The sequence below is a fragment of the Rhodococcus sp. p52 genome (genome assembly GCF_000763325.2).
Classification (GTDB): domain Bacteria; phylum Actinomycetota; class Actinomycetes; order Mycobacteriales; family Mycobacteriaceae; genus Rhodococcus; species Rhodococcus pyridinivorans.
The window spans coordinates 1,888,892-1,946,187 of sequence record NZ_CP016819.1 but is presented as its reverse complement, the minus strand read 5'-3'; the positions used below and the strand labels follow the sequence as shown (position 1 = coordinate 1,946,187).

Genomic DNA, 57,296 nt, shown 5'->3' with positions numbered 1-57,296 from the left:
CCCCAGTCGGTCTCGGCGACCCAGCCACCCGCGATGATCGCGACGAGCAGCAGAACGACGCCGATCAGCGACACCTCCGCGACCCTGCCGGGTCGCAGGTAGCGCAGATAGACGCCCATGAACAGTGCGATGGGAATGGTCATCGCGATGGAGAACAGGCCCCACGGGCTGTCGGCGAGCGCGTTCACGACCACCAATGCCAGCACCGCGATCAGGATGATCATGATGACGAAGACCGCGATGAGCGCCGCGACGCCGCCGATCGGCCCGAGTTCCTCGCGGGCCATCTGGCCGAGGCTGCGTCCGCGGCGGCGCGAGGAGATCCACAGGACGAGGAAGTCCTGGACCGCACCGGCGAAGACGACGCCGACGATGATCCAGATCGTGCCGGGCAGATAACCCATCTGGGCGGCGAGCACCGGGCCGACGAGCGGGCCCGCGCCGGCAATGGCGGCGAAGTGGTGGCCGAACAACACCCGACGGTCCGTCGGCATGTAGTCCTTGCCGTTCTCGAGTTCCTCGGCAGGTGTCGCACGGTCGTCGCGTGGCTGCACGATCTTGCGTTCGATGAACTTCGCGTAGAAGCGATAGGCGACGAGATAGGTGCACACGGCGGCAATGACGAACCAGACCGCGTTGATCTCCTCGCCGCGGACCAGCGCGATGATCGACCAGGCGACCGCCCCCAGAATCGCGAGCACGAGAAAGACGATCCTCGCGGTGGGTGATATCGGTGTCCGGTCGACGACACCGACCGGTGGAAGATCGGGGTCGGTCCGGAGATATTCCACCTCGCTGCTGGTCGGCGGCGCCGGGTCCACAGCCATATCGGCTCCTCACCAGGCTCGTCCGCAGACCCGCGGAGGTCGCGACGGGCCTCGAACGTGCTCGAATCTCGACCAGCGTCACGCTACCCGCGCGCGTCGACGAACGAACCGGAATCGATCAGCCGCGTGCGGCGATCCTGGCTTGCACCTCGGGCCGACGTAGCGGCGGCACCGACGGCGGGGGTTGCCGCCGCTCGGGAAGGGCCGCGAGCAATCTCGTCGTCGTCGCGGTCACTTCGGCGACGGCCTGTTCGAACGGCTCCCGGGTGGCGTCGGAGAGTTTGTGGATCCCGCTGACCTTACGGACGTACTGCCGTGCGGCCGCTTCGATCTCCTCGGCGGTCGCAGCCGGCTCGAGCCCCCGCAGCTCCGTGATGTTCCGGCACATGCTTCGAGGGTAGACGTCACCTCCGGACCGGACCATACGTTCGCTTCCGCGCGCCCGCTGTCCGTCCGCTGCGGCGATCGCAGCAGCGGGTGACGAACGGGCGCGCGGATGTGAAGGGGGTGGGTCAGACGCGTTCGATGATGGTCGCGTTGGCGGTCCCGCCACCCTCGCAGATGGTGAGCAGGCCGTAGCGACCACCGGTGCGCTCGAGCTCGTTGAGCAGCGTCGCCATCAGCTTGGTGCCGGTCGCGCCGAGCGGGTGGCCGAGGGCGATCGCGCCGCCGTTGACGTTGACCTTCGACGGGTCGGCGCCGATCTCCTTGATCCACGCCAGGACGACGGGCGCGAAGGCCTCGTTGATCTCGATGAGGTCGATGTCGTCGATCGTCAGGCCGGCCTTCTCGAGGGCGTACTGCGTGGCGGGGATCGGGGCGGTGAGCATGAAGATCGGATCGTCGCCGCGGGCGCTGAGGTGGTGGATGCGCGCGCGGGGCTTCAGGCCGTACTTCTTCACGGCCTCGTCGGAGGCGAGCAGCACCGCGGATGCGCCGTCGGAGATCTGGCTGGCGACGGCGGCGGTCAGGCGTCCGCCCTCGACGAGGGTCTGCAGCGACGCCATCTTCTCGAGGCTGGTCTCGCGCGGGCCTTCGTCGACGGTGGCGTCACCGAAGGGGACGATCTCGTTCTCGAAGCGTCCCTCGGCGATGGCGGCCTTGGCGCGCTCGTGGCTCTGCAGCGCCCACTTCTCGAGTTCCTCGCGGCTGAGGTCCCACTTCTCGGCGATCATCTCGGCACCCTTGAACTGCGACACCTCGTCGCTGCCGTAGCGCTCCGTCCAGCCCTTCGACCCACCGAAGGGGGTGTCGAAGCCGTACTGCTGCCCGACGATCATGGCCGCGGAGATCGGGATCTGCGTCATGTTCTGCACGCCACCGGCGACGATGAGATCCGCGGTGTCGCTGAGGATCGCCTGGGCACCGAAGTGCAGGGCCTGCTGGCTCGACCCGCACTGACGGTCGACGGTCACGCCGGGCACGTGCTGCGGGTAGCCGGCGGCCAGCCACGCGGTGCGGGCGATGTTGCCGGCCTGGCCGCCGATGGCGTCGACGCAACCGAACACCACGTCGTCGACGTCGGCGGGGTCGATGCCCGTGCGCTCGACGAGCGCCTTGATCACGTGCGCGCCCAGGTCGGCCGGGTGCACGTCCGCGAGCCCACCCTTCTTCTTGCCGATGGGGGTGCGCACCGCGTCGACGATGTAGGCCTCGGTCATGATGTCTCCTTACGAAGAATTCTGGTTCGACAGTCCGTCGAGAACGATGGAAAGGTATTGCTGGGCAACCTGATCGATACTGAGGGAGCCTCCGGGCCGGTACCAGCGCACGGCCACCCACACGGTGTCGCGCAGGAACCGGAAGACCAGTTCGACGTCGACGTCGGGCCGGAACGAACCGTCCGCGACGCCGCGTTCGATCACGCCCACCCACAGGTCGCGGAACTCGGTGTTGAGTTCGCCGATGTAGGCGAAGCGGTCGCCCTCGAGATGCTTGGCCTCACCCTGGTAGATCGCCACCGCGGCGTGCGACCGGTCGATCGCCTCGTAGGAGGTGGTGACGAGTGCCGCGAGGGTTTTGCGGGACGGCAGACCCGACGCGACGATCTTGCGGTACCGGTCGAACAGGTCGTCGAGGAAGGCCCGCAGGATCTCGTCCACCATCGACTCCTTGGAATCGAAGTGGTGGTAGAGGCTGCCGGAGAGGATTCCCGCCGCGTCGGCGATGTCGCGCACGGTCGTGGCCCGCACACCGCGCGACGCGAACAGGTCGGCTGCGATGTCGAGCAGTTCCGCGCGGCGTCCGGACTTGCTGGAGGTGTCGTCGCGTGAGGGAGTCATGACGGACATCCTTTCAAGCCGACCGAGAGCGCGTTCATGCGCGCTGGGAGGAGACCGACACGACCTCGCCGGTCAGATAGGTCGTGTAGTCGCTCGCGAGCATCGCGATGGTCGCCGCGACCTCCCAGACCTCGGCGGCGCGGCCGTAGGCCTCACCGGCGGCGAGGTTGTCGAGCAGTTCCTCGCTGGTGACCTTCGCGAGGAAGGGGTGTCGGGCGATGGACGGGGCGACGGCGTTGATGCGCACGCCGTATTCGGCGGCCTCGATCGCGGAGCAGCGGGTCAGGGCCATGACGCCGGCCTTCGCCGCCGCGTAGTGCGCCTGCGAGTGCTGGGCGCGCCAGCCGAGTACCGACGCGTTGTTGACGAGCACGCCGTTGTGGTCGACCGAGCGGAAGTAGCGCAGTGCCGCGCGGGTCGCGCGGAAGGTGCTGGTGAGGGTGATGTCGAGGACGCGATCCCATTCCTCGTCGGTCATCTCGACGACGGGCGTCTCCCCACCGAGTCCGGCGTTGTTGACGAGCACGTCGATGCGCCCTAGCCGGTCGGCGGCGCCGGTGATGAGGGCGTCGACCTGTTCGGTGGACGACACGTCGCACACGATCGTCGCGACCTGCTGTTCGGGGAACTCGGCCGCGAGCTTCTCCGCGGACTCGCCGAGCCGGCGCTCGTGGAAGTCGGAGACGAGCACGTCGGCGCCCTCGAGCAGCGAGCGACGCGCGGTGGCGAATCCGATGCCGGTACCGGCGGCGGCGGTGACCACGACCTTCTTGTCGCGGAGCAGTCCGTGGCCGGGGGTCTCGACCGGCGGGGTCGCGAGCGGGGATGCGGGACGGGGTGTTGCGGTCACGGACGTGCCTCCCGGGGAAGGCCGAGCACGCGCTCGGCGATGATGTTGCGCTGGATCTCGTTGGATCCGCCGTAGATGGTGTCGGCGCGGGTGAACAGGAACAGCCGCTGCCATTCCGCGAGCTCGAGATGTTCGGGATCGGTGATGTCGGAGGGATTTCCGGCATGGTCGTGATCGGGGCCGACGAGCGATGACGATCCCTGCACGTCCATGGCGAGTTGCCCCAGGTCGCGATGCCAGTTCGCCCACAGCAGTTTCGCGACCGAGGCCTGACCCGGGTCGGCGTCGCCGAGGGTGCGCAGGGCGTGGGCACGCATGACCCGCAGTTCGATCCGCGCGCGGGCGATGCGTTCGCGGAGGTGCGGATCGTCGATCGCACCGTTGCTCTCGGCGACGGAGACGATGCCGTCGAGTTCGCGGGCGAAGCCGATCTGCTGCCCGAGGGTGGAGACGCCGCGTTCGAAGGTCAGCAGACCCATCGCGACCTTCCACCCGTCGCCGGGGGCACCGACGACGAGGTCGGCGTCGGTGACGGCGTCGTCGAAGAAGACCTCGTTGAACTCGGAGGTGCCCGTGAGCTGCTGAATGGGCCGCACCGTGACGCCGGGCTGGTCGAGGGGCACGAGCAGGAAGCTCAGGCCGTGATGGCGGGTCGAACCGGGTTCCGTCCGCGCGACGACGAAGGCCCATTGTGCGACGTGTGCGAGCGACGTCCAGACCTTCTGACCGTTGATCACCCACTTGTCGCCCTCGAGGCGGGCGGTGGTGGAGACGTTGGCGAGGTCGGAGCCGGCTCCCGGTTCCGAGTAGCCCTGCGCCCACAGTTCGGTGACGTTACGGATCCCGGGCAGGAAGCGCTGCTTCTGTTCCTCGGTCCCGAACGCGATGAGGGTGGGGCCGAGCAGTTCCTCACCGAGGTGGTTGACGCGCGCGGGCGCGTTCGCCTTCGCGTACTCCTCGTGGAAGATCACGCGCTGATCCATGCTCGCGCCGCCCCCGCCGTACTCGGTGGGCCAGCCGATGCAGGTCCATCCGGCAGCGGCCAGATGCCGGTCCCACGCGAGTCGCTGTTCGAAGAACTCGTGTTCGCTTCCGGGTCCGCCCTTGCCTCTGAGCTCGGCGAATTCGCCGGTCAGGTTGTCTTCGAGCCACTGTCGGACGGTGGCTGCGAACTCCGCATTTTCCTGGCTCTCGCTCTCGTGCACATCCGTACGATAACCTACCAAGCAATTGCTAGGTAGGGAGCTCTGTGAACACACGACCGAGAACCACTCCGGCCGCACTCGTACGTGCCGCCGACACCTGGCCGGACCTGCTCGCGATCGCCGATGGCGACACCCGGCTGACCTTCGCACAACTGCGCGACCACGTCCGCGATGTCGCCGCGGCGCTCGTCTCCCGCGGCGTCGAACGCGGTGCGCGCGTCGTCATCTGGTCGCCCAACACGTTCCACTGGGTGATCGCTGCCCTGGGTACACATTGGGCCGGCGGGGTCGTCGTACCCCTCAACACCCGCTACACCGGAAACGAGGCCGCCGACGTCGTCGAGCGCGTCCGCCCCGAGGCCCTCGTCGTGGTCGGCGACTTCCTCGGTACCGACCGCTACACCGAACTGTGCAAGGCCGCTCCGGAACTGTCGATCCCGACGACCGTGCGGGTCCCGCTGGGCGGGAACGACGCGCCGATCGACGGGATCGTCGAGTGGGCGGACTTCCTGTCCTCCGCCACCGACGCCGCCCGCACCGAGGCCGACGCGCGCGCCGCGGCCGTGACCCCCGACGACGTCTCCGACATCCTGTTCACCTCGGGCACGACCGGCCGCAGCAAGGGCGTGCTCAGCGCCCACCGTCAGTGCATCGGTGTCGCGCAGGCGTGGGCCGAGTGCGCCGAACTGACGATCGACGACAACTACCTGATCATCAACCCGTTCTTCCACAGCTTCGGGTACAAGGCCGGCTTCGTCGCCGCACTGCTCCATGGCTCCACCGTCATCCCCCTCGCGACCTTCGACGTAGAGAAGGTCATGGCGATGGTCGCGGCCGAGCGCATCAGCGTCCTCCCGGGCGCCCCGACGATCTACCAGTCCATCCTCGACCACCCGCGGCGCGGCGAGTACGACCTGAGCAACCTGCGCATCGCCGTCACCGGCGCCGCACCCGTGCCCGTCTCCCTCGTCGAGCGCATGCAGAACGAACTGAGCTTCGACGCGGTGCTCACCGCCTACGGGCAGACCGAGGCGGTCGTCGCGACGATGTGCCGCACCGACGACGATCCCGTCACCGTCTCCACCTCGTCCGGACGCGCCACCGCGGAGTTCGAGGTGCGCATCGGCGACAAGGGCGAGATCCTGCTGCGCGGCCCGAACGTCATGCTCGGTTATCTCGACGATCCCGAGGCCACGGCCAAGACGATCGACGAGGACGGGTGGCTGCACACCGGCGATGTCGGGACCGTCGACGAACGCGGCTATCTCGACATCACCGATCGTCTCAAGGACATGTACATCAGCGGCGGATTCAACGTCTATCCGGCGGAGGTCGAAGCGGCACTGCTGCGCCTGCCGGGAGTCCACGAGGTCGGGGTGATCGGTGTCCCCGACGAGCGCATGGGTGAGGTCGGCCGGGCGTTCGTGGTCCCGCTGGACGGACATCCGCTCACCGAGGACGACGTGATCGCGTACGCCCGAGAGAAACTCGCCAACTTCAAAGCGCCGCGATCGGTTCGGTTCATCGATGCGCTGCCCCGAAACCCGTCCGGCAAGGTACTGAAGAACGTTCTGCGTGAGGAGAAGTCATGACCGTCCCGTTCGAGCCCGATGTCGTCACCTACGAGGTGCGCGACGGCGTCGCGATCGTCACTCTCAACCGACCCGATTACCGCAACGCCCAGAACTCGGTCATGACCTACGCGCTCGACGCCACCTTCGAGAGGGCCGTCGAGGACGACGAGGTCAAGGTGATCGTGCTGGCCGGCAACGGCAAGCACTTCTCCGCCGGCCACGATCTGGGCACCCCGGGCCGCGACCACCACGTCCACTACGACAACAAGGCCGTGATGTGGTGGGATCACGTCGACAAGCCCGGCGGCGACCAGCGCTACGCCCGTGAGATGGAGGTCTACCTGGGGATGTGCCGCCGCTGGCGCGAGATCCCCAAGCCCACCATCGCGTCGGTGCAGGGCGCCTGCATCGCCGGTGGTCTCATGCTGGCGTGGGTGTGCGACCTGATCGTCGCGTCCGAGGATGCCTTCTTCTCCGATCCCGTGGTCCGCATGGGCATCCCGGGTGTCGAGTACTTCGCGCACCCGTGGATCCTCGGAACGCGCTTCGCGAAGGAGATCCTCTACACCGGTGATCGTTTCAGTGCCCAGCGCGCCTACGAGGTGGGCATGGTCAGCCGCGTCGTGCCGCGTGAGGAACTCGAGAACGAGACCCTCGCCCTCGCCGCCCGCATCGCGGAGATGCCCCGCTTCGGGCTCGCGCTCACCAAGCGCGCCGTCAACCAGTGCGAGGACCAGATGGGCATGCGCAACGGCATGGACTCGGTCTTCGGCCTGCACCACTTCGCGCACGCGCACAACGCCGAGGTCGGCGCCGACTCGCTCGGCGGCATGAACGCCAAGTCGATGGCCGCGAGCGCTCGTCCGGTGGAAGGAGCGAAGTAGTGGATCTGCAGCTCGACGACGCCACCCTCGCGTTCCGCGACGAGGTACGCGCCTTCCTCGCCGAGAACGTCCCCACGACGCCGCTCGAGTCGATGGACACGGCCGAGGGCTTCGAGGAACACCGGCAGTGGGAACGGACCCTCGCCGATGCACGCCTGTCGGTCGTCTCCTGGCCCGAGGAACTCGGCGGCCGCGACGCGACCCTCGAGCAGTGGGTCGTGTTCGAGGAGGAGTACCACCGCGCCGGTGCGCCCGGCCGGGTGAGCCAGAACGGTATCTTCCTGCTCGCACCCACCCTGTTCGAGCATGCCCACCCCGAACAGCTCGCCCGCATCATGCCGCGCATGGCCCGGGCCGACGACATCTGGGCCCAGGCCTGGTCGGAACCCGAGTCCGGCTCCGACCTCGCGTCGCTGCGCTCGACCGCCACGAAAGTCGACGGCGGCTGGCTGCTCAACGGCCAGAAGACCTGGAGCTCGCGGGCGTCCTATGCCGACATGGGTTTCGGTCTGTTTCGCTCCGACCCGGAGGCCCAGCGGCACAAGGGCATCACCTACTTCATGTTCGACCTGCGGGCCGAGGGCGTCACCGTGCGACCGATCCCGCAGCTCGACGGTGAGCCGGGCTTCGCAGAGATCTTCCTCGAGGACGTCTTCGTCCCCGACGACCCGGAGCGTCCCGGTGAGTCCGGTGTGATCGGTGCGGTGAACGAAGGATGGCGGGTCGCGATGAGCACCGCCTCCAACGAGCGCGGTCTGTCGCTGCGTGCGCCGGGCCGATTCCTGGCGGCCACCGACCGGCTGCTGCGCGCCTACGGCGAGTCCGATCTCCACGGCGACACCGCGCTGCGCAACCGCGTCGCCGACGCGTGGATCGGGGCGCGCGCCTACGAGCTGTCGACCTGGGCGACCGTCACGCGCCTGACCGCGGGCGGACAGCTCGGCGCCGAATCGTCGATCAACAAGGTGTTCTGGTCCGAGTGGGACATCGCCGCGCATGAGACGGCGCTCGACCTGCAGGGTGCGGACGCCGAACTCGTCGACGGCTGGACCGACGGTTACCTGTTCTCGCTGTCGGGCCCGATCTACGCCGGTACCAACGAAATCCAGAAGAACGTCATTGCCGAGCGGCTGCTCGGCCTTCCGAGGGGTGATCGATGAGATTCGCACTCGACGAGTCCCATGAGGACTTCGCGTCCAGTATCGACGCCCTGCTCACCAAGTCGGATATGCCGCAGGTGATCCGTGCGTGGAACAGCGGCGACACGGCACCGGGTCTGCAGGTGTGGGAGCGACTGGCCGAGACCGGCGTCAACGGTCTGCTCGTTGCCGAGGAGCACGACGGCCTCGGGGCCGACGCGGTCGATCTCGTCGTCGCCGTCGAACAGCTCGGTCGCCACGCTGTGCCCGGTCCGGTGGTCGAAACCGTCGCGGTGGCACCGGTTCTGCTCGCCGCCGTGGCACCCGAGCGTCTCGGCCCGCTTGCCGCCGGATCGCTCGCCACCGTCGCGATGCTCCCCCACGCGCCGTACGCGGTCGACGCGCACGTCGCCGACCTCGCGCTGCACGTCGCCGACGGCACAGTCTCGATGGGCACCGCCGGGGACACGCGCGAGTCGGTCGACCGGTCGCGCACGCTCGCCTCGCTCACCGTCGGCGAGTCGCTCGGATCGGCAGATACCGCTGCGGCTTTCGACATCGGTGTCCTGGCGTCTGCAGCTCAGCTCCAGGGCCTGGGCCGGACTCTGCTCGACACCACCGTCGAGTACGCGCAGCAGCGCAAGCAGTTCGGTCGTGCGATCGGCTCCTTCCAGGCCGTCAAGCACCACCTCGCCGAGGTGGCGATCGCGCTGGAGATGGCACGTCCGCTGCTGCACGGCGCGGCCATCGCCGTCCGCGACGAGCTGTCCACCGCGTCCCGGGACGTCTCGGCCGCGAAGGTCGCGTGCGGCGATGCCGCCTATCTCGCCGCGCGCACGGCACTGCAGGTGCACGGCGCCATCGGCTACACCCAGGAATACGATCTGTCGCTGTGGATCACGAAGGTCCGCGCGCTCGTCACTGCGTGGGGCACCCCCGACGAGCACCGGGCACGCGTGGTCGCGGCACTCGAGAGCGAGGCGTCGTGACGTTCGAGACGGAAGAGCGTGCCGCACTGCGGGACTCGGTACGCACCCTGCTCGCCAAGCACTCCGATTCGGCTGCCGTGAGGCGGGCGATCACCACCGGCAGCGGATACGACGACGAACTGTGGACGATGCTCGTCGAACAGGTCGGGGTCGCGGCCCTCGCCGTTCCGGAGGAGTACGACGGTGTGGGCGCCTCGTGGGTCGAGACCCACGTGGTCCTCGAGGAACTCGGCCGCACCCTCACGCCGTCGCCGTTCCTGGGGTCGGCGGTGCTCGCGGCGCAGACCGTGCTGCTGTCCGGTGATGCCGACGCGGCGGCGCGTCTGCTCCCCGGCATCGCGGCCGGCGAGGTCGTCGCAGTGTGCTGGGCGTCGGCCGCCGGCTGGCAGCGTCCCGGCGTGAGCGCCGAGGGCGACGTGCTGACCGGAACCGCGCACTACGTGCTCGGCGGCGACATCGCGTCCACCCTGCTCGTGCTCGCCACCGACGGCGACACGGTCGGCCTGTTCGAAATCGACCCGGAGACCGACGGGGTGTCGCGACGCCGCGTGCCCACGATGGATCCCACGCGTTCCCTCGCGGAGGTGTCGTTCTCGGCGGTGACCGGTCGTCGCCTGGCGTCGTCCGACGATCTCGTCGACCGGTTGCGGGCGTCCGCGGCGATCGCCCTGTCGGCCGAGCAGGTGGGCGCCGCGCAGGCCGTGCTCGACCTGACCGTCGACTATGCGAAGAACCGCAAGCAGTTCGGTCGCGCGATCGGGTCGTTCCAGGCGCTCAAGCACCGCATGGCCGACATGTACGCGCTCGTGGAGACGGCGCGGTCGATGTCGTATGCGGCTGCGTTGTCGCAGGATCCGCAGGACGCGTACGCAGCGAAGATCTACTGTTCGGAGGCCTTCCAGCAGGTCGCCTCGGAGGCCGTGCAGTTGCACGGCGGGATCGCGATCACCTGGGAGCACGACGCGCAGTTGTTCTTCAAGCGGGCGCACGGCAGCGCCCAGTTGTTCGGGCAACCGCGCGAATACCTGAGCGCGGTCTCCGCCTGAGCAATATCGTCGGCGGCGATCCCTGCGAAAGATCGGTGATGCGCCTCCTCGATTCCTCGGTTCCGCTCCCCGTTCGTCCCCGCCGCGTCCTCGTGGCGGGGACGTCCGGTTCCGGCAAGACGACCCTCGCCGCGAGGATCGGGGAGATCCTCGACCTTCCGCACGTCGAGATCGACGGGCTCCATCACGGTCCGAACTGGACGCCGCGTCCGTCCTTCCGCGACGACGTCGAGGAGTTCACCGCGCAGTCTCGCTGGGTGACGGAGTGGCAGTACACCGCGGTGCGGCCGCTGCTCGTCGAGCGCGCCGACCTGATGGTGTGGCTCGACCTGCCGCGGAGCACGGTGATGCGCCAGGTGGTGTGGCGGACGCTGCGACGCCGGGTGCGCCGGGAAGAACTGTGGAACGGCAACATCGAACCGCCCCTGCACACCTTCTTCCGCGATCGCGACCACATCGTGCGCTGGGCGTGGCGCACCCACGGCGGATATCGCGACCGCGTCCTCACCGCGCTCACACAGCGTCCCGATCTGCCGGTCGTACGGCTGACGAGCCGCCGGGAGGTCGATGCGTGGGCGGCGCTGCTCGCCTGCCGTCCCCCGAGGTCCGGCGGATGAACTCGACGCCCGCCTCGACGCCCGCGGGCCGGAGAGCACCTGATCGTCCGGGATTCCTCGCGCCCGCCGCGGCGGCTCGCTAACGTCGGAGAGATGACACCTCCCACGATCACGCTGAATTCCGGAACGACGATCCCGCAGCTGGGCCTGGGAGTCTGGCAGGCCACCAACGACGAGACCGAACATGCGGTCCGATACGCGATCGACGAGGCCGGTTACCGGCACATCGACACGGCCGCGGCCTACGGCAACGAGGAAGGCGTCGGGCGCGCGCTCGCCGCGTCGTCGGTGCCGCGCGAGGACATCTTCGTCACCACCAAGCTGTGGAACTCCGATCAGGGTTACGAGCCGGCGCTGAAGGCCTTCGACACGAGCCTGAAGAAGCTGGGCACCGAGTACGTCGACCTCTACCTGATCCACTGGCCGCTGCAGGACCGCGAGCGGATCCTGCGCACCTGGGACGCCCTCGAGAAGATCGCCGAGTCCGGGCGCGCGAAGGCGGTCGGGGTGTGCAACTTCGAACCGCACCACCTGCAGTTGCTGGTCGATCGTGGCGGGTTGTTGCCTGCGGTGGATCAGGTGGAGTTGCATCCGCACCTGTCGCAGCAGGAGATCCGCCGGTTCGCGTCCGAGCACGGCATCGCCGTGGAGTCGTGGAGCCCGCTCGGTGGCACGAGCAACTCGGGGTGGGGTCCGAACTCGAAGCCGAACACCCTGCTCGTCGACCCGATCGTCACCCGCATCGCCGATCGTCACAGCAAGTCGGCCGCGCAGGTGCTGATCCGCTGGCATCTGCAGAACGGGCTGATCGTCATCCCGAAGTCGGTGCACGAGCAGCGCATCTCCCAGAACATCGACGTCTTCGACTTCGAGCTCGACGAGCTCGACCTCAGCGAACTCGACACGCTCGACGACGGCACGCGGGTGGGCGCGCATCCCGACGAGATGAACATCGGCGCTCCTTCCTAGTCCCTCCCCCCCGGAACTGGAACGTGTTCTCATTGTCGGGGTACGCACGTCCGACTTCCGGAAGGCAGCGATGAGCGAGACGACGACGCATGTAGTGCTGGGCAAGCCGGTCACCATGCCCGTGCAGGTCCGAACGGCCACGGCGTTCATGGGGATGTTCTCGGTTCCCGTGCGCCCCGCGCAGGAACTCGTCGCCCGCACCGGGCTCGAGATCCTGCAGTACCGCCCGGACCACGGGATCTGCACGCTCGTCTTCGTGGACTACGTCGACGGGGACCTCGGCCCGTACAACGAGTTCGGGGTGTGCTTCCTCGTCCGCAACCATCACAACCGCGGCGACGGCATCGTCGGCGACTGGCGGAGCCTGGTCGGCGGGCAGGCCGGTGCGCTCATCCACCATCTGCCCGTCGACGGCGACTTCACTCTTGCGGCGGGACGCGGCATTTGGGGGTTCCCGAAGACCCTCGCCGACTTCGACACCGACCACGACAGCAGCACCAAGCGCGGTTCGGTCTCCGCCGACGGTGTGCTGATCGCCGAACTGGCGGTGGCGCCCGGATTTCCGGTGCCGGGCAACGGCCTTGCAGCCTCGCTCGCCGCCTACTCGCACATCGACGACGTCACCCGTTGCACGACCTGGGAGATGAATCCGAGCGGCGTGCGCACCCGGCTCGGCGGCGCGACCCTACGGTTGGGGACGCATCCGATCGCCGACGAACTGCGGTCGCTCGGTCTGCCCCGACGCGCACTGACCTCGTCGTCGATCGCCGATCTGCGGATGATCTTCGGCAACGCGACCGTCGTCTGAGGCTCTCCCGGACTCAGGAGAGCGCGCCCGAGACGGCGAGGACGATCACCGCGACACCCAGCAGGGTGTCGAGCACACCGCAGAACTCCGCGAGCGAGCGGGCGACCACGGTGTTCCGGCGGAAATGAAGGTAGTCCCACGCGGCGTGACCGAGCAGTCCGAGCCCGACGATCACGCCCGCCGGGACGGGGGTGACCGTCACCGCGGCCACCGCGACGGCACCGAAACCCAGCATGGCCACGGTCGACGGCCCGACGAGCATCGCCCGGCCGGCCGGGGTGCGCGCGAGTCCGTAGACGGCGCCCGCGGCACCGAGCGCAACCATCACCACGGTGATCTCGACCGGCACCCCGAACGCGACGACGGCGACCTTGCCGACGCCGATCAGCGCGACGGCGCCGAGGAACAGCGGCCAAGCCGCGCTGCGACGACCCAGCACGGCGGCACCGAGATAGACCAGTGCCGCGCCGGTGAGGATCGCCGGGAAGTCGGTGCCCCCGTCCGCGAGGACGAACGCGGCGAGGGCGACTGCGACGAGGCTCGGCCACCGGCGCAGCACCCCTCGTAGCAGCGCCTTCGGGTCGATGCCGGTCGCAGGTCGATCGACGGGGACGATGGTGATGTCGGAGCTCGTCATGAGGATCCGCCTAAGTTGAACAGTGATGTTCGAGTTGATGGTCAGCGTAACCTGAACATCAGTGTTCGACAAGAGGAGGATCCGTGACCACCCACGAGACATCCCGCCGTCCCGTATCGCTTCACACCAGGAAACGTGCGGACGCCGAGCGGAACATCGAGGCGATCCTCGACGCCGCGCGCATCGCACTGAGTCGTGACCCCGACGCGAGCATCGGGGAGATCGCCAAGGCGGCCGGCGTCGGGCGTGTCACCCTCTACGGCCACTTCCCCACTCGCGCAGAACTCGTCACCGCCGTGGTGCAGCGCGCGCTCGCCGAGGCGGAACAGACCGTGGACCGGATCGACCTCACGGGCGACCCCCGCGACGCCCTTCACCGCCTCATCGCGGGCTCGTGGTCGCTGACCGCCGACGCGGGGGCACTGCTCGCGGCGGCCGAACAAGCACTTCCCGCCGAGGACGTACGCGCCGCACACGACGGCCTGCTCGCCCGCGCGACCGCCCTCATCGAGCGCGGTCGCGCCGAAGGGGCGTTCCGCACCGACCTGTCGTCGTCCTGGCTGGCGTCGGTCCTGCACAGCCTGGTCCATTGTGCCGCAACCGAAGTCGCGGCAGGACGGTTGGCGTCGGAGGACGCCGGCGGCAACATCGCCGCAACGGCCCTGTCGTCGTTCACCCCTCCCGGCTGAGCCGTATCAGCCGGACGCGATCACGCCGTCGACGTTCTGACGCTCGCGGAGCCGGGTGACCGTGTCGTGCAGGTGCTCGTCGAGCAGACGCCGCACCTCCTCCCGGTCGGCGGTGCGGATCGCCTCCCGCAGCACGACGTGCTCGTCCACCTGCACGTGCAGGTCGGGATAGGTGGTCTGCAACGCGCCGAGGCACATCCGCGTCTCGACGAGCAGCGTGCGGGCTGCCCGCACGAGCCGCGGACTGTCGGCACTGGCCACGAGGATCTCGTGGAAACGCCGGTCGCCGTCCGAGACACCGGTGGCGTCCTCGCGTTCGGCGGCGGTGCGCATCTCCTCGATCGCCGGTTCGAGGGCCTTCCACGTCTGTTCGCGACGGCCCTCCAGCACCAGGTCGAGGGCACCGCCCTCGATGACCCAGCGGCTGCGGTAGATGTCGACGACGTCGTCGAAGGTGAGCTCGGTGACGAAGATGCCCCGGTTGCGGATGCTGTAGAGCAGACCTTCGGACAGCAACCGCTGCATGGCTTCTCGCAGCGGGCCCCGGGAGACCTGGAAGTGCGCCGCGAGTTCGGCCTCCCCCAGCTGTTCCCCGGGACCGAGCGCACCCCGGACGATGGCCGACCGGATCTGTTCGGCGATGAGCTCGGCCGTGGACGGCCGGGTGACAGGACGTAGATCTTCCAGATCACCGAGCACCATGATCGGTATCCTCCTCGAACAGTGAGCCCAGCTCCGGGCATTCCACTGTATATCCGGCCAGTTCCAGGCCGTGCCACACGGTGACCTGATTGGCGGTCAGCACCGGCTTGCCGGTCTCCTTCCCGAGTTCCCGCATGATCCGCAGCGTGTGCATCGCGGTGTCGGGCACGAGGACCGCCTGTGCGTCGGGATGATCGTTGGTCCTCACGAATTCGAGGACGGCCTCGTCGGTCAGGGTGCCGACCTCGGCGGCGGTGTCGATGCCGGCGTCGGCGAGCGAGACGACCTCGACATCGGCGTCCGCGAGGAAGGCGACGAACAGTTCGGCGACGTCCCGCGGATAACTCGCCGACACGGCCACCCGGCCGACTCCGAGCGCCCGTAGTGCGGCGACGAACGCGATGCTCGTGCTGGTCGTGGGCACGCCTCCCGCGTCCCGGGAGAGCTGCTCGACCTGGGTGCGTGCCCCCTCGGGTCCGTACACGAAGCTGCCCGACGTGCACGCCCACACGAGAGCGTCGAGGGGCTCGTCCGCGAACTGCGCCGCTCCCCCGGCGAGCTTGGCCGGGCTCCCGAGGTCGAGGAGTTCGGGAACGGCGTGCAGATCGGTTCCGTAGATGTGGGCGACGGGCAGATTCACCCCCAGGAGTTCGGCGGCGAACGGGTAGTCGTCCTCGGCGGCATGATCCGGGTAGACGATCCCGATGGTCGGACGGTCACGATGCATTCAGAACACTCCTCTCAACCACTTTCCCGGCCCGGTCATGGGCAACTTCATCCGTCCCAGGCACGCCCAGATGGTGAGCTGGTTGGCCGTGAGGACCGGCTTGCCGAGTTCCCGTTCGAGCGGCGCGATCAGGTCGTAGGTCGGCAGGTTGGTGCAACTGACGAAGATCGCCTGCGACTCGGGGGTATCGGCCCCGATGATGTGTTCGGCGATGGTGCGGTAGTTGACCTTCCAGATGCCGCCGCCGAGCCCGAGATGCGACGACCGGACGACCTCGGTTCCGGCCTCGTTCAGGAAGTCTCGCAGTAGGTCGGTGAGCTCCCGGTCGTAGGGGGTGATCACCGAGATGCGGGTCAGGTCGAGTGCGCGGAGGGCTTCGAGCAGCGCTCCGGAGGTCGTGACCGCGCACGGTGCGCCCGCCCCGCAGATCGCGTCGCAAAGGGCCTTCTCGTAGGCCACCCCGTTGACGAAACTGCCCGAGGTACACAGATACGCAACGACTTCCGGTTCCACCGACAGCACGTCGCGGGTCGCGACCATCAGGTGCCGCCGGTCGGAGACCATCTCGGCCATGGCACGGCTGACCGGCACCGGCTCGTAGGGGGGTCGAGCGAGGTGCAGACTGACCTCGAGCGGCGCCCATCGCCACAGTTCTCGTTCCAGGGCGAGATCGAAGGGTGCGATCACACCGATGCCCCGCTGAGCCAGAGGACCTTCGAACTCGGGAATGTTCAGTTCCATACGGTCCCTCGGCTTCGTCAAAGAGTTCCCTCAGCCTTGAGGATTGTTGACAATAATACGAGGCGCTCTTACGGTGTCAACGTGGATGCCCAGCCGGTCGTTGCAGTGCTTCATGCCGAAGCCGTGCCGGATCGTGCGTGGATGGCCCCGGTGGCCGAACACGCCACGGTGCGCTACACCGACGCCGCCGGTCTGGCCGACGCACTCGACGGCGCCGACATCCTCTTCGCGTACGACTTCCTCACCGACGCCCTGCCCGCGGCCTGGCACGCCGCGACCTCCTTGAAGTGGATCCATGTCGCCGCGGCCGGGGTCGACGCCCTCATGTTCCCCGACCTGCGCGACAGCGACGTGGTCGTCACCAATTCCCGCGGAGTCTTCGACGGGGCGATCGCCGAATACGTGCTCGCCCAGATACTTTCCTTCGCCAAGGACATCCCCGAATCCCTGCGGCTCCAGCGCGAGCACATCTGGAAGCACCGCGAGTCCGAACGCATCGCCGGTCGCTCCGTGCTCGTCGTCGGCACCGGTCCGATCGGCCGCGCGATCGCACGCCTGCTCTCGGCCGTGGGGATGACGGTCCGAGGCTCGGGCCGGCGCCCTCGCGACGACGACCCCGATTTCGGCACCGTCACCACGACCGCGGATCTACCCGGCGCCCTCGCCGACGCCGATTTCGTCGTCGTGGCCGCGCCTCTCACCGAGCAGACCCGGCACCTGTTCGACGCCCGGATGTTCGCCGCGATGAAGTCGCAGGCCCGCTTCGTCAACGTCGGGCGGGGCGAACTCGTGCGCACCGACGACCTCGTCGAGGCACTGCGGTCGGGCGCCATCGCCGGTGCCGCACTGGATGTGCTCGACGTCGAGCCGCTCCCCGAGGACCATCTGCTCTGGGACATGCCGAACGTCTCGATCACCCCGCACAATTCGGGGGATTTCGTGGGCTGGCGCGATGCGCTGGTGGACGTCTTCATCGACAATTTCCACCGTCACCGCAGTGGCGAACCTCTTCGGAACGTGGTGGACAAGAAGCTGGGTTACGTGCCCGGCGCGTGAGAGTCGGCATCGTCCGACGAGAAGGAGGCACGATGGAGCCCACAGACATGACCGCCGTCGAACTCGTGTCGGCGTTCTCCTCGGGCGAGTTGTCTCCCGTCGAGGTGACACGGGCCGTGCTCGATCGGATCGCGGCGCACGATCGCGAGATCAACTCGTTCTGCCTCGTCGACGAGGAGAAGGCCCTCGACCAGGCACGCCGCTCCGAGGAGCGGTGGCGGACCGGCTATTCGAAGGGTCTGCTCGACGGGGTCCCCATCTCGATCAAGGACGTCTTCCTCACCGACGGATGGCCGACCCTGCGGGGCTCGCAGGCCATCGACGAGAACCAGGACTGGAACGTCGACAGCCCGGTCGCGGCCCGGCTGCGCGAGGACGGAATGGTGCTGGTGGGCAAGACCACCACCCCGGAGATCGCGTGGAAGGCGGTGACCGATTCGGCCCTGTACGGGGTGACCACGAATCCCGTCGATACGACGAAGACTGCCGGTGGCTCGTCCGGTGGCAGCGCGGCGGCGGTCGCGGCCGGCTTCGGTCCGTGCTCCGTCGGCACCGACGGTGGGGGCAGTATCCGCATCCCCGCATCGTTCTGCGGCGTGGTGGGTTTCAAGCCCACTCACGGCCGGATCCCGATCTTCCCCGCCAGCCCGTTCGGGCCGCTCGCGCACGCCGGGCCGATCACCCGGACGGTCGAGGACGCGGCGCTGCTCACCGACATCCTCGCGCTGCCCGATCCCCGGGCCCCGACGGCCCTTGCGCCGCCGCTGACGACCTTCCGCGGTGGCCTCAACCGCGAGGTGGTGGGGATGGACGTCGCCTATTCCAAGACCCTCGGCTACGTCGACGTTGACCCCGAGGTCGGTGAGATCGTCGACCGGGCGGTCCGCGTCCTCGACGAAACCGGGCTGCGCGTGACCGCCGCCGATCCCGGTTTCCCCGATCCGCTCGATGCCTTCGAGAACCTTTGGGCGGCAGGCGCAGCGACGATGCTGAAGACCTTCCCCGAGGGCACGCGCGACAAGGTGGATCCCGGTCTCGGACGCGTGTGGTCCCACGGCGAACAACTCGGTGCCGTGGACTATCTCGAGGCCCGTGCGGTCGCGGCGGCGGGCGGCATCACGATGGGGATCTTCCACCAGAAGTACAACGTGCTGATCACCCCGACGATGCCGATCCCCGCCTTCGAGGCCGGCCACGACGTGCCTCCGGATTCGTCGCTGACCTCGTGGCCGCAGTGGACCCCGTTCACCTATCCCTTCAATCTCACGCAGCAGCCGGCCATCAGCATCCCTGTGGGCACCACCTCGGCGGGTCTGCCCGTGGGCCTGCAGATCGTCGGGCCGCGGCACTCGGACGACCTGCTGCTCGCCGTCGCGCGATTCGCCGAGTACGCGTTGAGCTGAAGAAGCGGTCTGCACGGGAACGGCACCGCACAGACTGTGCGGTGCCGTTCCCGTGCGGTGCCCGTCTATGCGCGTGCGAAGCTCAGCGTCTCCCCCACGACCCCCTGGATCCACAGGTCGTTGCACGCGACGGCGAGTTCGGGCAGGCCATCCTCGATCGTCGCGAAGACGTTGCCCGGCACCCAGCCCACATCGCCGTTGAGCAACAGATTGTTCCGGCCGTAGAACAACGCGAGATCGGTCGCTCCCTGCTGCGCATGGGCCTGCGAGCCGGGTTCGTAACCGTATGCGGGATTACCGATCTCCCACGGTTCGAAGTCGAACAGGCACACATCCCCCGGGATCGGTGTCACCGTCGGGTTCTCCCGGTGCGGTGCCGCGGTGATCCTCGGGACGAGGGTGTAGAGCTCGTTGCGGGCGTACTTGGCGTGGAACGCCGAACCGCTCTGCGGCAGGGCGTCCCACACCGCCGCGCAGGTGAGCGGCGCCTCGTCGTCGAGAAGCCTTGCTCTGCACGTGATGTCGCGCTTGTCGAGAGTGATCGTGATGTATCGGGCCACGCGGACTCCCTCGTTCGACGGATTATCGGACCTCGGCGAGGACCTCGGACCAGATCCCGAGCGCATCCTCGATCTGCCGGGTGGTGACGATCAGCGGCGGGATCATGCGCACCACGTTCATGTGCGCACCGCAGGTCAACAGCAGCAACCCCTTCTGCGCGGCGAGCTGCTGCGCTGCGGACGCCCGCTCCCGGTCGGGTGCTCCGTCGGTAGTGAACTCGAGGCCCACCATGAGGCCGAGGCCGCGCACGTCGCCGATGGCGTCGATCGTGTTCTCCCGTGCACCGGAGAGCAGTTCACGTCCACGTGCGGCGGCGTTGTCGACGAGCCCCTCCTTCTCGATCACGTCGAGAGTGGCCACGGCCGCCGCGCAGGAGACCGCATTAGCTCCGTACGTGCCGCCCTGCGATCCCGGACGGGCGCGCTCCATGAGTTCCTCGGAGGCGGCGATACCCGACAGCGGGAAACCGCTCGCGAGGCCCTTGGCGATCGTGATGATGTCGGGTCGCACGTCGAAGTGCTGATGCCCGAAGAACTTTCCGGTCCGCCCGAATCCGGTCTGGATCTCGTCGAAGACGAGCAGGATGCCGTGTTCGTCGGCCCGCTGCCGCAGTCCCTGGAAGAACCTGGTGTTGCCGGGGACGTAACCGCCCTCGCCCAGGACCGGTTCGACGACGAAGGCCGCGATCTCGTCCGGCGCGACGAGGGTCGCGAACAGGTAGTCCAGTTCCTGCAGGGCGAAATCGGTCGCTTCCTCCTCCGACCAGCCGTAGCGATAGGCCGTGGGGAAGGGAGCGACGTGTACACCGCCCATGAGCGGCGAGAACCCTGCGGAGAAACGGGTTCCGGAGGTGGTCATCGTGGCGGCGGCGACGGTACGGCCGTGGAAACCGCCGTGGAAGACGACGATTCCGGGTCGCCCTGTCGCCTGGCGGGCCAGACGCAGCGCCGCCTCGACTGCCTCGCTGCCCGAATTGGCGAAGAACAGCGAGTCGAGTCCTTCGGGGAGCACCGTGCCCAGGCGTTCGGTGAGTTCGAGCAGGGGCCGGTGCATCACGGTCGTGTACTGCCCGTGGATCAGCGAGCCGATCTGCCGGCGGGCGGCCTCGACGACGTGCGGGTGACAGTGGCCGGTACTCGTGACGCCGATGCCGGCGGTGAAGTCGAGATACCGACGTCCGTCGGTGCCGTGGATGTAGCACCCCTCGGCGTGGTCGACGGTGACGGGCGTTGCCTGCAGCAGGCGGGGTGAAAGACGGGCCATGACGATCCCTCCGAACAGCCGAGGGCGCGAACCCTCGTGCCGGTTGTCGGATTGTTGACAATATGGATAACACGCGGGGAGGGTCGACGCAACGGCGAGCGGTGTAACGGCAGCGTTTCGTCACTCGCACCGCAGGGCATCCGCACAGCAGGAAGCCGCATCGCCCACGGATGAGGACATCATGATCAGCAACGACGACATCGACACCCTCGCTCGCGCCACCGCGTACGGGCCGGACGGTGACAAGCTCGGACGCGTCGGAGAGGTCTACCTGGACAACGACACGGGCCGACCCGCCTGGATCACCGTCGTCACGGGTCTGTTCGGAACGCGCCGGCACTTCGCCCCGATCGACGAAGCCGTGCTCGACAGCACCGGAGTGCGCCTGCCCTTCGACAAGGACACGATCACCGGCGCCCCGAACATCGACGAGAACGGTGAGCTGACCCCGCTCGAGGAGGACGAGCTGTACCGCTACTACCGCCGGTTCGGGGACACCCCTGCAGGGGGTGGATCAACCGGCGATCAGGGCGGATTCACGGACGATCGGGCCGGGTTCACCGACGACCGCAGCGGCCTCGGCGAGCGGAGCGCAGCCGGTGGTGGCCTCGTCGGTGGCGCGGCCGGCGGACCGGGAGGCACCGGGACGCCGCACACCGGCGAGACGTACGGCACCACCACATCGGCGGGAACCGGGCCCTCACCGACACCGCCCGACGTCGCGCGTGAGGAGATCGCCGGCAACTACCGGCCGAGCGAGGGCCAGCGGGACGAATCGCTCGAGCACTCGATGCCGGGGCATACCGCGTCGACGCCGTCCACACCGTCCGGGACCGCGGACTCGTCCACACCGTCCGGGACCGCGGACTCGGCGGCGGACACCGCCCGCCACGCAGCTCCCGGCAGCGACAGCGGCAGCGGCAGCGATCAGGAGATCGTCGGTCCGGGACCGACGGGGCCGGCGCACTCCACGCCGCCGCCGTCGGCCGACACGAGCACGGCCGATGCGAAGACGGACACGGCAGGCGGCGAGGACGCCGACCGGCCGCGCAAGCCGCGCCTGGTGCGCCGCGTCGTGACCACGGAGTACTACGAGGAGGAACCGGACGACGCGACCGGCGCCGACCGTTCCTGATCCACACACGAAGCCGGGACGACCACAATCGATGTGGTCGTCCCGGCTTCGTCGTGCGGTACCACGTGTCGCGCGGTACGGTCCTGCGATCTACAACCAGGTGTCCTCCGTGACAGAGGTGAGGAACGCTTCGAGGTCGTCGCGCCAGGGCGCCGGCGTCGTCTTCTCCGGTTCGATCCCGGTGTACTGCCCGCGGTAGAAGAGCAGCGGGCGTTCCTTCTCGTCGCGCACCTCGCTCAGCGACGACACGCGACCGAAGACCACCCAGTGGTCTCCCCCGTCGTGCACCGTCTCGACCGTGCAATCGATGTGCGCAAGCGATCCCGTCAGGACGGGTGAGCCCAACGGGGAGGGCGTCCAGTCGAGTCCGGCGAACTTGTCGGGTTCGCGAGAACCGAACCGCGCGCAGGTCTCCTGCTGTTCCTCGGCAAGGACGTTGACGCAGAAGCGGCCCGCTCGTTCGGTGGCCGCCCACGACCGCGACTGCTTCGTGGGGCAGAACAACACCAGCGGCGGGTCGAGCGACAACGCTGCGAACGACTGGCACGCGAATCCTACAGGCGTTCCGTCGTCCTCGGTGGTGGTGATGACGGTGACGCCGGTGCAGAACTGCCCGAGCACGGTGCGGAAGGCCTGTGGGTCGATCGCACCGTTCTCTCCGGCCTCCGGCGCGGTCATTACTGCATTCCCACCGAGAAGTCGTGGCCCCACAGGCTCACGGCCGTGGATTCACGGGCGATCCAGTCGTCGTCCTCGACCTGCAGTCCCTCGCAACCGAATTCGACGTCGAATCCGCCGGGGGTCTTCATGTAGAAGGACAGCATCTTGTCGTTGACGTGGCGTCCGAGCGTCGCCGACATCTTGACCTTCTTCCGCAGTGCGCGGTCGAGGGCGAGACCGACGTCGTCGGAGTTCTCCACCTCGATCATCAGGTGCACGATGCCCGACGGGGTGGGCATGGGCAGGAAGGCGAGGCTGTGGTGGCGCGGGTTGCATCCGAAGAACCTCAGCCAGGCCGGTTTTCCGTCGGCGGGCCGGCCGACCATCTGCGGAGGCATCCGCATGGAGTCGCGCAGGCGGAAACCGAGCACGTCGCGGTAGAAGCGCAGCGATTCCTCGTCGTCGCGGGTCGAGAGCACCACGTGCCCGAGACCCTGCTCGCCGGTGACGAACTTGTGCCCGTACGGGCTGACGACGCGGCGGTGTTCGAGGGCGGCACCGTGGAACGCCTCGAGGGTGTTGCCCGACGGATCCTGGAAGACGATCAGTTCGTCGACGCGACGATCGGCGAGTTGCTCGGCGGTGCCCTCCTTGAACGGGACGCCTGCCGCGGAGAGACTGTCGCGAACCGACTGGAGATCGGCGGCGTTCGCGGTCTCCCAGCCCGAGACGAGCAGCGTGTCGGACTCGTGCGGCTCGATGACGAGCCGGGCCGGAAAGTCGTCCATCCGCAGGTACAACGCGTCGGCGTGGGTGCCCTTGCCCTCGATCATGCCGAGGACCTTGAGTCCGTACTCGCGCCAGGCCGGGACGTCGGTGGCGCCGATCCGGAGATATGCCAGCGACCGGATACTCATCTATTCGACTCCATCCGTGAGGAAATCCGCTGTCAGGCGGTTGAATTCGTCGAACTTCTCGAGCTGGGCCCAGTGGCCGCATCCACCGAACACGTGCAACTGTGCACGCGGGATCATCTTCAGTGCGACGAGTGCACCGTCGAGCGGGTTGACGCGGTCCTCGCGACCCCAGATCAGCAGTACCCGCTGACGGAGTTTGTAGGCGTCGCGCCAGAGCATCCCCTTCTCGAATTCGGCGCTGGAGAACGACTTCCCCATCGCCTTCGCCGCAGCGAGCGACTCGGGGGTGCTCGCCGACGCGAACCGCTCCTCGACGAGCTCGGGGGTGATCAGCGACTGGTCGAAGACCATGATCCGCAGGAACGCCTCGAGATTTTCGCGGGTGGGCTCGTACGAGAACCGGCCGAGATTCTTGACCCCCTCGGTGGGGTCGGGTGCGAACAGGTTGACGCTCAGCCCACCCGGCCCCATGAGGACGAGTCGCCCTGCGCGCTCCGGGTAGTCGAGCGCGAACCGCACGGCGGCACCACCACCGAGCGAGTTGCCGAGGAGGTGGACGCGGTCGGTGATCCCGAGCGTGTCGAGCAGGTCGCTCAGCGCGGACGCGCTGTGCACGAAGTACTGCGGATGCTCGGTCGGCTTGTCGGCCCTGCCGTAGCCGGGCTGGTCGACGGCGAGCACGTGGAACCGTTGTGCCAGCACCGGAATGTTCCTGGCGAAGTTCGACCACGACGACGCGCCCGGGCCACCGCCGTGGAGCAGGACGATCGTGGTGTCGTTGCCGACACCGGCCTCGTGGTAGTGCAGGCGCAGGTCGTCGCGGACCTGCGCGAAACGGGAGGTCGACTCGTAGGTGATCTCGTCGATTGCGGTCACATCCACCCCTAGACCATCGTGTCGGTGATCGGCAGACCGAACTCGGCGGCACCGAACATCACGTAGGCGCGCTCGGCGTCATTGGCGGCGTGCACACGACCGGCGTGCGCGTCGCGCCAGAAACGCTGGATGGGTGTGCCGTCCGCGAGTGCGGTGGCACCCGAGTTCTCGAAGAGACGGTCGATCGACGTGATTGCACGGCCGGTCGCGCGGACCTGGTCGCGACGCGCCCGCAGCCGCAGTTCCATCGGAACCTCCTCGCCGGCGAGGAGGTGGGCGTACTCGTCGGCGACGTTGCCCGACAGCTGGCGCCAGGCCGCGTCGATGTCGCTGGAGGCCTCGGCGATGCGCACCTTGGCGAACGGATCGTCCTTGGCTTTCTCGCCGGCGTACGCCGCACGGACACGCTTGCCCTGGTGTTCGACGTGCGCCTCGTACGCGCCGTAGGCCATGCCGACGATGGGCGTCGAGATGGTCGTGGGATGGATGGTGCCCCACGGCATCTTGTAGACGGGTGCGGTGTTGCGCTCGAGCCCGGGCGAGGCGAGGTCGTTCATGGCCTTGAAGCTGAGGAAGCGGTGGCGCGGGACGAAGACGTCCTTGACCTTGATCGTGTTGGATCCGGTGCCGCGCAGGCCGACCACGTGCCACACGTCGTCGATCTCGTACTCGGAACGAGGGATCAGGAAGCTGCCGAAGTCGACGGGGCGGCCGTCCTTGATGACCGGGCCACCGACGACGACCCAGCTCGCGTGGTCGCATCCGGACGACCAGGCCCACGCACCGTTGACCTTGTATCCGCCGTCGACGACCTCACCGGCACCCATGGGCGCGTAGGACGAGGAGATGCGGACGTCGGTGTCGTCGCCCCAGACCTCTTCCTGGGCCTGCTGGTCGAAGAGTGCGAGGTGCCAGTTGTGGACGCCGATGATGCCGGAGACCCATCCGGTCGAGCCGCACGCGCTCGCGATGTTGCGCACCGCGGTGAAGAAGGTGACGGGATCGGCCTCGTATCCACCCCACTGGGCCGGTTGCAGAAGTTTGAAGAAGCCGGCCTCCTGGAGCTCCTTGATCGAGTCGTCGGGCACCCGGCGCAGATTCTCGGCCTCCTGCGCACGTTCTCGCAGCGTGGGCAGCAGAGCGTCGATCCGCTGCAGTACCTCGTGGCTGTCGTGGTCACCCACTGGACGCTCCCGTCTGTTCAGGAATTGATCGCTTGTACCGAGACTAGAACATGTTCTTATTCGTGTCGAGACGCGCCGCACCCGCAGGTAGACAATCTCTGTGGCGGGACCAAAGTCCCCGAACCCTTCCCCTCGGGACGCGAATTCTATAACGTGTTCTAGAAGAGATTTCCGGAGGGAAGTGAGCGGACATGGCACAGATTCGCGAGATCGACGTCGGAGAGGTCCGGACGCGTTTCGCGCGAGGCTGGCACTGCCTCGGCCTCAGTCGCACGTTCAAGGACGGCAAGCCTCACGCCGTCGAGGCCTTCGGCACGAAACTCGTGGTGTGGGCCGACAGCAACGGCGACGCGAAGGTGCTCGACGCGTACTGCCGCCACATGGGCGGCGACCTGTCACAGGGCGAGATCAAGGGCGATTCGGTTGCGTGCCCGTTCCACGACTGGCGCTGGGGCGGCAACGGCAAGTGCACGGACATCCCGTACGCCAAGCGTGTTCCCCCGCTGGCCCGCACCCGTTCGTGGATCACGATGGAGAAGCACGGCCAGCTGTTCGTGTGGAACGACCCCGAGGGCAACACCCCGCCTCCGGAGGTCACCATCCCCGAGATCGAGCAGTACGGCTCGGACGAGTGGACGGACTGGACCTGGAACCAGATCCGGATCGAAGGTTCCAACTGTCGCGAGATCATCGACAACGTCGTCGACATGGCGCACTTCTTCTACATCCACTACGCCTTCCCCACGTTCTTCAAGAACGTCTTCGAGGGGCACATCGCGGAGCAGTACCTCAACACCCGCGGCCGGCCGGACAAGGGTATGGCGACGCAGTACGGGCTGGAGTCGACGCTCGAGTCGTACGCGGCCTATTACGGCCCCTCCTACATGATCAATCCGCTGAAGAACAACTACGGTGGGTACCAGACCGAATCCGTGCTGATCAACTGCCACTACCCGATCACGCACGATTCGTTCATGCTGCAATACGGCATCATCGTCAAGAAGCCGCAGGGCATGTCACCCGAGCAGTCCGACGTGCTGGCCGCCAAGCTCACCGAGGGTGTCGGCGAGGGCTTCCTGCAGGACGTCGAGATCTGGAAGAACAAGACAAAGATCGACAATCCCCTGCTGTGCGATGAGGACGGTCCGGTCTACCAGCTCCGCCGCTGGTACGAGCAGTTCTACGTCGACGTCGCCGACGTGACGGAGAAGATGACGGGCCGCTTCGAGTTCGAGGTCGACACCGCCAAGGCCAACGAGGCCTGGGAGAAGGAGGTCGCCGAGAATCTCGAGCGTAAGAAGCGCGAGGAAGAACAGGGCAAGCAGGAAGCGGAGGTGTGACGATGAGTGCCTCGACCCGGCGGAGCAGATGGGCGAAGTCCCCGGACTTCTCCCAGTGGCCCGAGCGGGCCGAGGCCGTCGCCGCCCAGACCGCGATCGACAAGATCAACTATCTGGATTCGGGTCAGCACGAGGTGCAGTGCCGCGAGTGCGGCACCTGCGTGCTGGTGCGCAAGAACAGCCTGTCGCACACGAGCGTGCAGTGGCAGGAGGATCCGGACACCGTGTGCCCGACCTTCCGCGAGACCGCCTCGCTCCGAGGCTCGTCCATCACACCGCGCGAAGGGTGTCCGCGGCTCCGGGAGAGCATCGACCGGGCCGTGCTCGACGGCACCCTTCCCGTACCGGACGGATCACCCACCTGACCGATTCCGACCCCGATCGACCCCGCGACGGCACCGTCCCTATCGGACGGTGCCGTCGCTCGTCGTCGGCCGGCGATATCGCGTTCCAGTGTCGGCGTCACCGCGTCTTCGCTTCACGTCCAGGGCTCTTCGCATTCGGGGATGGACTCGGCACCGCCATTTCTATAACGTGTTCTACATGACGAAGCAGGAGTACGACATCGTTGTCGTCGGCAGCGGTGCCGGCGGAATGACCGCCGCCATCACCGCAGCCCGCAAGGGCGCCGACGTGGTCCTGATCGAGAAGGCGTCGCGCTACGGCGGGTCGAGCGCCCGATCGGGCGGCGGTGTGTGGATTCCCAACAACGAGGCGCTGAAGTCCGCCGGGGTGGACGACACCCCCGAAGAAGCCCGGAAGTACCTCCACAGCATCATCGGCGACGGCGTACCTGCCGAGAAGATCGACACCTACATCGATCGCGGACCGGAGATGCTCTCCTTCGTCCTGAAGAACAGCGCCCTCGAACTGCAATGGGTACCGGGCTATTCCGACTACTACCCCGAGGCGCCGGGCGGACGTCCCAGTGGCCGTTCGGTCGAACCGACGCCCTTCGACGGCCGCCGTCTCGGCGAGGATCTCGCTCTCCTCGAACCCGACTACGCCCGAGCTCCCAAGAACTTCGTCATCACCCAGGCCGACTACAAGTGGCTGAACCTGCTCATGCGGAATCCGCGCGGACCGGTTCGCGCCATGCGGGTCGGCGCTCGGTTCGTCTGGGCGAACATCACCAAGAAGCACCTGCTCGTCCGAGGCCAGGCGCTCATGGCCGGGCTGCGGATCGGTCTGCGCGACGCCGGTGTGCCCCTGCTACTGGAGACGGCGCTCACCGACCTCGTCGTCGAGGACGGGGTCGTGCGCGGCGTCGAGGTGGTCGCGAACGGCGAGAAGTGCGTCATCCGTGCCCGCAAGGGCGTGATCCTCGCAAGCGGCGGTTTCGAGCACAACGCCGAGATGCGGGCGCAGTACCAGCGTCAGCCGATCGGCACCGAGTGGACCGTGGGCGCGAAGGCGAACACCGGAGACGGCATCCGCGCCGGACAGAAGCTGGGCGCCGCAGTCGATTTCATGGACGATGCCTGGTGGGGACCGTCCTTCACTCTCACCGGCGGCCCGTGGTTCGCACTGTCGGAACGCAGCCTCCCCGGGTGCCTCATGGTCAACGCCGCAGGCAAGCGTTTCGTCAACGAGTCGGCGCCCTACGTCGAAGCGACGCATGCGATGTACGGCGGCAAGCACGGCCGCGGCGAGGGACCGGGCGAGAACATCCCCAGCTGGCTGATCCTCGATCAGCGCTACCGCGACCGCTACACCTTCGCCGGCATCACCCCCCGCACTCCCTTCCCCCGCCGGTGGCTCGAGGCCGGGGTGCTCGTCAAGGCCGGTTCCGTCGCCGAACTCGCCGAGAAGATCGGGGTACCGGCCGACGCCCTCACCGAGACGGTGCAGCGGTTCAACGGCTTCGCCCGGGCCGGCAAGGACGAGGACTTCGGCCGCGGCGAATCCCACTACGACCACTACTACGGGGATCCGCGCAACAAGCCGAATCCGAGCCTCGGCGTGGTCGACAAGGCCCCGTTCTACGCGTTCAAGGTGGTCCCCGGCGATCTCGGCACCAAGGGCGGGCTCGTCACCGATGTCCATGGCCGGGTGGTGCGCGAGGACGGCAGCGTGATCGACGGCCTGTACGCGACCGGTAACGCCAGCTCCCCGGTCATGGGTCACACCTACGCCGGGCCCGGCGCCACCATCGGACCGGCGATGACCTTCGGCTATCTCGCGGCCCTGGACATCCTGGACCGCACGCGTGACGAACGTGCCGAAGAGCTGCGAGAATCCGCCGACACCGTGTGACCCGATCGACTCGCGTTCGAGCCGTAGAAAGGAAGTACCCGTGCCCATCGATCCCTCGGTTGCCGTCGGAGCCGAACTGCCCGCTCAGGAGTTCGAGTGGAGCAGCACCGATGTCCAGCTCTACAACCTCGGCATCGGTGCCGGGTCCCATCCCACCGACGCGGGTGAACTGCGTTACCTCCGGGACAGGGGTCCCCAGGTACTCCCCACCTTCGCGACCGTCGCCGCGACCTTCCACCAGGTCGAGCCGCCGAAGGTCTCATTCCCCGGGATCGAGATCGATCTCGCCAAGGTCGTCCACGGCAGCCAGGAGGTGACCGTGCACGCGCCCATCCCCGCTTCGGGCAAGGGCCGCACGGTCACCCGCATCGCCGAGGTGTGGGACAAGGGCAAGGCCGCGGTCGTCGTGCAGGAATCGGTGACCGAGGATCTCGACGGCAATCCCCTGTGGACCGCGCGGTCGTCGATCTTCGCCCGCGGTGAGGGTGGTTTCGGCGGCGAGCGCGGCCCGTCGGAGTCGGTGGAGTATCCCGATCGTGAACCGGACGCCGAGTTCGACGTGCCGACCCTTCCACAGCAGGCGCTGCTCTACCGCCTGTGCGGCGACCGCAATCCCCTCCACTCCGATCCCGAGTTCGCATCCGCGGCGGGCTTCCCGGCACCGATTCTGCACGGGCTGTGCACCTACGGCATCGTGTGCAAGGCGGTGACCGACGGTCTGCTCGACGCCGACGCATCGCGCGTGAAGGGATTCCGCGCCCGGTTCGCCGGTGTGGTCTTCCCCGGCGAGACCCTCCGGGTGCGCGTGTGGAACGACGGCGACCGCAAACTCGTGACCGTCTCCGTCATCGAACGCGATCTCGCCCCTGCCCTGGCCGACGTGGTACTCACCGTGGCGTGATCGCCACGCCCTCCCGAAAGAGCGACATTCGAACATGACACTTCGTGATTCGTCGCCGCGCCTGTCGCGGCGCGGTTTCCTCGCGGCCGGCGCCGGTGCGTTGGCGGTCTCCGCCCTCGGTGGATGGACCCCGGTACATGCCGTCCCCTCCGGGTCCGCGGCCTCGACGCTCCCCACTCCCCCGGTGTTCCCCGACGGCATCGATCTCTACCAGCAGGCGTACCAGAACTGGTCCAAGGAGATCATGCTGGACGCCATCTGGACCTGCGCGCCTCGCACCCCCGACGACGTGGTGCGCCTGGTGAACTGGGCGCACGAGAACGGATACACCATCCGTCCGCGCGGGGCCATGCACGGCTGGACACCGCTGACGATCGTCAACGGCGCACCCGTCGACCGGGTGATCCTCGCCGACACCATGCTCCATCTCGACTGGGTCCAGGTGAACCCCGGAGGCTCCCCCGCGACCGTCACGGCAGGTCCCGGCGCGACGCTCGACGTCATCACCACTGCATTGCAGGACCACGGTCTCGGACTCGCGAATCTTCCTGCGCCCGGCGTGTTGTCGATCGCCGGGGCGCTCGCCGTCAACGCGCACGGCGCCGCCCTGCCCGCCAACGGTGAATCCACCCTCCCCGGTCACACCTTCGGGTCGCTGAGCAATCTCGTGACCGAACTGACCGCCGTCGTGTGGGACGGCAGCGCCTACGCACTGCGTACCTTCACCCGCGCCGATCCCGAGATCACCCCGCTGCTCACGCATCTCGGCCGGACGTTCATCACGTCCGTCACGTTGCAGGCCGGACCGAACTATCGCATGCGCTGCCAGTCCTTCACCGACATCACCTGGCAGGAACTGTTCTCCCCCGCCGGTTCGCCGGGTCGGACCTTCGAGTCGTTCGTCGATTCGGCGGGGCGGGCCGAGGCGATCTGGTATCCGTTCACGGAACGTCCGTGGATGAAGGTGTGGTCGCTCGCACCGGAGAAGCCGGCCACCTCGCGGGAGGTCACCGGGCCGTACAACTACCCGTTCTCCGACAACGTGCCCGAACCGATCACCGACCTGCTGGGGCACATCACGGCCGGGAACACTTCGATCGCACCGGCTTTCGGTCAGACCTATTACGGCGTGACCGTGGCCGGTCTCGCAGCGACGGGATCGTCCGACATCTGGGGCTGGTCGAAGGATCTGCAGTTCTACATCAAGGCGACCACCCTGCGACTGACCGAGGGTGGCGGTGCGGTGCTCACGAACCGCGCCAACATCGCCAACGTGATCCACGACTTCGCGCACTGGTTCTCCGAGCGCATCGAGCACTACCGCAGCCTGGGACAGTTCCCTCTCAACGGTCCGGTCGAAATCCGGTGCTGCGGACTGGATCGGCCGGAGGACGTCCTCGTCCCGTCGGCGGGACCGCCGACGATCGCGTCGACCCGCCCGCGTCCCGACCACCCGGAATGGGACACCGCCATCTGGCTCAACGTTCTCGGTGTCCCGGGAACTCCCGGCATGTTCGCCTTCTACCGGGAGATGGAGCAGTGGATGCGGCAGCGGTACAACGGAAGCGACTCGACCTTCCGGCCGGAATGGTCGAAGGGCTGGGCGTTCGGTCCCGACCTGCCGTACACCGACGAGCAGATCCTGACGCAGGGCCTGCCCGACACCTACCGGGAAGGTGTTCCCTCGGACGAGAACTGGGATTCGGCTCGCGCGGGCTACAACCGTCTCGATCCGCATCGGGGCTTCAGCAACACCTTCATCGACACCCTGCTCCCCTGATCTCCCACGGGCGTCCTCGCTCACCACGGGCACAGCGCAGTCCTTTGCTAGGGTTCGCACCATGCGGAACGTGCGAAGGTGGATCGGTGCTGCTGCTGTGCCCGTGCTGGTTCTCGCGGGAGGTGTGACACTCGCGGGAACCGCGGTGGCCCTTCCCGACACGGGTTCGGTCGCCGTGTCGAACGGCACCGACGCCCCGGTGACCTTCGAGGCCGACGGCACCACCTTCCACGGCAGCCTCCGCAACCCGGACGGAGCCGCGGTGGCCGCCGCACTGCTGCTCCCGGGCAGCGGCACCACCGATCGCAACGGCAACCAGCCCGGCTGGGCGGCCGACACCCTGGTGCGCACCGCGGACGCACTCGCCGCCCACGGCATCGCGAGCCTGCGCTTCGACAAGATCGGGGCCGGTGAGACGGGCCTCGGGTCCTACACGGTCGAGACCATCGGCGAGTACGGCTTCACCGAGCAGGTCGACCACGCCGAAGCCGCGGTGCGTCTGCTCGCTGAACACACCGGAGTCTCCCCCGAGGAGATCCTCGTCCTCGGACACAGCGAGGGTGCACTGACCGCGCTCGCACTCGCCGATCGCGGTATCGGAAGCGGCTTCGCACTTCTCGCTCCGCTGCCGATGCGCTACCTGGACCTGCTGACCGCCCAGCTGAATGCCGTGGTGGATTCCGGACAGCTCGGCCCCGACGGCGAGGCGGTCCGGGCCGACCTGCCGCGTGCCGTCGAGTCGCTGCGGACGACCGGGGCCTTCCCCACCGATCTGCACCCGATCCTCGCGCAGTTCGGCATGAACCCCGCGAACGCGAAGTTCCTCTTCGAGTCCGACCAGCTCGACCCGGTTGAGCTCGCCGCGGAGCTGGCGGCCGACACCCCGGTGCTGCTCACCTGTTCCGACAAGGACCTGAACATCAACTGCGCGCAGGTCGAGCCGCTGCGAAACGCCCTCGCCCACACCGACCTGCAGTTCGAGCACTTCACCACCGCCAACCACAGTCTCGAGGAACTCGGCCCGCTGCAGCCCGGCCCGGCCGACCAGGTGGCGCTGCTGCCCACCTCGTTCGAGTTCTCGGCGGCGATCGACAGTTGGGCGGCCGCACGCGGTCGCTGACTGTCGTGTTGTAGGTGATTGTCGTGGTGTAACTCGGGTATCCCGGGCACATGACAGCACTGCACGCCGTGGCCCTGAACTGCACGCTCAAGCCGTCCCCCGCCGAGTCCAGCACCGACAAGATGGTGGCGCACGGGTTCGACGCACTATCGAAGCACGACGTCAGCGTCGAAACCGTCCGGGTCGTCGACTTCGACGTCAAGCCCGGTGTCGAAGCCGACATGGGCGATGGGGATCAATGGCCGGAGATCGTCGAGCGCATCGTCTCGGCCGACATCCTGCTCGTCGCCACACCGACCTGGGTGGGACACATGTCGAGCGTCGCCCAGCGCGTCCTCGAGCGGCTCGATGCCGAACTGTCGAACACCGACGACGAGAACCGTCCACGCATGGTGGGCAAGGTCGGGATCGCCGCAGTCGTCGGCAACGAGGACGGTGCGCACAAGATCGTCGCCGACCTGTTCCAGAGCCTCAACGACATCGGTTTCTCGATCCCTGCGCAGGGCTCGACCTACTGGAACGGCGAGGCGATGTCGGGGACCGACTTCAAGGATCTCGACGAGATCCCCGAAGCGGTGCGCTCGACCACCGAATCCGTCGCCCGCAACGCCGTGCACCTGGCGACGCTGTTGCGTCAGCGCCAGTACGCGCCCTACCCGGGATGAACCCACCCGCCGGCCGGACGCCGACGGTCAGCGACTGACGGCCTTCTGGTACCTGCGGATCGCGAACGGCACGAACACGATCAGCATCAACGCTGTCCACATCAGCGACGCGAGGACCGGATTCTGCAGGGGCCACACGTCGGGGGGCGGCACCATGGGATTGGTGTTGCCGAACAGTTCGCGGACCGCCTGCGTGACGGCCGAGATGGGATTCCATTCGGCGATGACGCGCAGCACCGTCGGCATCGACGACGGGTCGACGAACGTGTTTGCGATGAACGACAGCGGGAAGATCACCATGAAGCTCGCGTTGTTGAAGACCTCGGGTGTGCGGATCCACATGCCGATCACGGCCATCACCCACGACAGGGCGTAGGCGAACAACAACAGCAACAGGTAGCCGGCGAGCGCCTCACCGACCGAGGTGTTGATCCGCCACCCCACGAGAAGACCGGTCAACGACATCACCACGAGGCTGAGCACATTGATCAGCACGTCGGTGCTGGTGCGTCCGATGAGCACCGCGGACGGGGCCATCGGCAGCGACCGGAACCGGTCGATGATGCCCTTCTGCAGGTCTTCGACCATCCCGAGGCCCGTCCAGGTGGATCCGAAGATGACCGTCTGGGTGAAGATGCCTGCGATGAGGAACTCCCGGTACGAGACGCCGGGAACGTCGATCGCGCTGCCGAAGACGTATGCGAAGAGCAGCACGAACATGATCGGCGACAGCGTCGTGAAGACCAGCAGATCCGGCACACGCTTGATCTTGATCATGTTGCGCTTGGCAATGGTCAGGCCGTCGGATGCGACCATCTCGAGTGTGTTCACGACACCGCCTCCTCGACCTTCTCGTCCGTGCCGCGACCGGTGAGCGTGAGGAACACGTCGTCGAGGGTCGGTTTCCGCAGTGCGACGTCGGAGACCCGGATGCCCGCGGCCGACAGCTTCCCGAGCGCCATCACGAGCCCGTCGGTTCCGCCGCCCGAGTCGCCGCTGACCGGCACGGTGATGCGGCCGGTACTGCGCTCGACCCTGACCTCCCCGGACGCCACCGATTCGAGCTCGCGAACCGCGCGGTCGCGCTGATCGGTGTCGGTCACGGCGAGTTCGATGCGTTCGCCACCGACGCGGCTCTTGAGCTCGTCGGCCGTGCCGCGGGCGATGACCGTGCCCCGATCGATCACGACGATGTCGTCGGCGAGGCGTTCGGCCTCGTCCATGTACTGCGTCGTCAGCAGCAGCGTCGTGCCGCGTTGCACGAGGGTGTCGATGACGTCCCACAACCCGAGGCGGGCCCGCGGATCGAGACCCGTCGTGGGTTCGTCGAGGAACAGCACCGGAGGATCGGCGACGAGCGCACCGGCGAGGTCGAGGCGGCGTCGCATACCGCCCGAATAACCCTTGACCGGGCGATCGCCCGCTTCTTCGAGATCGAACTGTTCGAGCAACTCGCGTGCCCGGAGGCGACTGCGTTTGGCGCCGAGGTGGTACAGCCGGCCGACCATCTCGAGGTTCTCGAAGCCTGTGAGATATTCGTCGACCGCCGCGTACTGCCCCGATGCTCCGATCCTGGAGCGGAGCTTTCGCGCCTCGGTGAGGACGTCGTATCCCGCCACTTCGGCGCGACCGGCATCGGGGACGAGCAGTGTCGTCAACACCCGCACCGTGGTGGTCTTTCCGGCCCCATTGGGCCCGAGCAGCGCGGTGACCGTCCCCTCCGGCACTCGCAGATCTACCCCGTCGAGCGCTCTGAGCTGCCCGTATGTCTTGATCAGTCCTTCTGCAACTATGGCGTCGGCCATCAGTTTCTCCCCTGACTGTGGTGGTGAGCACAGTGTGCACGAAGAGACCGACACGGTTCGACGGGTTTTCTCATCGCTCCGCCGGGAGGATCGCTCAGCCCGTCACCCGGGCGGCGTTGCCGGCGTCGATCGGCAGCACGGTGCCGGAGATGTGTGCGGACGCCTCGTCGGCGAAGAACAGAACCGCACGGGTGACCTCGGCCGGGTCGAGCCACGGCACCGGTTGTGCGTGCAGGGAGGTGAACACCGGAGCGACATCGTCGGCGGTCGGATGTTCGAGGTCGGGCCGCAGCATCCCGTAGAGCGCGTCGTTGTGGATCATCGGCGTGGAGATGTTGCCCGGGGCGACGGCGTTGACGGTGATGCCGTTCTGCGCGAGGTCCAGGGCGGCGCTCTTCGTCAGGCCGATCACGCCCCACTTCGACGCCGCATACGCGGCCATGTTGGTGTTGCCCGCTCGGCCGAGCATCGACGACACCGTGACGATACGACCGTAGCCGCGTTCGATCATCCCCGGCGTGACCGCGGCGACGGTGTTGAACACCCCGGTGAGATTGGACGCGATCGCTTCGTCCCACATCTCCTGCGGCATGCGGTACACCGGTGCCGCGACCGACACCCCGGCATTGGCGACCGCGATGTCGATCCGCCCGAGTTCGGCGTGGGCACGAGCCACCAGCGCGTCCATCGCCGGACGGTCGGCGGTGTCGAGTGTCGCAGAGACGGCGCGGCGACCGGTCGCCTCGACGAGTTGCACCGTCTCCGCGAGGTCCTCCTCGGTCGCCAGCGGATATCCCACCACCGGTGAGTCGGAACACCGGTCGCAGACGACCACGTCGGCGCCTGCCTCGGCGAATGCGACGGCGTGCGAGCGTCCTTGGCCCCGCGCCGCTCCCGTCACGAATGCGACCTTACCCTCGAAACCCATCATGACGTCCTTCCGTCGGCGCGTGATCACCTCCCTTGTACCGCGCCGAGCGAAAGGACAGATGGGTGATTCCCGGACAGCGGACATGCCCGGGGAGCAGGCACGAATCAGACGGGGATCAGAGCCCGGTCCGGGCCTTCACCCGTCCCTGTTCGATGGCGTCGTGCAGCGCCTGCAGGTCGCGTTCGTTGCGGTCCGCGTAGGCCACCGCGAACGACGAGACCGCCTCGTCGAACTCCTCGTCCGTGCCGAGATAGGCCGCCAGTGCGATCCGGTCGCCGGCCCGCGCATGGGCGAAGGCGAGGACTCGGCCGCAGAGTCGGCCGTAGAGCTTCAGGCCCTTGGGCACCATCTCCTCGATCACCGCCGAACCCTTGCCGTCGCGGAGCTGACGGATATAGAAATCCCGGTTCACCCCGTCGGCCCCGGCGCCCTGCTGCCAGCCGAGGAAGATGTCGCTCGCCGACTGCATCAGCCGCTGACCGTTGACGACCCGTTCGCCCTCGTTCCGGAAGGTCGGACCGTCGACGTAGTACGACAGCACCGAACGCTGGGCCTCCTTCGCCTGCAGGAACAACGGATCGTCGTCGTCCGCACCGCGCAGCAGGAGGATCCACGCCCGCGTGCCGACACTGCCCACTCCGACGACCTTCCGCGCGGCCTGGACCAGTTCGAACTGTTCGAGGAGGACTCGGCGGTCCCACTGTAGTGTCGCCCGGTACGAACGGACACGGCCGTACAACTCGTCGTAGATCGCCTCGGCGTCGAGGTCGGCGAAGACCTCTTCGACGGGCACGATGAGCGGCGGATCGCTGATGATCCGGCGGTGACCGTCGATGATGGTGGTCAGCTTCTCCAGTGCCTGGAGGCTGTCGCGGCGCGAGGCCTTGTCGAGCGCTTTCCGCGTGCGTTTCTCCATCTTCGCATCCAGCAGGCCACCCAACCCCGCTATCTCGATCGTGGGATCGAGGTGGGAGTACCGCACGGCCAGATTTCCGAGTTGCGCTTGCCTACAGATCGTCTCGCGGTACTCTGCGGCACATGCCCGGGTGATCTTCCGGCGTTCCTTCGCGGTGAACCCGTTGTCGCGACCGGCGATCTCGAGGCTTGCGACCAGGCGCTTGACGTCCCATTCGAACGGCCCCGGATAGGTTTCGTCGAAGTCGTTGACGTCGAAGGCCGTTCTCCGTTCCGGAGTCGCGAACAGGCCGAAATTGCTCGCGTGGGCGTCGCCGCACAGCTGTGTGTGCAGACCACTGTCGGATGTGCGCGACAGATCGTCGGCCATCACCAGTGCAGCACCGCGGAAGAACGCGAACGCCGACGTCGCCATGCGGCCGTACCGGACCGGAACGAGCTGGGGGACGCGCGACTGCGCCTGACTCTCGAGCAGCGCGATCGGATCCCGGGACGACTCCCCGAGATCGGCCAGCGACTCGACGGGAGTGCCCCTCCGAGCGGCGAGACCGTTCTGGACCCGCTGTTCGCGCGTCGGATGCACGACATGTCCGTCCGTGGCCGACATGGGTCCTCCCGCGGGGATACCACCGGAGTGTGGGCCTTCATAGTAGGCAGGCCTGCGGTCCCCTGGGAGGGAAACGGCGTCAGGACCGCGACAGCACCAGCCCTGAGGTCGGAACTCCTGTTCCTGCCGTGACCAGGACGTGGTCGACGTCGTCGACCTGGTTGACGGCCGTGCCGCGGATCTGCCGTACGCCCTCCGCGATGCCGTTCATGCCGTGGATGTAGGCCTCGCCCAGCTGACCGCCGTGCGTGTTGATCGGTAGCCGTCCGCCCACCTGGATGCCGTCGGCGACGAAGTCCTTGGCCTCACCGCGGCCGCAGAAACCGAGTTCTTCGAGCTGCATGAGCACGTACGGGGTGAAGTGGTCGTAGAGCACGGCCGTGGCGATGTCCTGCGGCCCGATGCCCGCCTGCTCCCACAACTGGTCGCCGACGATGCCCATCTCCGGCAGGCCTGTGAGCCCGTCCCGGTAGTAGCTGGTCATGATGTACTGATCGGGTCCGCTCCCCTGCGCCGCGGCCGCGATCATCGCTGGGGTCTGCTTCAGGTCCTTCGCCCGCGCGGCGCTGGTGACGACGATCGCGACGCCGCCGTCCGATTCCTGGCAGCAGTCGAGCAGGTGCAGCGGCTCGGCGATCCACCGCGAGTTCTGGTGGTCCTCGAGCGTGATCGGCTTGCCGTGGAAGAACGCCTTCGGGTTCGTGGCGGCGTGCGCCCGATCCGCGACCGCCACGGCGCCGAAGTCGGCGCTCGTCGCACCGGAGACGTGCATGTAGCGTTGCGCGACCATCGCGACGAACGAGGCCGGTGTGCTCAGCCCGTGCGGGTAGGAGAACGCGTTGTCGGTTCCCGACGAATTCACCTGTGCGGCAAGGTCAATGTTGACCTGCCCGTACCGCGCGCCGGACCGCTCGTTGAACGCCCGGTACGCGACCACCACGTCGGCCACGCCGGTCGCGACGGCCATCGCCGCCTGCTGCACCGTCGCGCACGCCGCACCGCCGCCGTAGTGGATGCGGGAGAAGAACTTCAGGTGGGGAATGCCCACCGAACGGGCCACGGCCACTTCGGTGTTGGTGTCCATCGTGAACGAGACCAGACCGTCGACGTCGGCCGGGGTCAGTCCCGCGTCGTCGAGGGCGGCGCACACCGCTTCGGCCGCGAGGCGGAGTTCGCTGCGGCCGGAGTCCTTCGAGAAGTCGGTCGCGCCGATGCCGACGATCGCCGCTGCACCCGACAGGCCGCTCATGCGGTGCCTCCGATCACGACAGTGGCTGTGGCCGTGATGTGTTTGCCCAGACTGTTGGTGCCGGTGATGTCGACGGTGACCAGTCCGTCCTCGACGGACGCGACGGTACCCGAGAGGGTCAGGGTGTCGTAGGCGTACCAGGGCACACCCAGTCTCAGCGAGATCGACTTCACCACCGCGCGGGGGCCGGCCCAGTCGGTGACGTAGCGCTGCACGAGGCCGGTGTCGGTGAGGATGTTGACGAAGATGTCCTTCGATCCGCGCTGCTGTGCCTTGTCGCGGTCGTGGTGCACGTCCTGGAAGTCGCGTGTGGCCAGGGCCGTCGACACGATGAAGGTGGGATCGGCGTGGATCCCGAGGGAGGGCAGGCTCTCGCCCGTCGTGACGGTCGGGGTGCTCACACGTCCTCCTCGAGGGGCTTCCAGGCGTACAGCGTCCACGGCTGCCCGCCGGTCTCGTCGTCGCCGGGGAAGTCGAGGAAGGTGACCTCGACCGGCATCCCGATGCGTACCTGTCCAGGGTCGACGTCGCGGAGTTCACCGAGCATCCGGACACCCTCGTCGAGTTCGACGAGCGCGACGACGAAGGGCACCTGCCGCCCCGGCACCTTGGGCGCGTGGTGGACGACGAAGCTGAACACCGTTCCGCGACCGGAGGATACGACGTAGTCGGTGGTTTCCGACTTGTCGAGCCAGAGCGCCGGGACGGGTGGGTGCTGCAGGGTGCCGTCGGGGCGTTGCTGGATGCGCAGTTCGTGGGTGGCCACGCCGTCCCAGAAGAATTGCGTGTCGCGGGAGACGGACGGGCGGAGCATCCGCGTGGGGTCGAGATCGTCGCGTACCGCGGATGTGGGCCGGTCTTCCGACGTCTCCGCGCGCTCGTCCTTCGACGGCGGTGCGAACTTCAGGATGCGGAAGAGCATCTCGGCGACGACCTCGTCGCCGACCTTCCACAGGTTGCGGGTGGTGAAGAACCATCCCTCTCCGAGCCCGGTCCGCTTCGGGCCGACGACGTCCTCGAGGGTGGATTCGATCGTCACCTGCTCGCCGTGGCGCAGGTAGCGGTGGTAGATCTGGTCGCAGTTGGTGGCGACCACCGAGGTGTAGCCGGCGTCGTCGAGGATCTGCGTCATCCGGCCGAGCGGGTCGTCCTTCTCGCGTTCGGCGCCGAGGCCGCGCATCGTCCACACCTGCGCCATCGCGGGCGGGGCCACGAGACCACCGTGACCGGCTGCGATCGCCGCGGTCTCGTCGGTGTAGATCGGGTTGTCGTCGCCGATCGCCTCGAGCCAGTTGCGGATCATCGGCATGTTCACCGGATCGCGGCCGGGTCGCGGCGCGGACGGGCCGTCGCCGCGGACCTTCTCGGCCGCCTGCCGGATCTCCTCGGGGATCCTCCCCCGAGCATCTCGTGTCACCGAACCTTGTGTCACCGAATCTCGTGTCACCGAATCTCGTGTCACCGAATTCTCCTGCCTCACCGCGGGACCCGCGGCATGCCCAGACCGGCGGTGGCGATCAGTTCGCGCATCACCTCGTTGACGCCACCGCCGAAGGTGATGACGACATTGCGTTTGGCCATCATGTCGAGCCAGCGGAGCAGATCGGCGGTGTCGTCGTCGGCCGGATCGCCGAAGGCACCGACGATCTCCTCGGCGAGGCGCCCGACGCGCTGGATCCGCTCGGTGGCGAACACCTTGGTCGCCGAGGCATCGGCGATGTCGACGGCGTCGTTGCTGCTCGCCGCGACCTGCCAGTTGAGCAGTTCGTTGAGTCGCCAGGTCGCGTGGATCTCGCCGAGTGCGCGTCGCACCTCGGGGCGGTCCCGGAGTTCGTGGGCGCGGCCCCATTCGACGAGCCGGTCGTAGATGCCGGCGACGCGACCGGCCGGGCCGAGCATGACGCGTTCGTGGTTGAGTTGGGTGGTGATGAGCTTCCAGCCCTTGTTCTCCTCGCCGACGAGCATCTCGACGGGAACGCGTACGTCGCTGTAGTAGGTGGCGTTGACGTGGTGGGCACCGTCGCACGTGATGATCGGCGTCCAGCTGAAGCCGGGATCCTTGGTGTCGACGATGAGCACGGAGATGCCGCGGTGACGCGAGTCGGCGGGGCCGGTGCGGACGGCGAGCCAGATGTAGTCGGCGTCGTGCCCGGCGGTGGTGAAGATCTTCTGTCCGTTGACGATGTAGTGGTCGCCGTCGCGGACGGCGGTGGTGCGCAGGGCGGCGAGGTCGGTACCGGCCTCGGGTTCGGAGTAGCCGATGGCGAAGTGCACCTCGCCGGCGAGGATGGCGGGCAGGAACTTTCGCTTCTGTTCGTCGGTCCCGTAGACCTGCAGGGTCGGGCCGACGGTCTGCAGGGTGACGCTCGGCAACGGCACGTCGGCGCGGACGGCCTCGTTGGCGAAGATCTGCTGTTCCACGTCGCCGAAGCCGCGGCCGCCGAACTCGACGGGCCAGCCTACGCCGAGCCAACCGTCCTTGCCCATGCGACGCACGACCTCGCGATAGGTGGGGCCGTGCCGCTCCGTGCGCATGATCGCAGCCTCCTCGGGTGAGACGAGGCTGCTGAAGTAGCGCCGCAGTTCGGCTTGCAGTGCGCGCTGGTCGTCGGTCAGATCGATGAACACCGGGCCCCCACGAGGTCGAGTCGGTACGAGGCGCCGCCGAGCAACCGGGCGAGGTCCTTGGCGGTCGACGAGTACTTGTGCAGCGGATAGGTCTCGTCCACACCCACGCCGCCGTGCAGGTGGTGCAGCACCCGCATGGCCGGCGGCAGTTCGGCGGCGATCCAGTAGGCGGTGATGTCGAGATCGTCCGCGGCGTCGAGACCTTCGGCCAGGCGCCAGACCGACGACAGCGCCGCGACGTGCAGGGTGCGGGCGGTGACGTAGACGTCGGCGATCTGCTGTGCGACGGCCTGGAAGGTCGCGAGCGGCTTGCCGAACTGGTGCCGCTCGCTGACGTGCTTCGCCGTGAGTTCGGTTGCCCCGGAGAGCAGTCCGTCGGCGAAGGCCGCCACGGCGGCGAGCGCGATCCGGTGGAGCATCGCCACAGCGTCGGTGCCGGATTCGGCGAGCAGGACACCCACGGCGCCGTCGGCGCGCACCGAGAACTCGGGAGAGCCGGTCGAGGTGGGGCTCGAACGCAGGGTCATGCCCACGGCGTCGGGAGCCACCGCGACCACGCCTGCGTCGGTGGGCAGCAGCACCACGCGTGCCCGATCGGCGTAGGGCACGGCGACGAACGAACCGGTGACCGCGTGGCCCCCGTCGGTGGCAACCGCCGTGGCGGCCGGTTGCTCCGGGAAGGCGCGCCCCGGTTCGCCGAGCGCGGCCGTGAGCACGGCTCCTTCGGCGACGCCGGCGAGCAGGTCGTCCTGTTGCTGTTCGGAGGCGAGCGCGAGGATCGGCAGCACGCCCAGGCCGAGGGTGGCCAGGGCCGGGGTCTGCGCGGCTCCGCGTCCGATCTCGGTGAGCACGGTGGCGACCTCGCCGAGCCCGAGGCCCGCCCCGCCGAGACGCTCCGGCAGAGCGAGCGAGAGCAGGTCGGCGTCGGCCAGCGAGGCCCACAACGCGTCGTCGGTGAGGCCGCGTTTCAGGAGACCGGCCGCCACACCGGCGATTTCCTCCTGTGTCTCGTCACGTGCGAAGTCCACCGTCACCCACCTTCGAATAGAACGTGTTCTAGTTGTAGCACTCCCCGGCGCCCTGCGGAAGGACCGCTCAATCGCGCGGCAGGCCCAGGAGCCGCTCGGCCGCCATGGTGAGCAGGATCTGCTCGGTTCCACCGGCGATCGTCAGGCACCGGGTGTTGAGGAACTCCCGGGTGAGCGGACCTTCCACCCAGCCGGCCTCGCCCGCGAGATCCATGGCGAGCTCGGCGGTGTCCTGCCGCTGCCGCACGCCGATGAGCTTGCGGACGCTGGACGCGGCGCCCGGATCCTGCCCTTCGAGCTGCGCGAGGGTCGCCCGCAGATCGAGGAGCGAACCGACCGTCGCCTCCCCGATCTGCGTCGCGATGCGGTCCTCGGCGACGGGATCGCCAGGGGTCGACAGTTCGAGCAGTTCCTCGATGCGCGGCCCCAGCGACGATTTGCCCCCCATTGCGACGCGTTCGTTGGCGAGGGTCGTGCGGGCCAGCTTCCAGCCGTCGCCGAGATTGCCCACCACGCAGTCGTCCGGCACGAAGACCGAATCGAGGAAGACCTCGTTGAACAACGCGTCGCCGGTGATCTCGCGCAGCGGCGAGATCGTGATGCCCGCCGACTTCATATCGACGAGGAAGTAGGTGATGCCCTTGTGCTTGGGGACGTCGCGGTCGGTGCGGGCGAGACAGATCGCCCAGTCCGCCTGCTGTGCGAGCGAGGTCCACACCTTCTGCCCGCGCAGCACCCATCCGCCGTCGGCCTTCTCGGCACTCGTGCGCAGCGCCGCGAGGTCCGAGCCGGCGCCGGGTTCGGAGAACAGCTGACACCAGACCACATCGCCGCGCAGGGTGGGCATCACGAAACGCTCGATCTGCTCGAGTGTTCCGTGTGCGAGGACGGTCGGAATCGCCCACCAGCCGATCACGAGGTCGGGACGTTCGATGCCGGCGGCGGCGAGCTCCTCCTGGACGACGAGCTGTTCGGCGGCGCCGGCTCCGCGACCGTAGGGCGGCGGCCAGTGCGGCGCGAGCAGGCCCGATTCGGCGAGGGCGACACGGCGCTCGGATTCGGGTGCGGCGGCGATCTTCTCGACCTCCGCACGGATCCGCGCGCGTTTCTCCTCGTGATCGGACAGGTCGATACCGAGGTGACGGCGCGCGCCGTCGCGGACCAGGGTCGTCAGCCGCGAGCGCCACGCGGTGGAACCGCCGAGCACCTGGCGGGTGGCGACCGCACGGCGGAGATAGAAGTGTGCGTCGTGTTCCCATGTGAACCCGATGCCGCCGAGCACCTGGATCGCGTCCTTGGCGGTCTGCACCGCGGCATCGAGTGCGATCGCTGCGGCGGCCGCCGCCGCGATCGGCAGTTCGTCGGGCTGCGCGTCGACGGTGACCGCCGCATCCCAGGCCACGGCCCGGATCTTCTCGGTGCGGCAGAGCATTTCGGCGCAGATGTGTTTGACGGCCTGGAACGAACCGATCGGTTTTCCGAACTGTTCGCGGATCCTCGCGTACTCGACGGCGGTGGTCAGCGCCCAGCCGGCGAGACCGGCCAGCTCCGCGGCGGCGAGGCCGGCGGTCAGGTCGCGCACGAAGCCGGCCGGGACGGTCGCGACCCGATCGGCCGGGACCGTCGCGTCGTCGAGGCGGACGCGGGCCACCGCGCGGGAGGCGTCGATGGTCTCGAGCGGTTCGATGTGCAGACCCGGATCATCGGCCTCGACGAGCGCCCAGCTCTCGACGGCCGGATCACCTTCACCCGCGACACGGACGAGCACGGCGACCCCGGCTTCGGCACCCACGGCCGGTCCGGCCTCACCGCGCAGCAGGACTCCGTCCCCCGCCGGCTCCGCGGTCACGGCCGAGTCGAGAGCGAGCGCGGTGGGGACCTCACCCTCGGCGAGCCGTTCCGTCGTCTTGGCGACGGTCTCACCGGCACGGCCGAACACGAGGGCGGCCACGACGGTGGTCAGGATCGGGCCCGGTGCGAGTTCGTAGGCGGCCTGCTCGAGCATGACGGCCAGGTCCACGGTGGTCGCGCCGAGGCCGCCCGCCTCCTCCGGGACGGCGACGCCGAAGACTCCGAGTTCTGCGAGGGAGGACCAGCCGTCGCGCCACGTCGCGTCGCTTGCGCGACGTATCGTCGACATGGGGTCTACGGCACGTGACCAGGCCTGGACAGATGCCTGAACGGCCCGCTGCTCCTCGGTCGTGGCGATACTCACAGCGGTTTCCGCCCTTCCGAATGACATCATTGCTAGAACGTGTTCTAATATGGCACCGATTCAGAGTCAAGGCGTGAGGAAACGAATCTATGGCCACCCCGTCCCGCTCCCGTGCCAACGGACACGGAACTCTGACCGCCCTCACCGAGGACGATCTCAGTTCCAATGCCCAGAAGGAACGGCGCAAGCGGATTCTCGACGCCACCCTGGCGCTCGCGTCGAAGGGTGGTTACGAGGCCGTGCAGATGCGGGCGGTGGCAGAACGCGCGGACGTCGCGGTCGGCACCCTCTACCGATACTTCCCGTCCAAGGTCCACCTGCTGGTCTCCGCCCTCGGCCGTGAATTCGCCCGCATCGAAGGCAAGGGCCGGATCCCACCCGGCCACAGCCCCCTCGAGCGCATGCACCTCATCCTGGGCCTGATCACCAAGGCCATGCAGCGCGATCCCCTGCTCACCGAGGCCATGACACGGGCGTTCATGTTCGCCGACGCTTCCGCCGCCGCCGAGGTCGACCAGGTGGGCACCCTCATGGACCGACTGTTCGCACGGGCCATGAACGACGGCGAGCCCACCGAGGAAGAACTCGCCATCGCACGCGTCATCAGCGACGTGTGGCTGTCGAATCTCGTCGCCTGGCTCACGCGCCGTTCGTCGGCCACCGATGTCGCCCGCCGGCTCGAACTGACGGTGGAGCTGCTGCTCGGCGACGGCTCGCGCGTGCCGAAGACGGTCGCGTCGGAAGCCTGACGGCGCTCGCGTCCGAAGCCCCGCGGCGCTCGCGCCGGAAGCCCGACGTCCGATCCGCCGCTTCCTGTAACCGGAAACACGTGGTCGCAATACCCAGCGGGTCGGATTCGTGCCCCACTCTGACCTAACGTGGAGCAGGTGAGTGCCCACGATCTTCCGATTGACCTTCGACGTGCTCTGGTGGCTGTCGCGCGGACGCCCCGCCTGCTCGTGGCGACCGACTACGACGGCACCATCTCCCCCATCGTGAGCGATCCCGAGAAGGCCTACCCGCACGACGATGCGGTGCGGGCGCTGCGGGGCCTCGCCGCTCTGCCGTCGACGGCCGCTGCCGTCATCTCGGGACGCGCTCTCAAGGATCTCGCCGCCCTGTCGCGCCTGCCGGTCGAGGTCAAACTCGTCGGCAGCCACGGCTCCGAGTTCGACATCGGATTCGTCCACGAGATCGATCCCGACGCGAGGGACCTCCTCGCCACGATCGTCGAGGGACTGCACTCGGTGGCATCCCGGTTCGACGGCGTGCAGGTGGAGGCCAAGCCCGCGAGCGCCGCGCTGCACGTGCGCACCGCCTCCCCCGCCGATGCCGAGCAGGCCCTCGATCTCGTGCGCAGCGGCCTCGCGCTCCGGCCCGGTGTGCAGGTCACCGAGGGCAAGGCAGTCATCGAGTTGTCCGTGGTGCCCACCGACAAGGGCAAGGCGCTCGACGTCATCCGCCACCAGGAAGCCGCCAGCGCGGCGGTCTTCTTCGGCGACGACGTGACCGACGAGAAGGCCTTCCGTTCGCTGCAGGGCCCGGACGTCGGGGTGAAGATCGGCGACGGCGACACCGCCGCCGAGTACCGCGTCCGCACCAGCGAAGAGGTCATCGCCGCACTCGCGTTCCTGCTCGAGGAACGTCGCACCTGGTTGTCCGGCGCCCACGTCGCGCCGATCGAACGCCTGACCATGCTCGCGAGCCCCCGCTCGAAGGCACTCGTCACCCCCGACGGCACGATCACCTGGCTGTGCCACCCCGAACCCGATTCCGCGGCGGTGTTCGCCCATCTCCTCGGCGGTGACGCAGCCGGTCACTTCACCATCGGCCCGACCCGCCAGGCACTGCCGCTCAGCCAGCGCTACGTCGACTCGACGATGACGGTGGTGACCCGGTGGGCGTCGCTCGCGGTGATCGACTACCTCCCGCACGACGTCGAGGCCGGCCGTACCGACCTCACGCGCGTGATCACCGGGCGCGCGAGCGCGGTGGTGACCTTCGCCCCGCGACCGGAGTTCGGACAGGGACAGGTCACCCTCGAGGTCGAGGACGACGGCATCCGCGTCATGGGCTTCAACGAGCCCTACGTCCTGCGCTCCCCCGGCGTGCGGTGGGACATCACCACGGACGGCGTGCACCAGACGGCCCACGCCGTGGTCAACCCCACCGAGAACGACATCATCCTCGAACTCCGCTGCGGCACCGACGATCTCGATGAGCACCCGGTGCCGGAGGTCGAGCGTCGGGCACAGTCCGAGGCCTACTGGCACACGTGGGCGTCCCAGCTCGAGCTGCCGCCGCTCAAGCCCGATCTCATGAAGCGTTCGGCGCTCACCCTGCGGGGGCTGGTCCACGGTCCGACGGGCTCGATCCTCGCCGCGGCGACCACCTCGCTCCCCGAGGAGATCGGCGGTGTCCGCAACTGGGACTACCGCTACTGCTGGCTGCGCGACGCCGCGCTCACGGCGCAGGCGCTCGTGCGGGTCGGATCCCTCGAGGAGGCCGAGAACTATCTCGACTGGGTCCACCGCGTCCTCGAGACCGTGCCGGGCCCCGAACGTCTGCACCCGCTGTACACGCTCGCCGGCGGACCGCTGCCGCCCGAGGCCGTGATCGACTCGCTTCCCGGATACGCCGGTTCGCGGCCCGTGCGGGTCGGCAACGCGGCGAACCAGCAGGTGCAACTCGACGTCTTCGGCCCGATCGTCGACCTGATCGCCGACCTCGCGCACAGCCGCGAGTCGCGCGGCGTGTCCCACGACCGTGCCCTCACCGACCGGGACTGGGAACTCGTCTGCTCGATGGTCACCGCGGTCGAACGGCGCTGGTTCGAACCGGACCACGGCATCTGGGAGATCCGCCACGCACCCCGCCACCATGTGTACTCGAAGGTCATGGGGTGGCTGACCGTCGACCGGGCACTGACGCTCGCCGAGAAGTTCGGCCGGACCGCCGGCGAGGGCTGGGCGGCGCTGCGCGACGAGATCGCCGAGGAGGTCACCGAGAAGGGCTGGAACGACGAGGTCCAGTCGTTCACCTCGGCCTACGACGGCACCGATCTCGACGCGGCCACCCTGTTCATCGGCCTCACCGGACTCGTCGACCCGCAGGACGAGCGGTTCCGGGCGACCGTGCAGGCCACCGAACGGGAGTTGCGCAGCGGCGCGACCGTCTACCGCTATCACAGCGACGACGGCCTGCCGGGCGCCGAAGGCGGCTTCCACCTGTGCGCGGCGTGGCTGGTCGCGGCCTACCTGCTGGTCGGGCAGCGCAACGACGCCGAGGCGCTGTTCGCGCAGCTGGTCGCGGCGGCCGGACCGACCGGGCTGCTCAGCGAGGAGTACGACCCCGTCGCGGAGCGTGCGCTGGGCAACCACCCGCAGGCGTACAGTCACATCGGTCTGCTGCGCTGCGCCCAGCTGCTGTCGGGCGCGAAGGCCACGGGCGACCGGCAGCACTGAGCTACGAGCGGGGCCGCTCGGTCACTCGGCGTACCACTCGCTCTCGACCCGACCCGAGGTGGCACCGAACCACAGCTGGGTCCCCAGGGTCTCGAGCGCGGGCACACCGGAGTGCGAGGGGGCGGCGAGGAGCAGTTCGCCTGCGCGCCGCCCCTTGTCCTTCTGCGGTTGCCTCACGGTCGTGAGGCCTTCGCGGATCGCTTCGTCGATGCCGTCGAAGCCGGTGATCGACAGGTGGCCGGGCACGTCGAGACCCATCTGATTGGCCCAGGCGAGAGCGCCGAGCGCGAGCACGTCGGTGGTGCACACGAGCGCGGTGATCCGCGGGTTCATGCGCATGATCTGCGCCGCGGCGGACAGGCCGTCCTCCGCGGTGTGGGTGTAGCGCTCGACGACGGTGAGCGATTCGGGGGCCAGCCCTGCGGCGCTCATGGCGTCCTGGACGCCGCGGATGCGTTCGCGCTGCACGTGGAAGGCGCCGGATTCGAGGGTCGACAGGTCGACGACCCCGTCGTGCCGTTCGCGGCCGAGGCGCATCGACAACATGCCGATCTGGCGGTGGCCGAGTTCGATGAGGTGGGCGGCGAGATCGCGCATCGCCCGCCGGTCGTCGATGCCCACCACCGGGGTGCTCTCGAGCCCGCGCGGCTGGTCGCACGCGACGATCGGGAGGTGCCGTTCGAGCACGGCAGCGAGATAGGGGTCCTCGGCGGGGACCGAGTAGACGACGAAGCCGTCGACGGACGAGCGGTGCACGACCTGTGCGGCCTCGTCGTCGGTCCGGCCCGGTCCGGCGGGGATGAGCAGTAGTCCCTGTCCGGCCGCTTCGCAGGCCTCGGACAGTCCCGACAGGAAACTCATGGCGGCGGGATCCCGGAAGGAATAGCTCAACGCTTCGGTGAGCAGGACCCCCACCGCTCCTGCCTTGCGGGTGCGCAGCGACCGCGCCATCGGATCCGGGCCGGCATATCCGCGTCGTTTGGCGACTTCGAGGACACGTTCGCGTAGCTCGGCGGACAACTGGTCGGGGCGGTTGTACGCGTTCGAGACCGTGGTGCGGGAGATCTTCAACTCGGCGGCAATCGACGCCAGGGTCGCCTGTCGGCGCGGCTGACGAGACCTGGACATGAGAGGACCGTAGTCCTGTGTCCATGGTCACGACCACCCAGGGATGGTAGGAGGGCTCGGTGTCGTCCGCTAAAGTGGAACGGTAACGGTTACCAATAACGTTTGGGTCGGTCGCTCGGTCGTTCCGGACCCCGTTCGTCGAAGACCGCCGATCCTCAGGAGAAGAACTGTGCGACTGTCCTCCCGCACGGCCCTCGCAGCCGCCGCCGTAGCCTGCGCGACCGCCCTCGCCGCGTGCGGCACCGATACCTCCGGCGCCGACGACGACGAGATCAGCGTCGTCGCCTCCACGAACGTGTGGGGGTCGATCGCGCAGGCGGTGGCCGGAGACCGCATCGAGGTCCGCTCGCTCATCACCGAACCGAACGCCGACCCGCACTCCTACGAGGCCAGCCCCCTCGACGCCGCGGCGATCTCCGACGCCTCGCTCGTCGTCTACAACGGCGGTGGCTACGACCAATTCGTCGACGACATCCTCGGCGCCACCGGGGACAAGCCTGCAGTCGTGGAGGCCTTCGCCCTGTTCGAATCCGGCGCGTACTCGGATCTGCACGCCGGACACGATCACGGCGACGAGGACGGCACCGACGACGCCATCGAGAGCGACTCGGAGACAACCGTTTCCGAGGACCACTCGCACGAGAGCGGTGAGGTGTCCGACGCCGGCGACGGGCACTCGCACGAGGGTCACGACCACGGCGGCATCAACGAGCACGTCTGGTACGACCTCGCGACCGCCGACGCCGTCGCGCACGCCGTCGCCGAGCAGCTCGCCGAACTCGACCCCGACGGCGCCGCCGTCTACGAGGCCAACGCCGCGGGCTTCCACGAGAACCTGCACTACGTCGCGGATGTTGTCGACAAGCTCGCCGACACACACGGCGACGCACCCGTCGCCCAGACCGAGACGATCGGCCACTACCTCGTCTCGGCCGCGACGCTCGACGACATCACTCCCCCGGACTTCACCAATGCCATCGAGAACGGCACCGATCCGTCCCCGGCGGCGATCGCGGCGACACGGCAGTTGTTGGTCGACAAGCAGGTTCGCGTCCTGATCTACAACCCGCAGACCGAGGACCGGATCAGCCGCGAGATGCGCACGGCAGCAGAGTCGTCGGGCGTCCCCGTGGTCGAGGTTTTCGAAACCCTGCCCGAAGGTGTCGACTACATTCAGTGGCAGGCCCGGACCGCCGAGACCCTCGCCGCCGCGCTCGAGACCGCCTCCTGACCATCCGATCGAGAACACGGACTCCGGTGACACCTCCTCCATCCGACCGCACGCCCACAGTCGAACTCCGCGATGCCCGGCTGGCATTCGGCGATCGGGTCCTCTGGGACGGACTCGACCTCGTCGTCGAACCCGGCGAGTTCCTGGCGGTGCTCGGACCGAACGGTGCCGGCAAGACATCGCTGCTCAAGGTGCTGCTCGGCCAGCTCCCGCTCACCTCCGGAACCGCGACCATCGCCGGGCAGGCCGTCCGGACCGGGAACTCGCACGTCGGATACGTGCCGCAGCAGAAGTCTCTCGACGAGGGCGTCCCGCTGCGGGGACGCGATCTCGTGGGCCTCGGCATGGACGGACATCGCTGGGGCACCGGCCTGCGCACGCGCCGGCGGCGCCGCGTCGCGGTCGACGACGCGATCGCTCAGGTCGGCGCAGAGACCTATGCCGGAGCCCCGATCGGCACGCTCTCCGGTGGTGAGCAGCAGCGGCTGCGTATCGCGCAGGCGCTCGTGGGAGATCCGCGCGTCCTCCTGTGCGACGAGCCGCTGCTCAGTCTCGATCTCGCCAACCAGCACCTGGTGTCGGCGCTCATCGACCGCCGCCGCCGCGACCACGACACCTCCGTCCTGTTCGTCACCCACGAGATCAATCCGATCCTGCCGCTGGTGGATCGCGTGCTGTACCTCGTCGACGGCCAGTTCCGCATCGGCACCCCCGCCGAGGTGATGACCTCGCAGGTGCTTTCCGAGCTCTACCGCACCGACGTCGAAGTGCTCGAGATGCGCGGCCGCCTGGTGGTCGTCGGCACCGGCGACGCCATCGACGCGCTCGGCAGCGCCGGCGGACTGCGCCCCGGGGAAGGCGTCCACCACGATCACGAGGATCACGAATGAGCAGCAAGTTCACCGACGCCCTCGGGCGGATGTTCGACGTGGAGACCACCGTCGAACTCCTGCAGTACGACTTCGTGCAGCAGGCGCTCGTCGCCGGTGCGATCCTCGGTCTGCTCGCCGGCGTGATCGGCCCGCTGATCATCAGCCGTCAGATGGCGTTCTCCGTCCACGGCACCTCCGAACTGTCGCTCACCGGTGCCGCGGCGGCGCTCATCATCGGGGTCTCCGTCGGGATCGGTGCGGTCGCGGGTGCCGTGATCGCCGCGATCCTCTTCGGGGTCCTGGGGACACGTGCCCGCGAACGCGACTCCGTCATCGGCGTGGTGATGGCCTTCGGACTCGGTCTCGCCGTCCTGCTGCTGTGGGCCTACGACGGACGCACCGGCGCCGCCTTCTCGCTGCTCACCGGTCAGATCGTGGCGCCCGGCGGTACCGGCATCGCCCTGCTCGCCGCGTGCGCTGCCGTCGTGATCCTCACGCTGCTGGTGATCTACCGTCCGCTATTGTTCGCCAGCACCGACCCGGAGGTCGCGGCTGCACGCGGCGTCCCGGTGCGCGCATTGTCGATCGTGTTCGCGGTGCTCGTCGGTGTCACCGCCGCACTCGGTGTGCAGATTGTCGGCGCGCTGCTGGTGATGGCACTGCTCATCCCCCCGGCCGCCGCGGCGGCCCGGGTGGTCAGCGGGCCGCTCGCCGCCACGGTGCTGTCTGTGGTCTTCGCGGAGATCTCGGCGGTCGGCGGCATCCTGCTCGCGCTGGCGCCGGGCGTGCCGGTCTCGGCGTTCATCACGACGATCGCGTTCGTCATCTACATGATCTGCCGCGTGATCGGCACCGCCCGCAACCGACGTGGTTCCGGGCGGGTCGCCGCAACTGCCTGATTCACGGCCCGTCGGGACGTGATCTTGACGCGCTCCTCGACGTCCGCCCAGTTTCCCGAGGTTGCTCCAGTAACGGGACGTCACAGACATCGGGGGTGGAGAGTGCAGCACGTCACGCGTCGTTCCTTCGCATCGACAACCCCGACAAGCGGTTCCTGTGGCACCGGTCGAACCCCGAGGTGTTCGGTCGTCACCTCGCCTTCGAGCCCTACACCGGTCTGGTCGAGGCGTGCGTCGGCGAGAACATGACGGCCCTGTGCGCCGCCGGTGTCGGCGGCGGGTCGCTCGTCTACCAGGGCATGACGCTGCAACCCGACGAAGCGGTGTTCAACGCCCACTTCCCGAACGAACTCGGCTGGGCGCGCATGGACCGCGTCCACTACCCGCGCGTCGCGCAGATGCTGCACCTGGCCGTGGCGCCCGACGAACTCGTCGACAGCCCCAACTACGCGACCTCGCGCATCTTCGCCAACCGTGCGCGGAAGGCCGGCTTCCCGATCGACAAGATCCCGATGCCGATCGACTGGGACTACGCGCTCGCCGAACTCCGCGACGAGATGGCCCCGGCTACACCGACGGTTCGGGTGCGATGGGTGTCAACAACGGCGGCAAGCACTCCGTCGACGTCACCTACATCGCGGAGGCCGAGGCGACCGGTCTGGTCACCGTCGCGACGCAACACGAGGTCACCGACATCCAGGCCTCCATTCCCGGCTTCTACGGGATCGACATGCGCAGCACCGTACTGGTGGGCTACGGCGTCAGTGAGGGTCGCGGGCACTTCGTCTACGACGCCGCTCGCGACGACGCCGGCCTGCGCTGGCCGCACGAAGGGGACGCGGTGCTGCAGACGGGTCACATCGACCCCACCGTGCGCCGCATCGCCGGCGAACGCGCCCTCGACGACATCGTCGTCCGCGACGTCGGAACGGTCTTCTGAGCGGGCATAGACTCGGGTCGTGACCCGCATCGACCTCAACAGCGACCTCGGCGAGAGCTACGGCCGGTGGCGTCTCGGCGACGACGAGACCATGCTCGACATCGTCACCAGCGCCAACGTGGCGTGCGGATTTCACGCCGGCGACCCGGCGACACTGCTGCATACGTGCCACGGCGCCGCGAAGCGCGCGGTAAGGATCGGTGCCCAGGTCGGCTACAACGACATCGGCGGTTTCGGCCGCCGCTTCATCGAGGTGCCGTCGGCGGATCTCACCGCCGAGATCATCTACCAGATCGGCGCGCTCGACGGTCTCGCCCGGGCGGCCGGTTCGTCGGCGAGCTACGTCAAACCCCACGGCGCGCTGTACAACGCGATCGTCCATCACCGCGAACAGGCCCGTGCGGTCGTGGATGCGGTACGCGCCTACGACGCCTCGCTGCCCGTCCTCGGACTGCCCGGCTCCGTCTTCCTCGAGGAGGCCGAACGGGCCGGACTGAAGGTGGTCGCCGAGGCGTTCGCCGACCGCGCCTACACCCCCGAGGGCACGCTCGTCTCCCGACGCGAACCCGGTGCGGTACTGCACGATCCGGAGGAGGTCGCCGAGCGGGTCCTGCGCATGGTCACCGAGGGGGTGGTCACCGCCGTCGACGGCAGCGACATACGCGTGAACGCGCAGTCGGTGTGCATCCACGGCGACTCCCCCGACGCCACGGCGATGGCCGTCGCCGTGCGCCGCCGCCTCGACGCCGAGAAGATCGACATCCGGGCGTTCGTGTGAACGCCCGACACCGCGAGGTCCACCGATGAAAATCCTTCGTGCCGGAGACAGCGCCCTGCTCGCCGAATTCGATTCCCTCGACGAGGTTCTCGCCCACTTCCGGGCACTCGACCGCGAGCGGCCGCGTGGCGTCGTCGATCTCGTGCCGGCGGCGCGGACACTGCTGGTGTGCTTCGATCCGTCGGAGACCGGCGCGCAGGTCGTGCACAAGTGGGTCACCACCCCCCCGCCGGTGTCCGGGGACGACGTCGACATCGAGGAGGTGACGCTCGAAGTCCGGTACGACGGCGTCGATCTCGAAGAGGTCGGCGAGTTGACCGGCCTCGGCGCGGACGGCGTGATCGCCGCCCACACCGGCAGCCTCTGGACGGTCGCCTTCGGCGGGTTCGCGCCCGGCTTCGCGTATCTCACCGGCGGGGATTCTCGATTGCACGTGCCGCGTCGCAGTTCACCGCGCACCTCCGTCCCGTCCGGCGCCGTGGGACTGGCGGGTGAGTTCTCGGGCGTCTACCCGCGGAAGTCGCCCGGAGGATGGCAACTCATCGGAACCTCCGATGCCCCGCTGTGGCAACCGGACCGGACTCCTGCGGCGCTGCTGCGACCGGGATGTGCGGTGCGCTTCGTCGCGATCTGAACCGTCCCCGGATCCACTGCGCCGCTGCGCTCAGATACCGAGCACGGCCTTCGCGACGAGGAAATAGATCACCAGGCCGGTCGCGTCGACGAAGGTCGTGATGAACGGATTGGAGAAGACCGCGGGGTCGGCGCGGATCGATTTGGCCACCAACGGCATCGCACCACCGACGGTGGCGGCGAGGGTGCAGATGCTCACCAGCGTCAGCCCGATCACCGCGCCCACCGACGAGTCGTAGACCAGGGACGTCAGGACGAACGCGACCGAGCCCAGCAGGACACCGAGGGACAGACCCACCCGGAGTTCGCGGGCGATCCCCCCGCCGATGTCGCGTGGCGTCACGTCGTCGAGCGCCAATGCGCGGGTGACCGTGGTGGCGGCCTGGTTTCCGGCGTTGCCTCCGGTGCCGATGATCAGCGGCACGAACAGCGCCAGGGTGACCACCTGATCGAGGGTCGACTCGAACACCTCGAGGACCTGGACCGTGAGGGTCGCGCCGAGTGCCAGGAAGAGCAACCACACCACCCGCGAGCGCACCAACTGCCCGACGGGTGTCGCGAGATAGGGCCGGCGCAGCGGCTCGGTACCGCCGATGCGCGCCTGGTCCTCGCTGTCGGCGGCTTCGAGGATCCGCAGGGCGTCGTCGACGGTCAGGATGCCCACCAACCTGGTCTCGCTGTCGACGACGATCAACGCCAGCAGTTTGAGTTCGGCGCAGCGGCGCGCGGACTCCTCGGCGTCGTCGGTCACGCGCGCCCAGTAGGGCTCGTTCATGATGTCGGCGAGCACCGTTCCCGGCGCCGCAGTCATCAGCTCGCGCAGACCGACCACCCCGACGAGCACACGACCGTCGTCCACCACCGGCAGCGTGTACACCGTCTCCGCGTCGTCGAGCCGACGACGCACGGCGTCCATCGCCTGCTCGACGGTCATGTCCTGCCGCAGCGACACGAAGGCCGGGCTCATCCGCCGGCCGATCGACCGCTGCGGATAGCCGAGGATCGTGGCGGTCACCTCGCGGTCGGCGGGCGGCAGGCCGCGCATGAGGGTCGACGCGACCGTCGCGGGCAGTTCGTCGAGCAGTTCCACCCGGTCGTCGGGTTCGAGGTCGGCGAAGATTGCGGCCACCTGATCGTCGCGCAACCCGCGGAGCAGTTCGCTCTGCATGCTCGGGTCGAGCTGTTCGAAGACGTCGATCGCCCGGTCCTTGGGCAGCAACCGGTAGAGCACTGCTCGATCCGTCCGACCGAGCCGTTCGAGCACGTCGACGACCTGTTCGACGCTCAGTTCCGCGACAGCGTCGTGCGCGGCCTGAAGGTCGTCGGCCTCGACGGCCTTCTCGATCAGTCGCGTCGTCGCCGCCCGGACGTCTGCTTCATCCATGATCGTCACCTCCTTCCTCATGATCTTCAACCTAACGCGATCGTTCGGCCGGAGTGCGGACGTGCGATCGAAGCCGGTGAGTGAGAATGAACATCGTGGCGTGGTTCGAGGTGCTCTCCGGCGGAATGCTCACGACGGTCCAGGATCGCGGACGTCCCGGTTACGGTTCCTCGGGCCTCACCCGGTCCGGTGCCGCCGACCGGCGCGCACACGACGCCGCGAACCGGCTCGTGGGGGACCAGCCGGACGCGGCGACACTCGAGGTGACCGGCGGCGGTCTCGCCGTCCGCAGCGTCGGCGAGACGATCGTGGCCGTGACCGGTGCCCGCGCCGACGTGACCGTGTGCGACCGGCCGGTCGGCGACTGGGCGCGCATCACCCTCCGCAACGACGACGTGCTGCGGATCGGCGTCTCGAACGAAGGCCTGCGGATTTACCTCGCGGTACGCGGCGGCATCGATGTGCCGGAGGTGCTCGGCAGCAGGTCCACCGACATCCTGTCGCACACCGGACCGTCACCGGTTCGCGCCGGCGACAGTCTGCTCGTCGGGGCGATGTCGGGCCCCCTGCCCGACGAGGAGCAGTTCCCACCACCGCCGCCGATGGACGACCCCGTGGAGATCCGGGTACGGCCCGGCCCGCGCGACGACTGGTTCACACCCGGATCACTGCGGGCACTGTTCCACGAGACCTGGACGGTGACATCGGAACTCGATCGGGTGGGCATCAGGTTCCACGGTCCGGGTCGCCTGCACCGTGCACGGCACGAGGAGATGCCCAGCGAGG

At 68.3% G+C, this 57,296-nt stretch carries 55 protein-coding genes and 1 pseudogene (2 of these 56 running past the window's edge); 28 read left to right on the top strand and 28 right to left on the bottom strand.

The genetic code is table 11. The features are described from left to right. From IM25_RS09010 to IM25_RS08985, 6 genes are all read right to left on the bottom strand, one after another. Positions 1-827: the 5' portion of a carbon starvation CstA family protein gene (locus IM25_RS09010; protein WP_065995975.1), read on the bottom strand. Its footprint begins 1,492 nt before the window's first position; the window shows 827 of its 2,319 coding nt (coding positions 1-827); the start codon lies at positions 825-827; its stop codon lies off the left edge, out of view. A 118-nt stretch (positions 828-945) separates the two neighbouring features. Further along, positions 946-1,215, bottom strand: coding sequence for a DUF2277 domain-containing protein (locus IM25_RS09005; protein ID WP_006550426.1), 270 nt, complete (start codon positions 1,213-1,215; stop codon positions 946-948). Positions 1,216-1,339: 124 nt separating this feature from the next. Further along, positions 1,340-2,488 (bottom strand): acetyl-CoA C-acetyltransferase, encoded by a 1,149-nt coding sequence (locus IM25_RS09000; RefSeq protein WP_033096893.1) that lies wholly within the window; start codon positions 2,486-2,488, stop codon positions 1,340-1,342. 9 nt (positions 2,489-2,497) lie between these two features. Then, complete coding sequence (locus IM25_RS08995) at positions 2,498-3,109, bottom strand: TetR/AcrR family transcriptional regulator (RefSeq protein ID WP_006550428.1); 612 nt, start codon at positions 3,107-3,109, stop codon at positions 2,498-2,500. A gap of 34 nt (positions 3,110-3,143) precedes the next feature. Next, positions 3,144-3,959 carry an SDR family oxidoreductase gene (locus IM25_RS08990; RefSeq protein ID WP_033096894.1) on the bottom strand — a complete coding sequence of 272 codons (816 nt, stop codon included), beginning with the start codon at positions 3,957-3,959 and terminating at the stop codon, positions 3,144-3,146. Beyond that, positions 3,956-5,164, bottom strand: a complete 1,209-nt coding sequence (locus IM25_RS08985) for an acyl-CoA dehydrogenase family protein (protein ID WP_065995974.1) — start codon at positions 5,162-5,164, stop codon at positions 3,956-3,958. The genes IM25_RS08990 and IM25_RS08985 overlap by 4 nt, the downstream gene beginning before the upstream one ends. Positions 5,165-5,208: 44 nt before the next feature. Here IM25_RS08985 and IM25_RS08980 point away from each other — a divergent pair, with 44 nt between their 5' ends. From IM25_RS08980 to IM25_RS08945, 8 genes are all read left to right on the top strand, one after another. Beyond that, a complete protein-coding gene (locus IM25_RS08980; protein ID WP_033096896.1) occupies positions 5,209-6,756 on the top strand; it encodes a FadD3 family acyl-CoA ligase in 1,548 nt (515 codons plus the stop codon). Continuing rightward, positions 6,753-7,622 carry an enoyl-CoA hydratase gene (locus tag IM25_RS08975; protein WP_033096897.1) on the top strand — a complete coding sequence of 290 codons (870 nt, stop codon included), beginning with the start codon at positions 6,753-6,755 and terminating at the stop codon, positions 7,620-7,622. Before IM25_RS08980 ends, IM25_RS08975 begins: the two co-directional genes overlap by 4 nt. Then, positions 7,622-8,782, top strand: a complete 1,161-nt coding sequence (locus tag IM25_RS08970) for an acyl-CoA dehydrogenase family protein (protein WP_033096898.1) — start codon at positions 7,622-7,624, stop codon at positions 8,780-8,782. The genes IM25_RS08975 and IM25_RS08970 overlap by 1 nt, the downstream gene beginning before the upstream one ends. Then, positions 8,779-9,750, top strand: coding sequence for an acyl-CoA dehydrogenase family protein (locus IM25_RS08965; protein WP_033096899.1), 972 nt, complete (start codon positions 8,779-8,781; stop codon positions 9,748-9,750). Before IM25_RS08970 ends, IM25_RS08965 begins: the two co-directional genes overlap by 4 nt. Further along, positions 9,747-10,796, top strand: coding sequence for an acyl-CoA dehydrogenase family protein (locus IM25_RS08960; protein WP_033096900.1), 1,050 nt, complete (start codon positions 9,747-9,749; stop codon positions 10,794-10,796). Before IM25_RS08965 ends, IM25_RS08960 begins: the two co-directional genes overlap by 4 nt. A 38-nt stretch (positions 10,797-10,834) precedes the next feature. Further along, positions 10,835-11,413, top strand: a complete 579-nt coding sequence (locus IM25_RS08955; RefSeq protein WP_033096901.1) for an ATPase AAA — start codon at positions 10,835-10,837, stop codon at positions 11,411-11,413. A 93-nt stretch (positions 11,414-11,506) separates the two neighbouring features. Continuing rightward, the gene (locus IM25_RS08950; RefSeq protein WP_033096902.1) at positions 11,507-12,382 is read left to right on the top strand and encodes an aldo/keto reductase; all 876 of its coding nucleotides are present in this window, start codon (positions 11,507-11,509) and stop codon (positions 12,380-12,382) included. 70 nt (positions 12,383-12,452) lie between these two features. Then, positions 12,453-13,190 carry an acetoacetate decarboxylase family protein gene (locus IM25_RS08945; RefSeq protein WP_033096903.1) on the top strand — a complete coding sequence of 246 codons (738 nt, stop codon included), beginning with the start codon at positions 12,453-12,455 and terminating at the stop codon, positions 13,188-13,190. A gap of 13 nt (positions 13,191-13,203) precedes the next feature. Here IM25_RS08945 and IM25_RS08940 read toward each other — a convergent pair whose 3' ends face one another. Further along, positions 13,204-13,827, bottom strand: a complete 624-nt coding sequence (locus IM25_RS08940; protein WP_006550437.1) for a hypothetical protein — start codon at positions 13,825-13,827, stop codon at positions 13,204-13,206. 83 nt (positions 13,828-13,910) lie between these two features. Between IM25_RS08940 and IM25_RS08935 the strand changes: the two genes are divergently transcribed. Continuing rightward, positions 13,911-14,516, top strand: coding sequence for a TetR/AcrR family transcriptional regulator (locus IM25_RS08935; protein WP_033096904.1), 606 nt, complete (start codon positions 13,911-13,913; stop codon positions 14,514-14,516). A 6-nt stretch (positions 14,517-14,522) separates the two neighbouring features. On the opposite strand, the gene IM25_RS08930 is transcribed toward IM25_RS08935, so the two are convergent. Genes IM25_RS08930 through IM25_RS08920 form a run of 3 tightly spaced genes read right to left on the bottom strand, consistent with a single transcriptional unit; the run spans position 14,523 to position 16,686 of the window. Further along, entirely contained in the window at positions 14,523-15,218 is a 696-nt protein-coding gene (locus IM25_RS08930; RefSeq protein WP_033096905.1) for a GntR family transcriptional regulator, read from the bottom strand. Further along, positions 15,205-15,945, bottom strand: a complete 741-nt coding sequence (locus IM25_RS08925; RefSeq protein ID WP_006550440.1) for a maleate cis-trans isomerase family protein — start codon at positions 15,943-15,945, stop codon at positions 15,205-15,207. The genes IM25_RS08930 and IM25_RS08925 overlap by 14 nt, the downstream gene beginning before the upstream one ends. Beyond that, a complete protein-coding gene (locus tag IM25_RS08920) occupies positions 15,946-16,686 on the bottom strand; it encodes a maleate cis-trans isomerase family protein (RefSeq protein ID WP_065995973.1) in 741 nt (246 codons plus the stop codon). Between the two features lie 141 nt (positions 16,687-16,827). Between IM25_RS08920 and IM25_RS08915 the strand changes: the two genes are divergently transcribed. Then, on the top strand, positions 16,828-17,742 hold the full coding sequence (locus tag IM25_RS08915; protein ID WP_050993520.1) for a D-2-hydroxyacid dehydrogenase: 915 nt from the start codon (positions 16,828-16,830) through the stop codon (positions 17,740-17,742). A gap of 32 nt (positions 17,743-17,774) precedes the next feature. Further along, positions 17,775-19,145, top strand: coding sequence for an amidase (locus IM25_RS08910; RefSeq protein WP_065995972.1), 1,371 nt, complete (start codon positions 17,775-17,777; stop codon positions 19,143-19,145). 65 nt (positions 19,146-19,210) lie between these two features. Here IM25_RS08910 and IM25_RS08905 read toward each other — a convergent pair whose 3' ends face one another. Together IM25_RS08905 and IM25_RS08900 are read right to left on the bottom strand one after the other, a co-directional pair. After that, positions 19,211-19,705 (bottom strand): DUF3830 family protein, encoded by a 495-nt coding sequence (locus tag IM25_RS08905; RefSeq protein WP_019290153.1) that lies wholly within the window; start codon positions 19,703-19,705, stop codon positions 19,211-19,213. Positions 19,706-19,727: 22 nt separating this feature from the next. After that, positions 19,728-20,969, bottom strand: coding sequence for an aspartate aminotransferase family protein (locus IM25_RS08900; RefSeq protein ID WP_033096909.1), 1,242 nt, complete (start codon positions 20,967-20,969; stop codon positions 19,728-19,730). Between the two features lie 181 nt (positions 20,970-21,150). On the opposite strand from IM25_RS08900, the gene IM25_RS26050 reads away from it, so the two are divergent. After that, on the top strand, positions 21,151-22,104 hold the full coding sequence (locus IM25_RS26050) for a PRC-barrel domain-containing protein (protein WP_157126945.1): 954 nt from the start codon (positions 21,151-21,153) through the stop codon (positions 22,102-22,104). A 90-nt stretch (positions 22,105-22,194) separates the two neighbouring features. Here the strand turns inward: IM25_RS26050 and hsaB are convergent, their stop codons facing one another. From hsaB to hsaA, 4 genes are read right to left on the bottom strand one after another with little or no spacing between them, the layout of a single operon-like run. After that, entirely contained in the window at positions 22,195-22,782 is a 588-nt protein-coding gene (hsaB, locus tag IM25_RS08890) for a 3-hydroxy-9,10-secoandrosta-1,3,5(10)-triene-9,17-dione monooxygenase reductase subunit (RefSeq protein WP_033096910.1), read from the bottom strand. Continuing rightward, entirely contained in the window at positions 22,782-23,681 is a 900-nt protein-coding gene (gene hsaC / locus IM25_RS08885) for an iron-dependent extradiol dioxygenase HsaC (protein WP_019290158.1), read from the bottom strand. Before hsaC ends, hsaB begins: the two co-directional genes overlap by 1 nt. Continuing rightward, positions 23,682-24,557 carry a 4,5:9,10-diseco-3-hydroxy-5,9,17-trioxoandrosta-1(10),2-diene-4-oate hydrolase gene (gene hsaD, locus IM25_RS08880; protein WP_065996508.1) on the bottom strand — a complete coding sequence of 292 codons (876 nt, stop codon included), beginning with the start codon at positions 24,555-24,557 and terminating at the stop codon, positions 23,682-23,684. 8 nt (positions 24,558-24,565) lie between these two features. Further along, positions 24,566-25,741: a 3-hydroxy-9,10-secoandrosta-1,3,5(10)-triene-9,17-dione monooxygenase oxygenase subunit gene (hsaA, locus tag IM25_RS08875; RefSeq protein ID WP_006550450.1), complete on the bottom strand. Its 1,176-nt coding sequence runs from the start codon at positions 25,739-25,741 to the stop codon at positions 24,566-24,568. Between the two features lie 191 nt (positions 25,742-25,932). Between hsaA and IM25_RS08870 the strand changes: the two genes are divergently transcribed. The 7 genes from IM25_RS08870 (at position 25,933) to IM25_RS08840 (ending at position 33,803) form a co-directional block, all read left to right on the top strand. Beyond that, positions 25,933-27,081 (top strand): Rieske 2Fe-2S domain-containing protein, encoded by a 1,149-nt coding sequence (locus IM25_RS08870; RefSeq protein WP_006550451.1) that lies wholly within the window; start codon positions 25,933-25,935, stop codon positions 27,079-27,081. Between the two features lie 2 nt (positions 27,082-27,083). Next, complete coding sequence (locus IM25_RS08865) at positions 27,084-27,446, top strand: hypothetical protein (RefSeq protein WP_033096911.1); 363 nt, start codon at positions 27,084-27,086, stop codon at positions 27,444-27,446. Positions 27,447-27,624: 178 nt separating this feature from the next. Continuing rightward, a complete protein-coding gene (kstD, locus tag IM25_RS08860) occupies positions 27,625-29,337 on the top strand; it encodes a 3-oxosteroid 1-dehydrogenase (RefSeq protein ID WP_006550453.1) in 1,713 nt (570 codons plus the stop codon). A gap of 40 nt (positions 29,338-29,377) precedes the next feature. Further along, positions 29,378-30,238, top strand: coding sequence for a MaoC/PaaZ C-terminal domain-containing protein (locus IM25_RS08855; RefSeq protein ID WP_006550454.1), 861 nt, complete (start codon positions 29,378-29,380; stop codon positions 30,236-30,238). A gap of 34 nt (positions 30,239-30,272) precedes the next feature. Next, complete coding sequence (locus tag IM25_RS08850; protein WP_065995971.1) at positions 30,273-32,018, top strand: cholesterol oxidase substrate-binding domain-containing protein; 1,746 nt, start codon at positions 30,273-30,275, stop codon at positions 32,016-32,018. A gap of 61 nt (positions 32,019-32,079) precedes the next feature. Next, positions 32,080-33,138, top strand: a complete 1,059-nt coding sequence (locus tag IM25_RS08845; protein ID WP_228044839.1) for an alpha/beta hydrolase family protein — start codon at positions 32,080-32,082, stop codon at positions 33,136-33,138. Positions 33,139-33,188: 50 nt separating this feature from the next. After that, positions 33,189-33,803 (top strand): flavodoxin family protein, encoded by a 615-nt coding sequence (locus IM25_RS08840; RefSeq protein WP_033096912.1) that lies wholly within the window; start codon positions 33,189-33,191, stop codon positions 33,801-33,803. Positions 33,804-33,830: 27 nt separating this feature from the next. On the opposite strand, the gene IM25_RS08835 is transcribed toward IM25_RS08840, so the two are convergent. The 10 genes from IM25_RS08835 to IM25_RS08790 form a co-directional block, all read right to left on the bottom strand. Beyond that, positions 33,831-34,619, bottom strand: a complete 789-nt coding sequence (locus IM25_RS08835; protein ID WP_170318477.1) for an ABC transporter permease — start codon at positions 34,617-34,619, stop codon at positions 33,831-33,833. 11 nt (positions 34,620-34,630) lie between these two features. Further along, positions 34,631-35,608, bottom strand: coding sequence for a daunorubicin resistance protein DrrA family ABC transporter ATP-binding protein (locus tag IM25_RS08830; RefSeq protein WP_033096913.1), 978 nt, complete (start codon positions 35,606-35,608; stop codon positions 34,631-34,633). A 94-nt stretch (positions 35,609-35,702) separates the two neighbouring features. Then, positions 35,703-36,539 carry a mycofactocin-coupled SDR family oxidoreductase gene (locus tag IM25_RS08825; protein WP_174556294.1) on the bottom strand — a complete coding sequence of 279 codons (837 nt, stop codon included), beginning with the start codon at positions 36,537-36,539 and terminating at the stop codon, positions 35,703-35,705. A 115-nt stretch (positions 36,540-36,654) separates the two neighbouring features. Continuing rightward, positions 36,655-38,061 (bottom strand): DUF2252 domain-containing protein, encoded by a 1,407-nt coding sequence (locus tag IM25_RS08820; protein WP_033096914.1) that lies wholly within the window; start codon positions 38,059-38,061, stop codon positions 36,655-36,657. A gap of 79 nt (positions 38,062-38,140) precedes the next feature. Further along, positions 38,141-39,310: a lipid-transfer protein gene (locus IM25_RS08815; protein WP_019290166.1), complete on the bottom strand. Its 1,170-nt coding sequence runs from the start codon at positions 39,308-39,310 to the stop codon at positions 38,141-38,143. Then, the gene (locus tag IM25_RS08810) at positions 39,307-39,711 is read right to left on the bottom strand and encodes a MaoC family dehydratase (protein WP_033096915.1); all 405 of its coding nucleotides are present in this window, start codon (positions 39,709-39,711) and stop codon (positions 39,307-39,309) included. The genes IM25_RS08815 and IM25_RS08810 overlap by 4 nt, the downstream gene beginning before the upstream one ends. Then, on the bottom strand, positions 39,708-40,727 hold the full coding sequence (locus IM25_RS08805; protein WP_033096916.1) for a bifunctional MaoC family dehydratase N-terminal/OB-fold nucleic acid binding domain-containing protein: 1,020 nt from the start codon (positions 40,725-40,727) through the stop codon (positions 39,708-39,710). The genes IM25_RS08810 and IM25_RS08805 overlap by 4 nt, the downstream gene beginning before the upstream one ends. Before the next feature lie 59 nt (positions 40,728-40,786). Next, on the bottom strand, positions 40,787-41,938 hold the full coding sequence (locus IM25_RS08800) for an acyl-CoA dehydrogenase family protein (RefSeq protein WP_065995970.1): 1,152 nt from the start codon (positions 41,936-41,938) through the stop codon (positions 40,787-40,789). Next, positions 41,923-42,966, bottom strand: coding sequence for an acyl-CoA dehydrogenase family protein (locus IM25_RS08795; RefSeq protein ID WP_065995969.1), 1,044 nt, complete (start codon positions 42,964-42,966; stop codon positions 41,923-41,925). The genes IM25_RS08800 and IM25_RS08795 overlap by 16 nt, the downstream gene beginning before the upstream one ends. Before the next feature lie 67 nt (positions 42,967-43,033). Beyond that, on the bottom strand, positions 43,034-45,181 hold the full coding sequence (locus IM25_RS08790) for an acyl-CoA dehydrogenase (RefSeq protein WP_033096919.1): 2,148 nt from the start codon (positions 45,179-45,181) through the stop codon (positions 43,034-43,036). Positions 45,182-45,270: 89 nt separating this feature from the next. Here IM25_RS08790 and kstR point away from each other — a divergent pair, with 89 nt between their 5' ends. Both kstR and otsB read left to right on the top strand, forming a co-directional pair. After that, complete coding sequence (gene kstR, locus IM25_RS08785; protein ID WP_006550468.1) at positions 45,271-45,930, top strand: cholesterol catabolism transcriptional regulator KstR; 660 nt, start codon at positions 45,271-45,273, stop codon at positions 45,928-45,930. A gap of 138 nt (positions 45,931-46,068) precedes the next feature. Further along, on the top strand, positions 46,069-48,645 hold the full coding sequence (gene otsB, locus IM25_RS08780) for a trehalose-phosphatase (protein WP_065996507.1): 2,577 nt from the start codon (positions 46,069-46,071) through the stop codon (positions 48,643-48,645). Positions 48,646-48,666: 21 nt separating this feature from the next. Here the strand turns inward: otsB and IM25_RS08775 are convergent, their stop codons facing one another. After that, a complete protein-coding gene (locus IM25_RS08775; protein ID WP_033096920.1) occupies positions 48,667-49,773 on the bottom strand; it encodes a LacI family DNA-binding transcriptional regulator in 1,107 nt (368 codons plus the stop codon). Between the two features lie 169 nt (positions 49,774-49,942). On the opposite strand from IM25_RS08775, the gene IM25_RS08770 reads away from it, so the two are divergent. From IM25_RS08770 to IM25_RS08740, 6 genes and pseudogenes are all read left to right on the top strand, one after another. After that, entirely contained in the window at positions 49,943-51,004 is a 1,062-nt protein-coding gene (locus tag IM25_RS08770) for a metal ABC transporter solute-binding protein, Zn/Mn family (protein ID WP_033096921.1), read from the top strand. Between the two features lie 26 nt (positions 51,005-51,030). Continuing rightward, entirely contained in the window at positions 51,031-51,894 is an 864-nt protein-coding gene (locus IM25_RS08765; protein WP_006550472.1) for a metal ABC transporter ATP-binding protein, read from the top strand. Further along, on the top strand, positions 51,891-52,775 hold the full coding sequence (locus IM25_RS08760) for a metal ABC transporter permease (protein WP_065995968.1): 885 nt from the start codon (positions 51,891-51,893) through the stop codon (positions 52,773-52,775). The genes IM25_RS08765 and IM25_RS08760 overlap by 4 nt, the downstream gene beginning before the upstream one ends. A gap of 128 nt (positions 52,776-52,903) precedes the next feature. After that, a pseudogene (locus IM25_RS26760) lies at positions 52,904-53,676 on the top strand (hypothetical protein); the annotation flags it as partial. Between the two features lie 58 nt (positions 53,677-53,734). Continuing rightward, complete coding sequence (locus IM25_RS08745; protein WP_019290174.1) at positions 53,735-54,493, top strand: LamB/YcsF family protein; 759 nt, start codon at positions 53,735-53,737, stop codon at positions 54,491-54,493. Positions 54,494-54,518: 25 nt separating this feature from the next. Beyond that, a complete protein-coding gene (locus tag IM25_RS08740) occupies positions 54,519-55,127 on the top strand; it encodes a 5-oxoprolinase subunit B family protein (RefSeq protein ID WP_065995967.1) in 609 nt (202 codons plus the stop codon). A gap of 30 nt (positions 55,128-55,157) precedes the next feature. On the opposite strand, the gene mgtE is transcribed toward IM25_RS08740, so the two are convergent. Continuing rightward, complete coding sequence (gene mgtE / locus IM25_RS08735; protein WP_065996506.1) at positions 55,158-56,510, bottom strand: magnesium transporter; 1,353 nt, start codon at positions 56,508-56,510, stop codon at positions 55,158-55,160. A gap of 86 nt (positions 56,511-56,596) precedes the next feature. On the opposite strand from mgtE, the gene IM25_RS08730 reads away from it, so the two are divergent. Continuing rightward, positions 56,597-57,296, top strand: the 5' portion of a protein-coding gene (locus IM25_RS08730; RefSeq protein WP_065995966.1) for a biotin-dependent carboxyltransferase family protein. 173 nt of this gene lie beyond the right edge of the window; 700 of the gene's 873 nt are visible here — the first part of the coding sequence; the start codon lies at positions 56,597-56,599; its stop codon lies beyond the right edge, outside the window.

What these genes read in the sequence shown, in the direction of transcription:
- IM25_RS09005 (WP_006550426.1), bottom strand. Translation starts at nt 1,215, where the DNA reads ATGTGCCGGAACATCACGGAGCTGCGGGGGCTCGAGCCGGCTGCGACC.
- IM25_RS09000 (WP_033096893.1), bottom strand. Translation starts at nt 2,488, where the DNA reads ATGACCGAGGCCTACATCGTCGACGCGGTGCGCACCCCCATCGGCAAG.
- IM25_RS08995 (WP_006550428.1), bottom strand. Translation starts at nt 3,109, where the DNA reads ATGACTCCCTCACGCGACGACACCTCCAGCAAGTCCGGACGCCGCGCG.
- IM25_RS08975 (WP_033096897.1), top strand. Translation starts at nt 6,753, where the DNA reads ATGACCGTCCCGTTCGAGCCCGATGTCGTCACCTACGAGGTGCGCGAC.
- IM25_RS08965 (WP_033096899.1), top strand. Translation starts at nt 8,779, where the DNA reads ATGAGATTCGCACTCGACGAGTCCCATGAGGACTTCGCGTCCAGTATC.
- IM25_RS08955 (WP_033096901.1), top strand. Translation starts at nt 10,835, where the DNA reads ATGCGCCTCCTCGATTCCTCGGTTCCGCTCCCCGTTCGTCCCCGCCGC.
- IM25_RS08950 (WP_033096902.1), top strand. Translation starts at nt 11,507, where the DNA reads ATGACACCTCCCACGATCACGCTGAATTCCGGAACGACGATCCCGCAG.
- IM25_RS08945 (WP_033096903.1), top strand. Translation starts at nt 12,453, where the DNA reads ATGAGCGAGACGACGACGCATGTAGTGCTGGGCAAGCCGGTCACCATG.
- IM25_RS08940 (WP_006550437.1), bottom strand. Translation starts at nt 13,827, where the DNA reads ATGACGAGCTCCGACATCACCATCGTCCCCGTCGATCGACCTGCGACC.
- IM25_RS08930 (WP_033096905.1), bottom strand. Translation starts at nt 15,218, where the DNA reads ATGGTGCTCGGTGATCTGGAAGATCTACGTCCTGTCACCCGGCCGTCC.
- IM25_RS08925 (WP_006550440.1), bottom strand. Translation starts at nt 15,945, where the DNA reads ATGCATCGTGACCGTCCGACCATCGGGATCGTCTACCCGGATCATGCC.
- IM25_RS08920 (WP_065995973.1), bottom strand. Translation starts at nt 16,686, where the DNA reads ATGGAACTGAACATTCCCGAGTTCGAAGGTCCTCTGGCTCAGCGGGGC.
- IM25_RS08915 (WP_050993520.1), top strand. Translation starts at nt 16,828, where the DNA reads ATGGCCCCGGTGGCCGAACACGCCACGGTGCGCTACACCGACGCCGCC.
- IM25_RS08910 (WP_065995972.1), top strand. Translation starts at nt 17,775, where the DNA reads ATGGAGCCCACAGACATGACCGCCGTCGAACTCGTGTCGGCGTTCTCC.
- IM25_RS08900 (WP_033096909.1), bottom strand. Translation starts at nt 20,969, where the DNA reads ATGGCCCGTCTTTCACCCCGCCTGCTGCAGGCAACGCCCGTCACCGTC.
- IM25_RS26050 (WP_157126945.1), top strand. Translation starts at nt 21,151, where the DNA reads ATGATCAGCAACGACGACATCGACACCCTCGCTCGCGCCACCGCGTAC.
- hsaB (WP_033096910.1), bottom strand. Translation starts at nt 22,782, where the DNA reads ATGACCGCGCCGGAGGCCGGAGAGAACGGTGCGATCGACCCACAGGCC.
- hsaC (WP_019290158.1), bottom strand. Translation starts at nt 23,681, where the DNA reads ATGAGTATCCGGTCGCTGGCATATCTCCGGATCGGCGCCACCGACGTC.
- IM25_RS08870 (WP_006550451.1), top strand. Translation starts at nt 25,933, where the DNA reads ATGGCACAGATTCGCGAGATCGACGTCGGAGAGGTCCGGACGCGTTTC.
- IM25_RS08865 (WP_033096911.1), top strand. Translation starts at nt 27,084, where the DNA reads ATGAGTGCCTCGACCCGGCGGAGCAGATGGGCGAAGTCCCCGGACTTC.
- kstD (WP_006550453.1), top strand. Translation starts at nt 27,625, where the DNA reads ATGACGAAGCAGGAGTACGACATCGTTGTCGTCGGCAGCGGTGCCGGC.
- IM25_RS08850 (WP_065995971.1), top strand. Translation starts at nt 30,273, where the DNA reads ATGACACTTCGTGATTCGTCGCCGCGCCTGTCGCGGCGCGGTTTCCTC.
- IM25_RS08845 (WP_228044839.1), top strand. Translation starts at nt 32,080, where the DNA reads ATGCGGAACGTGCGAAGGTGGATCGGTGCTGCTGCTGTGCCCGTGCTG.
- IM25_RS08840 (WP_033096912.1), top strand. Translation starts at nt 33,189, where the DNA reads ATGACAGCACTGCACGCCGTGGCCCTGAACTGCACGCTCAAGCCGTCC.
- IM25_RS08835 (WP_170318477.1), bottom strand. Translation starts at nt 34,619, where the DNA reads ATGGTCGCATCCGACGGCCTGACCATTGCCAAGCGCAACATGATCAAG.
- IM25_RS08830 (WP_033096913.1), bottom strand. Translation starts at nt 35,608, where the DNA reads ATGGCCGACGCCATAGTTGCAGAAGGACTGATCAAGACATACGGGCAG.
- IM25_RS08825 (WP_174556294.1), bottom strand. Translation starts at nt 36,539, where the DNA reads ATGATGGGTTTCGAGGGTAAGGTCGCATTCGTGACGGGAGCGGCGCGG.
- IM25_RS08820 (WP_033096914.1), bottom strand. Translation starts at nt 38,061, where the DNA reads ATGTCGGCCACGGACGGACATGTCGTGCATCCGACGCGCGAACAGCGG.
- IM25_RS08815 (WP_019290166.1), bottom strand. Translation starts at nt 39,310, where the DNA reads ATGAGCGGCCTGTCGGGTGCAGCGGCGATCGTCGGCATCGGCGCGACC.
- kstR (WP_006550468.1), top strand. Translation starts at nt 45,271, where the DNA reads ATGGCCACCCCGTCCCGCTCCCGTGCCAACGGACACGGAACTCTGACC.
- IM25_RS08775 (WP_033096920.1), bottom strand. Translation starts at nt 49,773, where the DNA reads ATGTCCAGGTCTCGTCAGCCGCGCCGACAGGCGACCCTGGCGTCGATT.
- IM25_RS08760 (WP_065995968.1), top strand. Translation starts at nt 51,891, where the DNA reads ATGAGCAGCAAGTTCACCGACGCCCTCGGGCGGATGTTCGACGTGGAG.
- IM25_RS08740 (WP_065995967.1), top strand. Translation starts at nt 54,519, where the DNA reads ATGAAAATCCTTCGTGCCGGAGACAGCGCCCTGCTCGCCGAATTCGAT.
- mgtE (WP_065996506.1), bottom strand. Translation starts at nt 56,510, where the DNA reads ATGGATGAAGCAGACGTCCGGGCGGCGACGACGCGACTGATCGAGAAG.